This is a genomic window from Pseudomonas weihenstephanensis, from assembly GCF_001043055.1.
Taxonomy (GTDB): domain Bacteria; phylum Pseudomonadota; class Gammaproteobacteria; order Pseudomonadales; family Pseudomonadaceae; genus Aquipseudomonas; species Aquipseudomonas weihenstephanensis.
This window is the reverse complement of record NZ_JYLF01000010.1, coordinates 57,672-115,342: the sequence shown is the minus strand read 5'-3', so window position 1 is coordinate 115,342 and position 57,671 is coordinate 57,672. Positions and strand designations below refer to the sequence as shown.

The 57,671-nt window shown below is 55.5% G+C and carries 44 protein-coding genes, 2 tRNA genes, 1 other RNA gene and 4 pseudogenes (2 of these 51 cut by a window edge); 21 read left to right on the top strand and 30 right to left on the bottom strand.

The features are described 5' to 3' along the window. From pnp to rlmE, 15 genes are all read right to left on the bottom strand, one after another. Positions 1–1,550, bottom strand: partial view of a polyribonucleotide nucleotidyltransferase gene (gene pnp / locus TU86_RS19750; RefSeq protein WP_048366011.1) — the 5' portion only. It extends 556 nt beyond the left edge of the window; only the first 1,550 of its 2,106 coding nucleotides appear in the window; the start codon lies at positions 1,548–1,550; its stop codon lies off the left edge, out of view. Positions 1,551–1,775: 225 nt separating this feature from the next. Continuing rightward, entirely contained in the window at positions 1,776–2,045 is a 270-nt protein-coding gene (rpsO, locus tag TU86_RS19745; RefSeq protein ID WP_048366010.1) for a 30S ribosomal protein S15, read from the bottom strand. Positions 2,046–2,209: 164 nt separating this feature from the next. Next, positions 2,210–3,127 (bottom strand): tRNA pseudouridine(55) synthase TruB, encoded by a 918-nt coding sequence (gene truB, locus TU86_RS19740; RefSeq protein ID WP_048366009.1) that lies wholly within the window; start codon positions 3,125–3,127, stop codon positions 2,210–2,212. Between the two features lie 3 nt (positions 3,128–3,130). Further along, the gene (gene rbfA / locus TU86_RS19735) at positions 3,131–3,532 is read right to left on the bottom strand and encodes a 30S ribosome-binding factor RbfA (RefSeq protein WP_047277524.1); all 402 of its coding nucleotides are present in this window, start codon (positions 3,530–3,532) and stop codon (positions 3,131–3,133) included. A 158-nt stretch (positions 3,533–3,690) separates the two neighbouring features. Beyond that, positions 3,691–6,198: a translation initiation factor IF-2 gene (gene infB, locus TU86_RS19730; protein ID WP_048366008.1), complete on the bottom strand. Its 2,508-nt coding sequence runs from the start codon at positions 6,196–6,198 to the stop codon at positions 3,691–3,693. A 27-nt stretch (positions 6,199–6,225) separates the two neighbouring features. After that, positions 6,226–7,707, bottom strand: a complete 1,482-nt coding sequence (gene nusA / locus TU86_RS19725) for a transcription termination factor NusA (RefSeq protein ID WP_048366007.1) — start codon at positions 7,705–7,707, stop codon at positions 6,226–6,228. Positions 7,708–7,754: 47 nt separating this feature from the next. Further along, positions 7,755–8,213, bottom strand: a complete 459-nt coding sequence (gene rimP / locus TU86_RS19720) for a ribosome maturation factor RimP (RefSeq protein WP_048366006.1) — start codon at positions 8,211–8,213, stop codon at positions 7,755–7,757. Between the two features lie 142 nt (positions 8,214–8,355). After that, positions 8,356–8,432: transfer RNA gene (locus TU86_RS19715), tRNA-Met, on the bottom strand. Between the two features lie 96 nt (positions 8,433–8,528). Then, positions 8,529–8,614 (bottom strand) — tRNA-Leu (locus tag TU86_RS19710). A gap of 28 nt (positions 8,615–8,642) precedes the next feature. After that, entirely contained in the window at positions 8,643–9,026 is a 384-nt protein-coding gene (gene secG, locus TU86_RS19705) for a preprotein translocase subunit SecG (protein ID WP_048366005.1), read from the bottom strand. A gap of 4 nt (positions 9,027–9,030) precedes the next feature. Further along, on the bottom strand, positions 9,031–9,786 hold the full coding sequence (tpiA, locus tag TU86_RS19700; protein ID WP_048366004.1) for a triose-phosphate isomerase: 756 nt from the start codon (positions 9,784–9,786) through the stop codon (positions 9,031–9,033). A gap of 66 nt (positions 9,787–9,852) precedes the next feature. After that, positions 9,853–11,190, bottom strand: a complete 1,338-nt coding sequence (gene glmM, locus TU86_RS19695; RefSeq protein ID WP_048366003.1) for a phosphoglucosamine mutase — start codon at positions 11,188–11,190, stop codon at positions 9,853–9,855. A gap of 16 nt (positions 11,191–11,206) precedes the next feature. Further along, complete coding sequence (gene folP / locus TU86_RS19690) at positions 11,207–12,058, bottom strand: dihydropteroate synthase (RefSeq protein WP_048366002.1); 852 nt, start codon at positions 12,056–12,058, stop codon at positions 11,207–11,209. An 8-nt stretch (positions 12,059–12,066) separates the two neighbouring features. Continuing rightward, entirely contained in the window at positions 12,067–13,974 is a 1,908-nt protein-coding gene (gene ftsH, locus TU86_RS19685) for an ATP-dependent zinc metalloprotease FtsH (protein WP_048366001.1), read from the bottom strand. A 192-nt stretch (positions 13,975–14,166) separates the two neighbouring features. Beyond that, positions 14,167–14,817 (bottom strand): 23S rRNA (uridine(2552)-2'-O)-methyltransferase RlmE, encoded by a 651-nt coding sequence (gene rlmE, locus TU86_RS19680; protein WP_048366000.1) that lies wholly within the window; start codon positions 14,815–14,817, stop codon positions 14,167–14,169. A 107-nt stretch (positions 14,818–14,924) separates the two neighbouring features. Between rlmE and yhbY the strand changes: the two genes are divergently transcribed. Continuing rightward, positions 14,925–15,233, top strand: a complete 309-nt coding sequence (gene yhbY, locus TU86_RS19675; protein WP_048365999.1) for a ribosome assembly RNA-binding protein YhbY — start codon at positions 14,925–14,927, stop codon at positions 15,231–15,233. Here the strand turns inward: yhbY and TU86_RS19670 are convergent. From TU86_RS19670 to grpE, 8 genes are all read right to left on the bottom strand, one after another. Further along, positions 15,226–15,414, bottom strand: coding sequence for a hypothetical protein (locus TU86_RS19670; RefSeq protein ID WP_048365998.1), 189 nt, complete (start codon positions 15,412–15,414; stop codon positions 15,226–15,228). The two genes, yhbY and TU86_RS19670, sit on opposite strands and share 8 nt — an antisense overlap. Before the next feature lie 115 nt (positions 15,415–15,529). After that, positions 15,530–16,006 (bottom strand): transcription elongation factor GreA, encoded by a 477-nt coding sequence (gene greA / locus TU86_RS19665; RefSeq protein ID WP_048365997.1) that lies wholly within the window; start codon positions 16,004–16,006, stop codon positions 15,530–15,532. Next, on the bottom strand, positions 16,003–19,224 hold the full coding sequence (carB, locus tag TU86_RS19660) for a carbamoyl-phosphate synthase large subunit (RefSeq protein WP_048366043.1): 3,222 nt from the start codon (positions 19,222–19,224) through the stop codon (positions 16,003–16,005). Before carB ends, greA begins: the two co-directional genes overlap by 4 nt. A 112-nt stretch (positions 19,225–19,336) precedes the next feature. Beyond that, positions 19,337–20,473 (bottom strand): glutamine-hydrolyzing carbamoyl-phosphate synthase small subunit, encoded by a 1,137-nt coding sequence (gene carA / locus TU86_RS19655; protein WP_048365996.1) that lies wholly within the window; start codon positions 20,471–20,473, stop codon positions 19,337–19,339. 260 nt (positions 20,474–20,733) lie between these two features. Further along, positions 20,734–21,540, bottom strand: a complete 807-nt coding sequence (gene dapB, locus TU86_RS19650; protein WP_048365995.1) for a 4-hydroxy-tetrahydrodipicolinate reductase — start codon at positions 21,538–21,540, stop codon at positions 20,734–20,736. A 10-nt stretch (positions 21,541–21,550) separates the two neighbouring features. Next, complete coding sequence (dnaJ, locus tag TU86_RS19645) at positions 21,551–22,675, bottom strand: molecular chaperone DnaJ (protein WP_048365994.1); 1,125 nt, start codon at positions 22,673–22,675, stop codon at positions 21,551–21,553. Positions 22,676–22,995: 320 nt separating this feature from the next. Further along, positions 22,996–24,912, bottom strand: a complete 1,917-nt coding sequence (gene dnaK / locus TU86_RS19640) for a molecular chaperone DnaK (protein ID WP_048365993.1) — start codon at positions 24,910–24,912, stop codon at positions 22,996–22,998. A gap of 101 nt (positions 24,913–25,013) precedes the next feature. Beyond that, on the bottom strand, positions 25,014–25,580 hold the full coding sequence (grpE, locus tag TU86_RS19635; RefSeq protein WP_048365992.1) for a nucleotide exchange factor GrpE: 567 nt from the start codon (positions 25,578–25,580) through the stop codon (positions 25,014–25,016). A gap of 248 nt (positions 25,581–25,828) precedes the next feature. Here grpE and recN point away from each other — a divergent pair, with 248 nt between their 5' ends. Beyond that, positions 25,829–27,511, top strand: a complete 1,683-nt coding sequence (gene recN, locus TU86_RS19630) for a DNA repair protein RecN (protein WP_048365991.1) — start codon at positions 25,829–25,831, stop codon at positions 27,509–27,511. Positions 27,512–27,606: 95 nt separating this feature from the next. Here the strand turns inward: recN and fur are convergent, their stop codons facing one another. Next, positions 27,607–28,020 (bottom strand): ferric iron uptake transcriptional regulator, encoded by a 414-nt coding sequence (gene fur / locus TU86_RS19625; RefSeq protein ID WP_003439580.1) that lies wholly within the window; start codon positions 28,018–28,020, stop codon positions 27,607–27,609. A 98-nt stretch (positions 28,021–28,118) separates the two neighbouring features. Here fur and TU86_RS19620 point away from each other — a divergent pair, with 98 nt between their 5' ends. Beyond that, positions 28,119–28,640, top strand: a complete 522-nt coding sequence (locus TU86_RS19620) for an outer membrane protein assembly factor BamE (protein ID WP_048365990.1) — start codon at positions 28,119–28,121, stop codon at positions 28,638–28,640. 51 nt (positions 28,641–28,691) lie between these two features. Here the strand turns inward: TU86_RS19620 and TU86_RS19615 are convergent, their stop codons facing one another. From TU86_RS19615 to TU86_RS19605, 3 genes are read right to left on the bottom strand one after another with little or no spacing between them, the layout of a single operon-like run. After that, complete coding sequence (locus tag TU86_RS19615) at positions 28,692–29,012, bottom strand: RnfH family protein (RefSeq protein WP_048365989.1); 321 nt, start codon at positions 29,010–29,012, stop codon at positions 28,692–28,694. Beyond that, positions 29,005–29,439, bottom strand: a complete 435-nt coding sequence (locus TU86_RS19610; RefSeq protein WP_048365988.1) for a type II toxin-antitoxin system RatA family toxin — start codon at positions 29,437–29,439, stop codon at positions 29,005–29,007. The genes TU86_RS19615 and TU86_RS19610 overlap by 8 nt, the downstream gene beginning before the upstream one ends. Before the next feature lie 7 nt (positions 29,440–29,446). Further along, entirely contained in the window at positions 29,447–30,850 is a 1,404-nt protein-coding gene (locus TU86_RS19605) for a sodium-dependent transporter (RefSeq protein WP_048365987.1), read from the bottom strand. Positions 30,851–30,966: 116 nt separating this feature from the next. On the opposite strand from TU86_RS19605, the gene smpB reads away from it, so the two are divergent. Further along, the gene (smpB, locus tag TU86_RS19600; RefSeq protein ID WP_048365986.1) at positions 30,967–31,449 is read left to right on the top strand and encodes an SsrA-binding protein SmpB; all 483 of its coding nucleotides are present in this window, start codon (positions 30,967–30,969) and stop codon (positions 31,447–31,449) included. A gap of 148 nt (positions 31,450–31,597) precedes the next feature. Here the strand turns inward: smpB and TU86_RS19595 are convergent, their stop codons facing one another. Further along, positions 31,598–32,365, bottom strand: a complete 768-nt coding sequence (locus TU86_RS19595; protein WP_048365985.1) for a GntR family transcriptional regulator — start codon at positions 32,363–32,365, stop codon at positions 31,598–31,600. A gap of 258 nt (positions 32,366–32,623) precedes the next feature. Between TU86_RS19595 and TU86_RS19590 the strand changes: the two genes are divergently transcribed. The 17 genes and pseudogenes from TU86_RS19590 to TU86_RS19515 all read left to right on the top strand — a co-directional run. Further along, positions 32,624–34,318, top strand: a complete 1,695-nt coding sequence (locus TU86_RS19590) for a lactate permease LctP family transporter (RefSeq protein WP_048365984.1) — start codon at positions 32,624–32,626, stop codon at positions 34,316–34,318. A 111-nt stretch (positions 34,319–34,429) separates the two neighbouring features. After that, on the top strand, positions 34,430–35,254 hold the full coding sequence (locus TU86_RS19585; protein ID WP_048365983.1) for a (Fe-S)-binding protein: 825 nt from the start codon (positions 34,430–34,432) through the stop codon (positions 35,252–35,254). Next, complete coding sequence (locus TU86_RS19580; RefSeq protein ID WP_048365982.1) at positions 35,251–36,711, top strand: LutB/LldF family L-lactate oxidation iron-sulfur protein; 1,461 nt, start codon at positions 35,251–35,253, stop codon at positions 36,709–36,711. The genes TU86_RS19585 and TU86_RS19580 overlap by 4 nt, the downstream gene beginning before the upstream one ends. After that, positions 36,708–37,379 carry a LutC/YkgG family protein gene (locus TU86_RS19575; RefSeq protein WP_048365981.1) on the top strand — a complete coding sequence of 224 codons (672 nt, stop codon included), beginning with the start codon at positions 36,708–36,710 and terminating at the stop codon, positions 37,377–37,379. Before TU86_RS19580 ends, TU86_RS19575 begins: the two co-directional genes overlap by 4 nt. Further along, positions 37,376–40,186, top strand: a complete 2,811-nt coding sequence (locus tag TU86_RS19570) for an FAD-binding and (Fe-S)-binding domain-containing protein (RefSeq protein ID WP_048365980.1) — start codon at positions 37,376–37,378, stop codon at positions 40,184–40,186. Before TU86_RS19575 ends, TU86_RS19570 begins: the two co-directional genes overlap by 4 nt. 257 nt (positions 40,187–40,443) lie before the next feature. Beyond that, the gene (locus TU86_RS19565) at positions 40,444–40,734 is read left to right on the top strand and encodes a hypothetical protein (protein ID WP_048365979.1); all 291 of its coding nucleotides are present in this window, start codon (positions 40,444–40,446) and stop codon (positions 40,732–40,734) included. A 72-nt stretch (positions 40,735–40,806) separates the two neighbouring features. Beyond that, positions 40,807–41,198: a transfer-messenger RNA gene (gene ssrA, locus TU86_RS22670) on the top strand. A 187-nt stretch (positions 41,199–41,385) separates the two neighbouring features. Continuing rightward, positions 41,386–42,642, top strand: a complete 1,257-nt coding sequence (locus tag TU86_RS19560) for an integrase domain-containing protein (RefSeq protein ID WP_048365978.1) — start codon at positions 41,386–41,388, stop codon at positions 42,640–42,642. A 953-nt stretch (positions 42,643–43,595) separates the two neighbouring features. Continuing rightward, positions 43,596–44,560: pseudogene (locus TU86_RS19555) on the top strand (integrase domain-containing protein). Then, a complete protein-coding gene (locus TU86_RS19550) occupies positions 44,557–44,844 on the top strand; it encodes a hypothetical protein (protein WP_048365977.1) in 288 nt (95 codons plus the stop codon). Before TU86_RS19555 ends, TU86_RS19550 begins: the two are co-directional and overlap by 4 nt. A 213-nt stretch (positions 44,845–45,057) precedes the next feature. Next, entirely contained in the window at positions 45,058–46,875 is a 1,818-nt protein-coding gene (locus TU86_RS23195; protein WP_048365976.1) for a hypothetical protein, read from the top strand. Between the two features lie 43 nt (positions 46,876–46,918). Beyond that, positions 46,919–47,209, top strand: a pseudogene (locus TU86_RS19540) (transposase); the annotation flags it as partial. 165 nt (positions 47,210–47,374) lie between these two features. Then, positions 47,375–49,765, top strand: coding sequence for a type I restriction-modification system subunit M (locus tag TU86_RS19535; RefSeq protein ID WP_048365975.1), 2,391 nt, complete (start codon positions 47,375–47,377; stop codon positions 49,763–49,765). Further along, positions 49,765–51,048, top strand: a complete 1,284-nt coding sequence (locus TU86_RS19530) for a restriction endonuclease subunit S (RefSeq protein ID WP_048365974.1) — start codon at positions 49,765–49,767, stop codon at positions 51,046–51,048. The genes TU86_RS19535 and TU86_RS19530 overlap by 1 nt, the downstream gene beginning before the upstream one ends. A 9-nt stretch (positions 51,049–51,057) precedes the next feature. Next, the gene (locus TU86_RS19525) at positions 51,058–54,099 is read left to right on the top strand and encodes a type I restriction endonuclease subunit R (RefSeq protein ID WP_048365973.1); all 3,042 of its coding nucleotides are present in this window, start codon (positions 51,058–51,060) and stop codon (positions 54,097–54,099) included. 91 nt (positions 54,100–54,190) lie between these two features. After that, positions 54,191–54,424 carry a hypothetical protein gene (locus tag TU86_RS19520; protein WP_048365972.1) on the top strand — a complete coding sequence of 78 codons (234 nt, stop codon included), beginning with the start codon at positions 54,191–54,193 and terminating at the stop codon, positions 54,422–54,424. A gap of 267 nt (positions 54,425–54,691) precedes the next feature. Continuing rightward, a pseudogene (locus tag TU86_RS19515) lies at positions 54,692–55,217 on the top strand (IS5/IS1182 family transposase); the annotation flags it as partial. A 23-nt stretch (positions 55,218–55,240) separates the two neighbouring features. Here TU86_RS19515 and TU86_RS19510 read toward each other — a convergent pair. Further along, positions 55,241–56,494 carry an OprD family porin gene (locus tag TU86_RS19510; protein WP_048365971.1) on the bottom strand — a complete coding sequence of 418 codons (1,254 nt, stop codon included), beginning with the start codon at positions 56,492–56,494 and terminating at the stop codon, positions 55,241–55,243. A gap of 91 nt (positions 56,495–56,585) precedes the next feature. Continuing rightward, positions 56,586–57,671 (bottom strand): annotated as a pseudogene (locus TU86_RS19505) (CitMHS family transporter); it runs 219 nt beyond the window's last position.

Genomic DNA, 57,671 nt, shown 5'->3' with positions numbered 1-57,671 from the left:
TCGGTGATGCCTTTGATCTTGATGTCCATCTGCAGCGCAGTAACACCTTTCGCGGTACCCGCTACTTTGAAGTCCATGTCGCCCAGGTGGTCTTCGTCACCCAGGATATCGGTCAGAACGGCGAACTTCTCGCCCTCTTTAACCAGACCCATCGCGATACCGGCAACCGGAGCCTTCATCGGCACGCCAGCGTCCATCAATGCCAGGGAAGCACCGCACACCGATGCCATCGAGCTGGAACCGTTGGACTCAGTGATTTCCGATACAACACGGATGGTGTACGGGAACACGTCGGCAGCAGGCAGCATGGCCTGAACCGAACGACGCGCCAGACGGCCGTGACCGATTTCGCGACGACCTGCGCCACCCATACGACCACACTCACCTACCGAGAACGGAGGGAAGTTGTAGTGCAGCATGAACGGGTCTTTTTTCTCGCCTTCCAGGGTGTCCAGCAGCTGTGCATCACGGGCAGTACCCAGAGTTGCAACAACCAGAGCCTGAGTTTCGCCACGGGTGAACAGAGCCGAACCGTGGGTTTTAGGCAGAACGCCTACTTCGATGTTCAAAGGGCGAACAGTTTTGGTGTCACGACCATCGATACGCGGCTTGCCGTTAACGATGTTTTCGCGAACGGTGCGGTATTCGATTTCGCCGAACGCTGCTTTCACTTCGCTGGCAGAAGGCTGGCCTTCTTCACCGGACAACTTGGCAACCACCTGCTCTTTCAGCTCGCCCAGACGCGCGTAACGATCAGCCTTGACGGTGATGGTGTAAGCCTGGGAGATCGCTTCGCCGAATTCGGCACGGATAGCGCCCAACAGTGCGGTAGCTTCTGGGGCAGCAGCCCAGTCCCACGTTGGTTTTGCAGCTTCGGCAGCCAGCTCTTTAACAGCCTGGATAACAACCTGGAATTCGTCGTGGGCGAACAGTACGGCGCCCAACATTTGGTCTTCGGTCAGCTCTTTAGCTTCCGATTCAACCATCAATACGGCTTCGGACGTACCGGCAACAACCATGTCCAGGCTAGAAGCAGCCAGTTGCTCGTAAGTCGGGTTCAGCAAGTAGCCAGTGCTTTCGTGATAAGCAACGCGAGCTGCGCCGATCGGACCATCGAAAGGGATACCGGAGATAGCCAGCGCAGCCGAAGTACCGATCATCGCAGCGACGTCCGGATCGGTTTTCTTGCTGGTGGACAGAACGGTGCAGACAACCTGCACTTCGTTCATGAAGCCTTCAGGGAACAGCGGACGGATCGGACGGTCGATCAGTCGCGAAGTCAGGGTTTCTTTCTCGGAAGGACGGCCTTCACGCTTGAAGAAACCGCCCGGGATTTTACCCGCGGCGTAGGTTTTTTCCTGGTAGTGAACCGACAGAGGGAAAAAGCCCTTGCCTGGATCAGCTTGCTTGGAGCCGACGACAGTCACCAATACGCTGACGTCATCGTCAACAGTGACCAATACAGCGCCGGAAGCTTGACGGGCGATACGGCCTGTCTCGAGGGTTACGGTCGACTGACCGAACTGGAATTTTTTGATAACCGGGTTCACGGTGTCCTACCTTCTCTTTGTGGCTCTTGGGGAACGGGTTTCTTGCGAAATGCTTGGGCAATGTCGGGCATTGGCCCGACTCAAGATGCTTACGAAAACGGCCAGCAGGGCAGCTTTCGTAAAGATCCGGCTAGTCCAGATAAAACTTGAGGCTGGAAGCCTGCCGCAAGCCTGTAGGAACCCCACAGACACACAACAGACAACCAGCCTCTAGCAACATCGCTATTAGCGACGCAGACCCAGGCGAGCGATCAGCGCTTTGTAACGCTCAACGTTCTTGCCTTTGAGGTAGTCCAGCAGCTTACGACGCTGGTTTACCATACGGATCAGACCACGACGGGAGTGGTGGTCCTTTTTGTTTTCTTTGAAGTGACCCTGCAAGGTGTTGATGTTGAAGGTCAGCAGTGCAACTTGCACTTCTGGAGAACCTGTATCACCTGGCGCTTGCTGGTAGTCTTTTACGATTTCTGCTTTGTGTTCGATTGTCAGTGCCATGAGGCATTTCCTTTCATAAAGGGGCTCTGCTTGCGAACAAGACAGATCCAATAGGCCGAGGACAAATCCTCGTATTTAAAAATGAGATGTGACCGTGCCTAATAACAGCCACCCTCGTTTCAGTACGGCCCGGAACAATGAAATCCCGGTCCGTCCTGCTCCGGTCATTCTGACCGAATCAGTCGACGCGGCGCTATGCGCCCGTCTTCGCTCACTTCACCGATACCGATAAAGCGACCGTTGTGATCTTGTACTCGCACCATACCGAACTTGGGTGCATCGGGAGCACGTACCGGTTGGCCGTTGAGCCAGTAGAACGCGCTGGCTTCCGAAAAGTGCAGCAATGGCCAATCCAGCAAGCCGCTGTCGGAGGGCATCAGGAAGCGGTCAACAGCTTCATTTCCGCCTTCTGCATGCACAGCTTCCAACTCTTCAAGCGTCACCGTCTGGGCCAGACTGAAAGGTCCGGCATGCGTGCGGCGCAACTCTGCAACATAAGCCCCACATCCCAATTGCTCACCGATATCTTCCACGAGGGTGCGGATATAGGTGCCTTTGGTGCAGTCGACAGCCAGACGCGCGGTGTCGCCTTCGCTGGCCAGTAATTCGAGGCGGGTAATAGTAACAGAACGCGGTTCACGCTCCACCACTTCGCCTGCACGGGCCAGCTTGTAAAGCGGCTGACCATCGCGCTTGAGCGCAGAGTACATCGGCGGTATCTGACTGATTTGCCCACGAAACTTGGGTAAAACAGCTTCGATATCGGAGCGACCAACGGTCACGGGGCGGGTCAGCAAAACATCGCCTTCCGCATCCGCAGTGGTGGTGGTCTTACCCAATTGCATCAAGGTTTCATAACCCTTGTCGGAATCGAGCAGGTATTGCGAAAACTTGGTGGCTTCGCCAAAGCACAACGGCAATACGCCGCTGGCCAAAGGATCGAGGCTACCTGTGTGCCCGGCCTTTTCGGCATTGAGCAGCCAGCGGACTTTCTGCAAGGCCGCGTTGGAGGTGAACCCAAGCGGTTTGTCGAGCAGGATGATACCGCTGACGTTACGACGGATACGCTTGACCTGAGCCACCGGTTACTCCTTGGTGTCTTCAGGAGCCGTCGCATCAGGGTGCTGATTGTCTTCAGCCACCGCACGCTCGATCAAAGCAGACAGGTGCGCGCCACGTACAACGCTTTCGTCGTAGTGGAAGTGCAGCTGCGGAACGCTACGCAGCTTCATTTCGCGTGCAAGTTGCATGCGCAAGAAACCGGCGGCCGAGTTCAGAACCTTGATGGTTTGAGCGATATCTTCAGCGTTGTCCTGGCCCATCACAGTGATGAAAATTTTGGCGTGACCAACGTCACGGCTGACTTCAACCGCAGTAATAGTGACCAGGCCTACGCGCGGGTCTTTGACTTCACGACGGATCAGTTGTGCCAGCTCACGCTGCATCTGATCGCCAATACGTTGGGTACGGCTGTATTCTTTTGCCATGTCTTGTTACCTGTTACTCACCCATGGGAAACCCATGTGTTCTGAAAGCGGCAAACGCCCGGCCAGACAGGAGCCGGACCGGGCGTTGCGTTTAGAGTCCGGGACGAACCGCTGGCATTGGCATGCCGCTTTTCGTCCTGGCTCTTGAAGCTCGCGATTTAGAGGCTGCGAGCAACCTGGACCTTCTCGAACACTTCGATCTTGTCACCGACTTTAACGTCGTTGTAGCTCTTGACGCCGATACCGCACTCCATGCCGGCACGTACTTCGGCAGCGTCATCTTTGAAGCGGCGCAAGGATTCCAGCTCGCCTTCGAAGATAACGATGTCTTCACGCAGTACGCGGATTGGACGGTTACGGTGAACAACACCTTCGAGCACCATGCAACCTGCGATCGCACCAAACTTCGGCGAACGGAATACGTCGCGAACTTCGGCGATACCCAGGATATTTTCCCGGACGTCGCTGCCAAGCATGCCGGTGAGGGCCTTCTTGACGTCTTCGATGATGTCGTAGATGACGTTGTAATAACGCATGTCCAGACCTTCTTGCTCGACAATTTTGCGAGCACCAGCATCAGCACGCACGTTAAAGCCGAACAATACAGCGTTGGAGGCCAGTGCCAGGTTAGCGTCGCTTTCGGTGATACCACCGACGCCGCCGCCTACTACGCGCACTTGCACTTCATCGTTACCCAGGCCGCTCAGAGCGCCCTGCAAAGCTTCCAACGAACCACGAACGTCAGACTTGAGGACGATATTAAGCGTCTTCTTCTCTTCCTGGCCCATGTTCTCGAAGATGTTTTCCAGCTTGCCTGCGTGAGCACGCGCCAGTTTCACTTCGCGGAACTTGCCTTGACGGAACAGGGCAACTTCACGCGCCTTCTTCTCGTCAGTCATCACGCTCATCTCGTCGCCAGCGTCTGGCGTACCGTCCAGGCCGAGAATCTCGACAGGGATAGATGGACCGGCTTCCTTGATAGGCTTGCCGTTCTCATCGAGCATGGCGCGGATACGGCCGTAGTTGGAACCGACCAGAACCATGTCGCCCTGGCGCAGAGTACCGTCCTGAACCAGAACAGTTGCAACCGGACCACGGCCTTTGTCCAGACGGGACTCAACCACTACACCACGGCCAGGAGCCGATGGAGTTGCCTTGAGTTCCAGAACTTCAGCTTGTAGCAATACGGCTTCGAGCAAATCGTCAACGCCGGTACCCATTTTCGCCGAGACCGAAACAAACGGAGTGTCACCACCCCACTCTTCCGAGGTCACGCCGTGAACGGACAGTTCACTACGGATGCGATCGAGATCAGCACCTGGCTTGTCGATTTTGTTCACTGCAACAACCAGCGGCACGCCAGCTGCTTTCGCATGCTGAACAGCTTCGATGGTTTGCGGCATTACGCCGTCGTCTGCAGCCACAACCAGAATCACGATGTCAGTTGCCTTGGCACCACGTGCACGCATTGCGGTAAACGCAGCGTGGCCCGGGGTATCGAGGAAAGTGACCATACCGCGCTCGGTTTCGACGTGGTACGCACCGATGTGCTGAGTGATACCACCCGCTTCACCCGCCGCTACCTTGGCACGACGAATGTAGTCGAGCAGGGACGTTTTACCGTGGTCAACGTGGCCCATTACGGTCACAACCGGTGCACGGGAGAACGACTCGCCTTCAAACTTCAGGGACTCGGCCAGGGAATCTTCCAGAGCGTTGTCGCTGACCAGAGTTACTTTGTGGCCCAGTTCTTCAGCAACCAGTTGAGCAGTTTCCTGATCAAGTACCTGATTGATAGTCGCTGGAGTACCCAGCTTGAACATGAACTTGATAACTTCGGCAGCCTTGACGGACATCTGTGCAGCCAAATCGCCAACAGTGATGGTCTCGCCAATCTGTACATCACGAACTACAGGGCCGGTTGGGCTCTGGAAACCGTGAGCGTTGCGCTTCTTCAGCTTGCCCTTGCCTCGACCACCGCGACGGAAGCTATCGCTTTCTTCGTCGGAAGTACGCGGAGCAACACGTGGAGTCGGTGCTTTTTCTTTAACCGAGGCACGATGCGGAGCGTTTTTGCGATCGCCGTCACCACTGCCGCGACGATTGTTATCGTCAGCGCGTGGCTTGTCTGGACGTCGCTGTTCGTCACGCTTGCGTGCATCAGCTGCAGGTGCCGCGGCTGGCGCAGCAGCCGGTGCAGTTTGCACAGGCGCAGGCGCAGCTACAGCAGGCGTAGACGCTGGAGTCGTTGAAGGCTGACGGCGCGCTTCTTCTTCGGCGCGACGCTTGGATTCTTCTTCAGTCTTTTGACGCGCAGCATTTTCTACTGCACGGCGTTCATCCATCTCACGCTTGCGCTCAGCTTCGATTTCTTCCGGGCTGCGCTGTACGAAGACTTTCTTCTTGCGTACTTCAACGCTAATGCTTTTGCTGCCAGCAACACGCAGGGTGCTGGTGGTTTTACGCTGCAAAGTGATCTTGCGCGGTTCTTCCACTTTAGCCTTGTGGCTGCTTTTCAAGTGAGTCAGCAGAGCTTGCTTCTCACTGTCGGTTACATTCTGCTCGGCGGCGGTGTGCGGCAGACCTGCCTCACGCATCTGCTGCAACAGGCGCTCAACCGGTGTTTTGACCTCATCGGCCAGTTGTTTCACCGTGACTTGCGTCATGCATTTCTCTCCTCAGGCCGCGCCTAATTACTCGAACCAATGGGCTCGGGCGGCCATGATCAACTTGCCGGCACGATCAGAGTCAATGCCGTCGATGTCGAGCAGGTCGTCAATAGACTGCTCGGCCAGGTCTTCGCGGGTAATTACGCCGCGCACCGCCAGTTCCATCGCCAAATCCTTGTCCATACCCTCAAGCGAGAGCAGGTCTTCGGCCGGATGGGCGTCTGCCAGCTTTTCCTCAGTAGCGATGGCTTTGGTCAACAAACGATCCTTGGCCCGAGCGCGAAGCTCGTTGACGATATCCTCGTCAAAGCCGTCGATGTTGAGCATCTCCTCCACCGGTACGTAGGCAATCTCTTCCAGGCTGGTGAAGCCTTCATCAACCAGTACCTGCGCCAACTCTTCATCAACTTCGAGTTCTTCGATGAAGTTGCGCAGGATGTCACCGGTTTCTGCTTGCTGTTTAGCCTGGATGTCCGATTCGGTCATCACGTTCAGGGTCCAGCCAGTCAACTGGCTAGCCAAACGTACGTTCTGACCGCCGCGACCAATCGCCTGGGCCAGATTGTCTGCGCCAACGGCGATGTCCATTGCATGGGCATCTTCGTCGACGATAATTGCCGCCACTTCTGCAGGCGACATTGCGTTGATCACGAACTGCGCCGGGTTGTCATCCCAAAGAACGATATCCACTCGCTCTCCGCCCAACTCGCCCGATACTGCCTGGACGCGCGAACCGCGCATACCAATGCAAGCACCTTGCGGATCGATGCGTTTGTCTTTAGAGCGAACGGCTATTTTAGCGCGTGATCCTGGATCGCGGGAGGCCGCCATCACTTCGATCAGGCCCTCAGAAATTTCAGGCACTTCAATACGGAACAATTCGATCAGCATCTCAGGCGCAGTACGCGACAGAATCAGCTGTGGACCGCGGTTCTCAGTGCGAATTTCTTTCAGCAGTGCACGAAGACGTACACCCACGCGGAAAGTCTCACGCGCAATGATGTCTTCACGAGCCAACAACGCTTCTGCGTTATTACCCAGATCAACAATCACGTTGTCACGTGTAACTTTCTTGACGGTACCTGAAATAATCTCGCCCAGACGCTCGCGATAGGCATCAACGACTTGAGCACGCTCAGCTTCGCGGACCTTCTGCACAATGACCTGCTTGGCAGTTTGTGCAGCGATCCGACCGAATTCGATAGAATCGATTTTTTCCTCGATAATATCGCCAGCTACAGCGCCTGGCTGTTTCGCTTGGGCCTGGTCTACCGCCAACTCGATTGCTGGATCATCCAGATCTTCGTCTTCGACCACGGTCCAGCGACGGAACGTCTCATAGTTACCGGTGTGACGATTGATCTCCACACGCAGTTCGACTTCGTCTTCAAAACGCTTTTTGGTAGCAGTGGCCAGTGCCAGCTCCAGCGCTTCAAAAATAACGTTTGCCGGTACGCCCTTTTCATTGGACACCGACTCAACAACCAGCAGTACTTCTTTGCTCATCGTACGCCTCGCCTTTCGCAAGCCATTGGATCCGCGGGATCCGCGTCTCAGTCAAAACTGGGAATAATGTTGGCCTTGTCGATCATATCGATCGGCAACAAGAACTCATGGTCGTCCACTTGCACCACGATGTCCTGCTCCTCTACGCCGCGCAGAAGGCCCTGAAAGTTGCGTCGCCCTTCAAATGGGGAGCGCAGCTTGATCTTCACTTGCTCACCGACATACTGGGCAAACTGTTCAAGAGTGAACAGCGGGCGCTCCATGCCAGGAGAGGAAACCTCAAGGGTATATTCAGCAGCGATAGGATCTTCAACATCCAGCACGCCACTTACCTGGCGACTCACGATGGCACAATCGTCCACCAATACGCCGCCTTCCTTGTCGATATACACACGCAACATTGAATGGCGGCCTTGAGCCGAAAATTCAATACCCCAGCATTCATAGCCAAGGGCCACGACCACCGGGGCCAACAAGTCCTGCAACTGTTCTAGCTTGCTCGACACCTGAACCCCCTAGTGCATGTTTGTGCATGCTGTGCAAAATGAAAAAATGGGCGAAGCGCCCATCTCTGAAACGTCGTTGAATACCGACGCTATAAAGTGTCCAGTTAACAAAAAGCCCCTGAATTAGGGGCTCCGCTAAAACTGGTTGCGGGAGCCGGATTTGAACCGACGACCTTCGGGTTATGAGCCCGACGAGCTACCAGACTGCTCCATCCCGCGACAAAGCTGGAGCGGAAGTATACGGTCGATCCTTTTCAGGGTCAATCCAACCTTCCACATACAAGAAAGCCCGCTATTGCGGGCATTCCTGATAATTGGTACCGAGAAGGGGACTCGAACCCCTACACCCTATGGGCACAACCACCTCAAGGTTGCGTGTCTACCAATTCCACCACCTCGGCAATACTACGTTACATCATGAAACCCGTTTTACTTTTGCTCTTGAGCTGGAGGTACGTCAGTCGCTGGAATAGCCGACTTTTGCTCTTGAAGCACCGGCACATCATCTGAAGCCGGTTTTTGCACTGGAACTTCCAATACTGCTGGATCTGGCAAACCTACTTGAGTCAGCTCTTGAGCTTTCTCTTTAGCAAAGTAACCTAACCCCAAGCTGGTTATGAAAAAACCTGCGGCAAGTATAGCAGTAAACTTACTAAGAAAGGTAGAGGAACCTTGGCTTCCGAACACAGTATTTGAAGCACCTGCTCCGAAAGATGCTCCAGCATCCGCACCTTTACCCTGTTGCAGCAATACCAGAGCAATTACGCCCAATGCACCCAACAGATGAAAAACGACTACGACTGTTTCCAGCATTTTCTCAGTTTCCCGCGGCGCGACAGATCGCACCGAACTCATCTGCATTCAGGGAAGCCCCACCAATGAGCCCCCCATCGATATCCGGCATGCTGAACAGTTCGACCGCATTGGCCGCCTTCACGCTGCCGCCGTATAGAAGCCGCACACCTTGTGCCACTTCAGAATTCTTCTGCGCCAGCTGTGCGCGAATGGCCGCATGCACATCTTGCGCTTGCTGCGGAGAAGCTGTAAGCCCAGTTCCGATTGCCCAGACTGGCTCATATGCAATCACCGCCTTTGCAAAAGCATCAATACCAAATGCATTAATGACCGCATCCAGCTGAGCCTTTACAACTTCTAGCGTTTGCCCCGCCTCGCGCTGCTCCAGGGTCTCCCCTATACACAACACTGGCATCAGGCCCGCAGCCTGAGCCGCCGCAAACTTGCGATTAAGCGTTTCGTCCTGCTCACCCAAAATCAGGCGACGCTCGGAATGCCCAACCAACACCAACTTGCAGCCTGCATCTACCAACTGATAAGGCGAAACCTCACCTGTCAGAGCACCCTGCACCGACTCCACCGCAGCATCCTGAGCACCGACCGAAATCGCCACACCTTCAAGACCATTGATCACGCGATCAATGAACAAATCCGGCGGAAATACTGCAACATCAACATCGTTTGGCAAGGCCAGACCACGCAGACCGTCGATCAGCTTAGCGACGCTGGCGCGGGTACCGTGCATCTTCCAGTTACCAGCTACCATCATGCGACGCATGCTTTACCTCGTCGGTCAAAGTGGGCGCAGATGTTACCCAACCACATCCGCGCTGGCAAGCCGAATTCAGGCACAAACTTCACTTACCAGTTTTGCCAGTTCTTGTGCATAGCCACGAACCATGACTTCGTCATCACCTTCGACCATGACACGCACCAGCGGCTCAGTCCCTGACTTGCGCAAAAGCACCCGACCACGGCCCTGCATAGCTTCGGTCACACGCGCACAAGCCTCTTTAATGGCCGGATGTTCAACAGGGTTAACCCCCCCTGAAAAACGCACATTGAGCAGGACTTGAGGACACTTGCGCAGCGCCTGACGCGACTGAGCCAGGCTCTCTTCACGTCGACGCAACGAAAGCAGCACTTGAAGTGCCGCAATGATGGCATCGCCTGTGGTGGTGTGCTGGAAACACACAATATGACCGGAGTTTTCGCCGCCAACTTGCCAATCACGCTCTTGCAAGGCTGCGATGACGTAACGGTCGCCTACATTGGCGCGCACGAACGCAATACCCAAGTCGGCCAACGCCAACTCAAGCCCGAGATTGCTCATTAGTGTACCGACCACACCGCCTTGCAATTTGCCGCGCTCGTGCAGGTCGCGCGCGATGATGAACAGCAACTCATCACCATCAACAATCGCGCCAGTGTGATCGACCATCAGCACCCGATCACCATCGCCATCAAAGGCAATACCCAGGTCCGCATGCTCCGCCAATACCGCAGCCTGCAACTGCCCCATATGGGTCGAGCCGCAGTTCTCGTTGATGTTCAACCCATTAGGCTGAGCTGAAAGCACTGTAACTTCGGCGCCCAGCTCCTTGAACACACTCGGCGCAACCTTGTAAGTGGCGCCGTGTGCGCAGTCGATAACGATCTTGAGACCATTGAAGTTGGTGCTCGTAGGAACGCTGCTTTTGCAAAATTCGATATAGCGGCCGGAAGCATCGTTGATGCGCGACACCTTACCCAACTTGCCGGAGTCGACCACCGTCATCGGCGCCTCCAGCAACTCCTCAATCATCAGTTCAACTTCATCAGGGAGTTTGGTGCCCTCACCCGAAAAAAACTTGATCCCATTATCGTCATGAGGATTGTGCGAAGCACTGATCACAATGCCAGCCTCGGCGTGGAACGTACGCGTGAGATACGCAATCGCAGGCGTCGGCATAGGCCCCAGCAACATCACATCTGCGCCCGCCGCAGATAACCCGGCCTCCAGCGCAGACTCAAACATGTAGCCAGAGATGCGCGTGTCCTTACCCACCAATATCCGGCAAGCACCCATGCTGCGAAACGCCATTCCCGCAGCCCAGCCCAACTTGAGCATAAAGTCAGGGGTGATTGGGTAAACGCCGACCCGACCGCGAATACCGTCGGTGCCAAAATACTTCTTCGTCATAAGTGCTCCATCATGCTTAGTCGGCGGACTCTACCGCGGCAATCATCCGTACTACATCAACTGTCTCGGCAACATCGTGAACACGCAAGATATGCGCACCCTTGGTCACAGCCAGTGCCGCCAGAGCCAGACTGCCAGGCAATCGCTCAGTCACAGGCCGGTTCAAAGCCTGCCCGATCATGCTTTTTCGCGAAACACCCACGAGCAATGGCCGCCCTAACAGATGCAAGGCGTCCATATGCTTAAACAAACTCAAATTATGCTGCAAGGTTTTAGCAAAGCCAAAACCGGGGTCGAGAATCATGCGCTCAGGCGGTATGCCTTGCGCTGCACACATCCGCATTCGATCCACGAGAAACGTACGTACCTCAGCCAACACATCCTGATACTGCGGGTCATCCTGCATATCGCCAGGCTCGCCCGACATATGCATCAGACAAACGGGCAAACCCGTCGCAGCAGCAGCCTGCAAGGCACCCTCACGCCGAAGTGAACGCACATCGTTGATCAGGCCAGCGCCTAAACGGGCCGACTCCGTCATAACAATAGGGGTTGAGGTATCGACCGAAATGATGACATCAAGCTCACGATTGATACGCTCGACTATCGGCGCAACCCGCTCCAACTCTTCTTGCGCACTCACGTGGCGCGCGCCGGGCCGGGTTGACTCACCACCGACATCAATCAACGTAGCTCCCGCCTCGACCATCGCCTGCGCATGGCGCAACGCTTCATCGAGGCGCGCAAAGCGACCGCCATCAGAGAACGAGTCAGGGGTTACATTGAGAATACCCATCACATGCGTGCGGGAAAAATCAAGAACCCGGTTGCCGCAAGGCAACCGGGTTGAGGACTGAACAGAAGTCATTTCAAGCCTTAGTGATCAGCTGCCGGGCCGCCGATAGGTGTTTCCGGGCGATCGGTCTTATCCAGACTCGGCGCTGTCGGCGTTCCCGAACCATCGCCCCAATCACGCGGTTCGCGCGGAGGGCGACCCGCCATGATGTCGTCGATCTGATCAGCATCGATCGTTTCATACTTCATCAGGGCATCCGCCATAGCTTCAAGCTTGTCACGGTTGTCGGTCAGTATCTGCTTAGCCGTGCCATAGCACTGGTCAATGATGCTGCGCACCTCAGAGTCGATCAGTTTGGCCGTCTCACCTGAAACATTTGCCCCCTGACCACCACCGCCACGCCCAAGATAAGACTCTTCATCTTCGGCATACATCAGCGGGCCGAGCTTCTCGGACAAGCCCCACTTGGTCACCATGTTGCGTGCAATCTGGCTCGCTCGCATGATGTCGTTGGACGCACCCGTGGTAACACCGTCAAAGCCCAAGGTCATTTCTTCAGCAATACGACCGCCATACAGCGAGCAGATCTGACTGATCAACGCACGCTTGGACAGGCTGTAACGATCCTCTTCAGGCAAGAACATAGTCACGCCCAAGGCTCGACCGCGAGGAATGATCGACACCTTGTAGACCGGATCGTGCTCAGGCACTACACGACCAACAATTGCGTGACCCGCTTCGTGATAAGCCGTGTTGCGTTTTTCTTTATCCGACATAACCATGGATTTGCGCTCGGCGCCCATCATGATCTTGTCCTTGGCCAGCTCGAACTCTTTCATTTCAACAACACGCTTACCGGTACGCGCTGCGAACAGGGAGGCTTCATTCACCAGGTTAGCCAGGTCGGCACCGGAGAAGCCCGGAGTACCGCGTGCAATAACGCCCGGCTGGACGTCATCACCCATTGGCACTTTACGCATGTGTACCTTGAGGATTTGCTCGCGACCACGAATGTCCGGCAAGCCAACCACGACCTGACGGTCAAAACGACCCGGACGCAGCAGCGCAGGGTCAAGCACGTCAGGACGGTTGGTGGCGGCAATCACAATGATGCCGTCGTTCATCTCAAAACCATCCATCTCAACCAACAACTGGTTAAGCGTCTGCTCGCGCTCATCATGACCGCCGCCCATACCGTTACCTCGGTGACGGCCGACAGCATCGATTTCATCGATAAAGATGATGCAAGGGGCGTGCTTCTTGGCTTGTTCAAACATGTCACGAACACGGCTTGCACCGACGCCCACGAACATTTCCACAAAGTCGGAACCGGAAATCGTGAAGAACGGCACCTTGGCTTCACCCGCAATCGCCTTGGCGATCAGGGTTTTACCGGTACCTGGCGGGCCAACCATCAGCACGCCGCGTGGAATGCGACCACCCAGGCGCTGGAACTTGCCCGGATCACGCAAGAACTCAACCAGCTCGCCCACTTCTTCCTTGGCTTCGTCACAGCCCGCTACGTCAGCCAGGGTCGTCTTGACCTGATCTTCTGACAGCAGACGCGCCTTGCTCTTGCCAAAGCTCATCGGGCCGCCTTTACCACCGGCACCGCCCTGCATTTGGCGCATGAAGAACATGAAGACAGCAATAATCACCAGAATCGGGAAGCTTGCAACTAGCAACTGGGTCCAGATGCTTTGTTGCTCAGGCAGCTTGCCTTCAACGGTGACGTGGTTATCCACCAGATCGCCGATCAAACCGTTGTCCTGAATCGCCGGACGAATGGTTTTGAACGTATCGCCATCACTGCGCTTGCCGGTGATCACGTAGCCATCAACCGCTACGCGCTCGACTTTGCCATCCTTAACTTGCTGGATGAAGTCGGAATAGTTGAGGGTTTGCGGCTCGTTGGGACTCGAGAAGTTGTTCATCACGGTCACAAGGACCGCCGCGATGATCAACCACAGGATCAGATTCTTTGCCATATCGTTCAATTAGCTACCCTCTGAAGCAAGCTCCGCTACTGAAAGCGTGCTTCGCATGATATTCACCGGCATAACTTACTACATTGCCTACAACCCTTGCAGGCTCCGTCTGTAACCCTTTGTGAAACTTTGACTACACAATATTCGTTATGCCAGATCTGTAAAGCGATACAAAAAAAACTATCGCCCTGGTCAGAGACGCTCATCACTGGCAGAACCATCAATACCGCGGAAGCCCCGGCCCAGCAAATACTGTTCACGGGACCTGTCGCGAGACGAAGAAGGCTTGCGCATCTGCACCTTGTCAAACAGCTTACGAATGTCTTTGTGGTACTGATCGAAGCCTTCGCCCTGGAAAACCTTGATCAGGAAATCACCACCCGGACGCAGGACGCGACCGGCAAGATCCAGCGCTAATTCGCACAAGAACATTGCACGCGGCATATCGACAGCTGCTAACCCACTCATATTGGGGGCCATATCGGAAATCACAAGGTCTACCTGTGTATTTCCGACCGCCTCAAGGATCTGAGCCAAAACGTCATCCTGAGTAAAATCCCCCTGAATGAAGGTCACATCAGGAATGCTGTCCATTTCCAGGATGTCAGATGCGATCAAACGACCCTGCCCACCAATCAGACGACTGGTCACCTGCGACCAACCACCGGGAGCAGCGCCCAAGTCAATTACAGTCATGCCCGGGCGGATCAGACGATCACGCTCCTGAATCTCCAGCAACTTGTAACTGGCACGCGAGCGATACCCATCTTTCTGCGCCATCTTGACGTATGGATCGTTGAAATGTTCTTTCAGCCAATTCAGGCTAGTTTTGGAACGGGCCACGGGCCACCTCAAAAAATTTAAACGGGTCGTGATTAACTGGGCGGTCTGGGACTCGCTCGGGTAAACTGGCCGCCGCTTTTTACAAGATCAGACACAGGGGTCAGATTATGCCGCTCACTCAAGAGCAGAAGAAACAGTACAAATCCATTGGCCACCATCTGAAACCAGTATTGACTGTGGCTGACAATGGTTTGACTGAAGGTGTTTTAGCCGAACTCGAACGCGCATTGGGCGATCACGAGCTGATTAAAATCAAAGTCAACATCCTGGATCGCGAATCTCGCCTGGCAGCCGTTGCAGAACTATGCAAAAGCGGCAAAGCGGAATTGGTACAGGTTATCGGCAAAATGGCGCTTCTGTACCGCAGAAACGTCAATGCAAACAAGCAACTGTCGAACATCCACCGTTTCAAGTGATGCCGACAAGGGTCAAGGGTGCGCCTGGCGCGCCCTGATACTCTTGCTGATCAATAGCTAACAGTGCCTGCAAACGTACGGACAACCAGAAACACCCAGCGCAACCTACCCGCAAGCCGCTCAGGCTACCCGCCGCGTACAAATCCGTACCGCGCACTTCATCGATCAAAAACAGCGCCAACCCTTTTGCCGCCAGCGCCGGTAAAAATCTGTATATAGCACTTGCAAGCTGCCAACTCGATCTAGCCGGGTCAGCGGCAAAAAGCAGCGCGCCCGCACGAAGCGGGCGCGTTCACTCAGATGTGACTGACTTTAACAATTTCGTACTCAATGACGCCGCCCGGCGTTTTCACCGCCACGACATCACCCTCTTCCTTGGCAATCAAGGCACGAGCCAGGGGCGAACCCACTGAGATTTTTCCGAGTTTGAAGTCCGCTTCATCTTCGCCAACGATCTGATAGGTAACGCTTTCGTCAGTTTCAACGTTGGCGATCTCGACCGTCGTACCGAAAATAACTTTTCCGGTATGAGGAATCGTTGTTACATCGATGATCACGGCATTCTGCATGCGACCTTCGATGTCACGGATACGCGCTTCAACCATACCTTGCTGCTCACGGGCTGCATGGTATTCAGCGTTTTCCTTAAGGTCGCCCAGCTCACGCGCTGTGCCGATATCCTGGCTCAACTTTGGTCGGACAACCTTGGTCAGGTGTGCGTGCTCTTCTTCCAGGGCTTTTGCACCCTGGACTGTCATTGGGTACTTGGTCATGCCTTCAATCCTGCGTGTAGATCCTGCAAACGACGTACGGTTTTTTCAGGACCGAATTTAAGCGCTTCGCAGATTGCTTCGCCAGCAGCAATGGTCGTGGTGCAGTAAATCTTATGCTGCAAAGCGTTACGACGAATGGAGTAAGAGTCAGCAATCGACTGGCGACCTTCAGTCGTGTTGATGATCAGAGTGACCTCGTCATTCTTGATCATATCGACAACGTGAGGACGACCTTCGGTCACTTTGTTCACGCGGCGCACTTTCAAACCCGCTGCCTCGATGAACTTGGCAGTGCCAACCGTAGAAACGATCTCAAAGCCCAGGTCAATCAGATCGCGCGCAACGCCAGCCACGAGAGGCTTGTCATCGTCACGCACGCTGATGAATGCCGTACCGCCCGTTGGCAATACTTCGCTTGCACCCATCTGGGCCTTGGCAAACGCTTCGCCGAAGGTATCGCCCACACCCATCACTTCACCAGTGGACTTCATCTCAGGGCCAAGGATCGGATCGACACCCGGGAATTTGGCGAACGGGAACACCGCCTCTTTCACGCTGTAGAAGTTAGGAATGATCTCTTTAGTGAAACCAATTTCCTTCAGGGTTTTACCGGCCATGACGCGTGCAGCGATCATTGCCAGGGAAACGCCGATGCATTTGGACACGAAAGGAACAGTACGCGAAGCACGAGGGTTCACCTCGATGACGTAGATGTCTTCGCCCTGCAAGGCCAACTGCACGTTCATGAGGCCAACAACACCCAATTCCAGCGCCATCTTCTTGACCTGCTCGCGCATCTCGTCCTGGATGTGCAGCGGCAGCGAGTACGGCGGCAGCGAGCACGCGGAGTCACCCGAGTGAACACCTGCCTGCTCAATGTGCTGCATGATCGCGCCGATCACCACATCAGTGCCGTCGCAGACAGCATCCACGTCCATTTCGATGGCGCAGTTAAGGAAGTGATCGAGCAACACAGGGCTATCGTTGGACACTTTCACCGCGTCACGCAGATAGCGCTTGAGCTCTTCTTCTTCGTAGACGATTTCCATCGCACGACCGCCCAACACGTAGGAAGGTCGAACAACCAGCGGGTAACCGATCTTGCCAGCAGCACGAATAGCTTCGTCTTCGCTGCGCACCGTGGCGTTAGGCGGCTGACGCAGGTTCAGGCGCTCAACCATCTGCTGGAAGCGCTCACGGTCTTCTGCACGGTCAATAGCGTCAGGGCTGGTACCGATAATCGGCACACCCGCTTCTTCCAGAGCGCGCGCCAGTTTCAGCGGGGTCTGGCCGCCGTACTGAACGATGACGCCTTTTGGCTTCTCGACACGCACGATTTCCAACACGTCTTCCAGGGTCACGGATTCGAAGTACAAGCGATCCGAAGTGTCGTAGTCGGTGGAAACGGTTTCCGGGTTGCAGTTGACCATGATGGTCTCGTAACCGTCGGCACGCAGCGCCAGAGCCGCGTGAACGCAGCAATAGTCGAACTCGATACCCTGGCCGATACGGTTCGGGCCACCACCCAGAATCATGATCTTGTCACGATCCGAAGGGTTGGCTTCGCACTCTTCCTCGTAGGTGGAGTACATGTAGGCCGTGTCTGTCGCGAACTCGGCCGCGCAGGTGTCAACGCGCTTGTAGACCGGGAACACTTCGAGCTTGTGACGGTGGCGGCGCAAGTTCTTCTCGGTCACGCCCAGCAATACGGCCAGGCGTGCATCGGAGAAGCCTTTGCGCTTAAAGCGGTACATGGCGTCGCGATTGATCGAGGACAGGGCCATGGTTTTGATTTTTTCTTCGTCCTTGATCAGATCTTCGATCTGTACCAGGAACCAAGGGTCAATCATATTCATGCCGAAGATATCTTCAACGGTCATGCCGGCGCGGAACGCGTCAGCTACGTACCAGATACGCTCTGCGCCCGGCACTGTCAGCTCGCGCTTGAGCACGGCCATGCTTTCCGGGTTGCTCAGGTCCAGCTTGGGATCAAGACCGCTGACACCCACTTCCAGACCACGAAGGGCTTTTTGCAGGGATTCCTGGAAAGTCCGGCCAATAGCCATGACTTCACCCACAGATTTCATCTGCGTGGTCAAACGCGCGTCAGCCTTGGCGAATTTTTCAAACGCAAAGCGCGGCAACTTGGTTACAACATAATCGATGGACGGCTCGAAGGACGCAGGCGTTGCGCCGCCCGTGATTTCGTTTTGCAGTTCATCCAGGGTGTAGCCGATGGCCAATTTGGCAGCGATGCGGGCAATCGGGAAGCCGGTCGCTTTCGATGCCAGCGCCGAAGAGCGAGAAACGCGCGGGTTCATCTCGATCACGACCATGCGACCGGTGTCCGGGCAGATGCCGAACTGAACGTTGGAGCCGCCGGTTTCAACGCCAATCTCACGCAGTACCGCCAAGGAGGCGTTACGCATGATCTGGTATTCCTTGTCCGTCAGGGTTTGTGCCGGAGCAACGGTGATCGAGTCACCGGTGTGCACACCCATCGGGTCGAAGTTTTCGATTGAGCACACGATGATGCAGTTGTCCTTCTTATCGCGGACCACCTCCATCTCGTACTCTTTCCAGCCGATCAGGGACTCGTCGATCAGCAGCTCTTTGGTAGGCGACAGATCCAGACCACGCGTACAGATTTCTTCGAACTCTTCACGGTTGTAAGCGATACCACCACCCGTACCGCCCATCGTGAAGGACGGACGGATGATGCACGGGAACCCCAGACGCTCGAGGACCGCATTGGCCTCTTCCATTGTGTGGGCAATACCGGAACGCGGGCAGTCCAGGCCGATGGACTTCATGGCCTTGTCGAAGCGCGAACGGTCTTCGGCTTTGTCGATGGTGTCGGCATTGGCGCCGATCATCTCTACGCCGAACTTCTCCAGAACGCCTTCGCGCTCGAGGTCCAGCGCGCAGTTCAGTGCAGTCTGGCCACCCATGGTTGGCAACAGGGCGTCCGGGCGCTCTTTTTCGATGATCTTGGCAACAGTCTGCCACTTGATCGGCTCGATATACGTCGCGTCGGCCATGTCCGGGTCGGTCATGATGGTGGCCGGGTTGGAGTTCACCAGAATGACGCGGTAACCCTCTTCACGCAGGGCTTTACAGGCCTGGGCGCCGGAGTAGTCGAATTCGCACGCCTGGCCGATCACAATCGGGCCAGCGCCGAGAATCAGGATGCTTTTTATGTCTGTACGTTTTGGCATGGGTTTGTCACTCAAATCCGCAGGTCAGTCGGCAAGCTGTCAATCAGGTTCCTGAAGCGCCCGGGGGTCACCGGAATCGGGACCGCCACAAGGCGTTACGGCAGGAAACCGATCAGCGGCGCTTGGCCATCTCATTGATGAAGCGATCGAACAGCGGCGCTACGTCGTTCGGGCCAGGGCTTGCTTCAGGGTGACCCTGGAAGCTAAAAGCGCTCTTGTCGGTCAGTTCGATGCCTTGCAACGTACCGTCAAACAGCGACTTGTGAATGGCGCGCACGTTGGCCGGCAAGCTCGCTTCGTCTACCGCAAAACCGTGGTTCTGGCTGGTAATCATTACCACGCCAGTGTCCAGGTCCTGAACCGGGTGATTGGCACCGTGGTGACCATGACCCATTTTCACCGTCTTGGCACCAGAGGCCAGAGCCAGCAACTGGTGACCCAAGCAGATACCGAACACAGGGATCTCGGTGTTGAGCACTTCCTTGATGGCAGTGATTGCGTAGTCGCAAGGCTCAGGATCACCTGGGCCATTGGACAGGAACACGCCATCCGGATTGAGTGCCAGCACATCGCTGGCTGGGGTCTGTGCTGGCACTACGGTCACGCGGCAACCGCGCTCAACCAGCATGCGCAGAATGTTCCACTTTACGCCGTAGTCGTAGGCAACAACGTGGTAAGGGAGTTCGCTGGCCTCGATAGTCGGGTGACTGTCAGTAGCGAGGTTCCAGACGCTGGAGCGCCACTCGTAGGCTTTTTCAGTGCTGACGACTTTCGCCAGATCCATGCCTTTCAGGCCAGGGAAGCCGCGTGCGGCGGCAATTGCAGCTTCGTCAGAGATGTTATCGCCGGCCATGATGCAACCGTTCTGCGCGCCTTTTTCACGCAGGATGCGCGTCAGGCGGCGCGTGTCGATACCGGCGATCGCCACTACATTGTTGGCTTTCAGATAGTCGGCCAGCGACATCGTGTTGCGCCAGTTACTGGCAACCAGCGGCAGATCACGAATTACCAGACCTGCGGACCAAACACGATCAGACTCGGCGTCTTCCGGCGTAGTACCGGTATTGCCAACATGCGGGTAAGTCAGGGTCACGATTTGCTGAGCATAGGAAGGATCCGTCAGGATCTCCTGGTAGCCAGTCATTGCGGTGTTAAACACCACCTCACCAACGGTTTGACCGTCGGCTCCAATGGCTTCGCCGCGAAAAATGCTGCCATCAGCGAGGGCGAGTATGGCTTGCTTAGTCAAGAAGACCTCCCGTAAATAAAGCCTGAAAGGGCGATCGCAGGTTGTAAAAAAGCGGAGTGACGTATGGACACGTCACCCCGCTTCTTCATCGAATTATCTGCGCGCTTTTAGTGGACACACTAAAGCTGTAGCTTACAGAAAAAGGCTTTTTTGGTCTACCGCTAAAAGAGCCTAAAAGGCAGAGGAATGCGACAGAACATCGCGTAGCGGTTAAAAATCCGGCTCGTGGCGTACCAACAGCCGGATTTTACAGAGTCAACTCAACGCAGGTCGAGCACATCCTGCATGTCGTAGAGGCCAGGCTCACGCCCCTCCAACCACAACGCTGCGCGAACAGCGCCTTTGGCGAAGGTCATTCGACTGGAAGCCTTGTGGGTAATTTCCAACCGCTCCCCCTCAGTAGCGAACAGCACGGTGTGATCTCCGACCACATCACCGCCGCGAACAGTGGCGAAGCCAATGGTTTCACGCTCACGAGCGCCCGTGTGACCTTCACGACCATAGACTGCGACCTTATCCAGGTCGCGCCCCAACGCATCGGCGATGACCTCTCCCATGCGCAGCGCAGTGCCCGAGGGCGCGTCGATTTTATGGCGGTGATGCGCCTCGATGATTTCAATGTCCGCATCATCTCCCATCACACGAGCTGCCATATCCAGCAGCTTGAGCGATAGATTGACGCCAACACTGAAATTGGCGGCAAACACAATCGGGATCTCATTGCCCGCCTCAAACAACAGATGCTTTTGAGGCTGAGACAATCCGGTAGTACCAATAACCATGGCCTTACCCGACTTGCGGCAGATCTCCAGATTTTTCAACATCACTTCTGGAAGCGTGAAATCGATCAACACATCGAACTCATCAATCACTGCCTCCAGATTAGAGGACAACGGCACACCGATGCGCCCCAGAGACGCCAACTCACCAGCATCAGCCCCCACCAACGTGCTACCTGGACGGACAATCGCCGCCGTGAGACCTCCCAGCGGCGAGCGCTGCTGCACCGCATCGACCAGCGTCTTGCCCATGCGCCCGGCAGCGCCCATCACAGCTATACGTCGCATGCCCTGCTCCTTACAAATCGCCGAAGAAGCGCTTCACGCCTTCAAACCAGCCCGTGGCATTCGGCGAATGACTGCTATCGCCTTCCAGTGTCGAACGAAACTCCTCCATCAGCTCACGCTGACGACGGCTCAGCTTGACCGGCGTTTCAATGACAACACGGCACATCAAGTCGCCCGCACCGCCACCCCGCACTGGAGCCACACCCTTGCCTCGCAGGCGGAACTGCTTGCCGGTTTGCGTGCCTTCCGGGATTTTCAACTTCACGCGACCATCAAGCGTCGGCACTTCAAGCTCAGCACCCAAGGCTGCCTCTGCAAAATTGATAGGCACTTCGCAGAACAGGTGCTTACCGTCGCGCTGGAAAATCGCGTGCTCACGAACATCAATCACGACATACAGGTCGCCAGTCGGCCCACCCTGAATGCCTGCCTCACCTTCTCCGGAAAGACGAATACGATCGCCCGTATCCACACCAGCGGGCACTTTCACGGACAGGGTTTTGTATTCTTCGACCCGACCTGCGCCCTGACAGCTGTCACACGGGTCGGAAATTATTTTGCCCTGACCATGACAGCGCGGGCAGGTCTGCTGCACAGCAAAGAAACCTTGCTGCATGCGTACCTGGCCGATACCACCGCACGTAGGACAGGTCACAGGCGAAGAGCCTTTTTTCGCACCCGAGCCATCGCAGGGCTTGCAATTGACCTGTGTCGGAACGCGGATATTGACCGTGGTACCGCGCACAGCTTCTTCCAGGTCAAGCTCCAGCGTATAGCGCAAATCGCTACCACGCTGCGCACCGCCCCGGGAGCCGCCACGACCACCGCCAAAGAAATCACTGAACACATCACCGAAAATATCGGAGAAGTTCTGACCGCCAAAACCAGCACCGCCGCCGCCCATTTGTGGATCAACACCGGCATGACCGTATTGATCGTAGGCCGCACGCTTACTGGAGTCCGACAGGACTTCATACGCTTCATTGGCTTCTTTGAAGAGCTCTTCAGATGCTTTGTCATCCGGATTGCGATCCGGGTGATGCTTCATCGCCAGGCGGCGATACGCTTTCTTGAGTTCAACTTCAGTTGTGGTGCGTTCAACACCCAAAATTTCGTAATAGTCGCGCTTTGCCATAATTCTGTGCACTCTCAAGGACGTTCGGCAAAACCCTCCCGAGCCTCACCAAACCCGCCAAGCCCGATGGAGATCAGTCTCGACTCACGTCTTTTCAACGATTTTGGTTTCTGTTTAACAGCCAATGCTTTGGCCGACAGGAGCGGTAACTCAAAGCCAAAAAGTTAGAAATTTTCGACCCGGACCGCCAGCACCCGACCTTGTCGCATGCTGTAAAAATTCCTCTACTCCAGACACGCCAACGCGGGAGCTAGCTCCCGCGCGGCGACATCCTACCAGTCACCGCTTAAACACGGTCAACCGGGCGACAAACAAGCTGATTACTTGTTGTCTTTTACTTCTTCGAACTCAGCATCAACAACGTCGTCTGCTTTTTCAGCCGAATCAGCTGACTGAGCTTGCGCATCTGCCGGGTTCGCTTGCTCGGCGTACATCTTCTGAGCAACCGGAGCAGACACTTTGGACAGCTCTTCAACCTTGGCTTCGATAGCCGCTTTATCGTCGCCTTTAACAGCAGCTTCAAGAGCAACTACTGCAGCTTCGATTGCGACCTTCTCTTCCTCGGTTACTTTGTCGCCTGCATCAGCAACCATTTTGCGGGTCGAGTGAACCAGTGCGTCGCCCTGGTTACGTGCAGCCGCCAGCTCTTCGAACTTACGGTCTTCCTCGGCGTTGACTTCAGCGTCACGTACCATCTGAGCAATTTCTTCCTCGGACAGACCCGAGTTAGCCTTGATCACGATGGACTGGGACTTGCCAGTCGCCTTGTCTTTTGCACTTACATTCAAGATGCCGTTGGCATCAATATCGAAGGTCACTTCGATCTGTGGCACACCACGTGGAGCAGGTGGAATGTCAGCCAGGTCGAACTTGCCCAACGATTTGTTCTGAGCAGCTTGCTTACGCTCACCTTGCAGAACGTGAATAGTCACAGCGCCCTGGTTGTCGTCAGCAGTCGAGAACACTTGCGATTTCTTGGTAGGAATCGTGGTGTTTTTCTCGATCAGAGCAGTCATTACACCGCCCATGGTTTCAATACCCAGAGTCAGCGGGCTAACGTCCAACAACAGAACGTCTTTAACATCACCCGCCAATACTGCGCCCTGGATAGCAGCACCCATGGCAACTGCTTCGTCCGGGTTCACGTCTTTACGTGCTTCTTTACCGAAGAACTCAGTTACCAGCTTCTGAACCAGCGGCATACGTGTCTGACCACCGACCAAAATCACGTCGTTGATTTTCGACACATCGATACCCGCATCTTTCAACGCGATACGGCAAGGTTCGATAGTGCGCTGAACCAGGTCTTCAACCAGCGATTCCAACTTGGCGCGAGAAATCTTCACGTTCAAGTGTTTAGGACCCGTGGCATCGGCAGTGATGTACGGCAGATTCACATCAGTCGACTGGCTGGAAGACAGTTCGATCTTGGCTTTTTCAGCCGCTTCTTTCAGACGCTGCATCGCCAGCGGGTCACCCTTAAGGTTCATGCCGCTTTCTTTCTTGAACTCGTCAACCAGGTAGTCAATCAGACGGATGTCAAAGTCTTCACCACCCAGGAACGTGTCACCGTTGGTCGCCAGCACTTCAAACTGGTGCTCGCCATCCACTTCGGCAATTTCAATGACCGACACGTCGAACGTACCGCCACCCAAGTCATAAACGATGACAGTGTGGTCGCCGCGCGCTTTGTCCATACCGTAGGCCAGAGCTGCTGCGGTTGGTTCGTTGATGATGCGCTTAACGTCCAGACCTGCAATACGGCCGGCATCTTTGGTTGCCTGACGCTGGCTGTCGTTGAAGTAGGCCGGAACGGTGATAACCGCTTCAGTCACTGGCTCGCCGAGGTAGTCTTCGGCGGTCTTCTTCATTTTCTTCAGAATTTCAGCCGAGATTTGTGGCGGCGCCATTTTCTGGCCGTTCACTTCAACCCAAGCATCGCCGTTGTCTGCCTTGACGATCTTGTAAGGCACCATCTGAATATCTTTTTGTACTACTTCTTCTTCAAAACGACGACCGATCAGACGCTTCACCGCGTACAGGGTGTTATGCGGATTGGTCACTGCCTGACGCTTGGCCGACTGGCCAACCAGAATTTCGCCATCGTTGGCGTACGCAATGATCGACGGCGTAGTACGCGCGCCTTCAGCGTTTTCAATGACTTTAGCCTTGCCGTTTTCCAGAACCGAAACACACGAGTTAGTGGTCCCGAGGTCAATACCGATAATTCTGCCCATGTTAACTCTCCCTAAATTTGAATTTTTTTGCCGCAGCAGTAATGACCAACTGCGGCATTACTTAATCGCTTGACTTCTAAATGGGGGCCTTACGACCGATTTCAAGCCTGCTCGTCAATCGAAGGCGAAACCGGCGCAGGAGCCTTGCTGACTACGACCATAGCCGGGCGCAGCAAGCGACCATTGAGCTGATAGCCCTTTTGAAACACCTTGATCACGCTGTTAGGCTCAAGGTCAGCACTTTCTTGCATGGCCATTGCCTGATGATGCTCAGCATTAAAGGGCTCGCCGTGCGGGTCGATCGCTTCCAGCTGATAACGCTTCAGGGTGTCCTGAAACATTTTCAGGGTCAGCTCAATCCCTTCACGCATCGGACGAATGCTCTCGTCGTCCGGGCTGGACAGCTCAAGACCACGCTCCAGGCTATCAATAACCGGTAACAGGTCGCCCGCAAATTTTTCCAAAGCAAACTTGTGTGCTTTCTCAACGTCCTGCTCGGCACGGCGGCGGACGTTTTGCAGATCGGCAGCTACGCGCAGAGCCTGATCATTGGCGGCTGCCAGCTGCTCTTCAAGTGACTGCACACGGGCCACCAGATCTTCGCCTGCTGCATCGGCGGCCTGATTAGCGTCTTGGTTCTGCGTATCCATAGTCTGTTCGTCTGCCATAGATTTCTCCTTTCAAACTTTGTCCGCGAGCTCGACTCGCGCTTGTGCCAAGTTATATGGGGTCGCAATTTTCAGGTTCAAGAGCCAGAAACAGGAAGTCATGGGTTTGCGTCACTCCTGGCCACGTAAAAATACTAAACGGCCTAAGAATTCTGAGAATACGAGCAAATCGAACTAAGTCCGCCCATTGTCAGCACGAATCAAAACACTGTATAAATAACCAGACATTACGTTTTGGAGCGGCTCCTATGCTGGTGCACCTGTCCGTACACAATTACGCCATCGTTGAACACCTCGATCTTGAACTCGATCGCGGAATGAGTGTAATCACTGGCGAAACCGGCGCCGGTAAATCGATCATGCTCGACGCGCTGGGGCTAACCCTGGGCGACCGCGCAGACAGTGGCGTAGTCCGCCCCGGAGCCGAAAAAGCGGACATTCTGGCCAGCTTCGACTTGCAGGAAATCCCCGAGGCACGGGCCTGGCTGGCCGAGCGCGACCTCGACAACGATGGCCTATGCATCCTGCGCCGCGTGATTACCAGTGAAGGTCGTTCGCGCGGGTACATCAACGGCACACCATGCCCTCAAGGCGACTTAAAAGCCTTGGGCGAGTTGCTGATCGATATCCACAGCCAGCATGAGCACCAGTCACTGCTAAAACCCGACACTCATCGCCGACTACTCGACGAATATGCGGGCGCTACCGATCTCGCTCGCCAGGTTCAGCTCGCCGCACAACGCTGGCGCCAGACCAAGCAAGAGTTCGAACACCTCTCCAACTCAGGCGAGCAACAACAAGCGCGCCACCAACTGCTCAGCTACCAGCTTGAAGAGCTCGAAAATCTGGCACTTGCCGAAAACGAGCTGGAAGAACTGGAGCAGGAACACAAAAACCTGACCAATTCCGAGACCCTGCTTACCATCTGCCGCCAGGTTGTCGAGCAGTGCAGCGAAAGTGATTCTGGCAATGTGCTCAACGCCCTGACTGTCAGCCTGAATCGGCTGTCCAGCGTTAACAAAAATGCCAGCGCCTTGAATGAAGCCTCTGATTTACTGGCGAGTGCACAGATTCAAGTCGAAGAGGCCGTCGGCGAGCTTAATCGCTTCCTTGATCATTTCGATGCAGACCCGCGGCGCTTGCAGTATTTAGAAGAACGACTGGACTCCATTTATACAATGGCGCGCAAACACCGCGTCCAGCCCGCTGATGTATGCGCTTTGCAGCAAAAACTGATGGATGAACTCGAAACGCTCAATGCCAATGATGAGTCCATCGAACGACTGGCGAATGAACTGACGGCTTACGCTCGTCACTATCAAGAATGTGCGCGCGAACTCAGCAACCTGCGCACTCAAGCAGCCACACGCTTAGGCAGCGCTGTTGAAGAAGAGATTCAGCGCCTGGGCATGCCCGGTGGCCGTTTCGTGATCGAACTCAAACCGCAAAGCAGCAGCGACCCGATGCCCTACGGCCTTGAACACGTCGAACTGCTGGTGAGTGCAAACCCGGGTCAGCCACTCAAAGCCTTGGCAAAAGTGGCATCTGGCGGCGAACTGTCACGCATCAGCCTGGCCATTCAGGTCATCACCGCACAAACCTCTCGCGTCCCGACCCTTGTTTTCGACGAAGTGGATGTCGGGATTGGTGGCCCAACGGCAGAAATTGTCGGCCAGTTGCTACGCCGCTTGGGCGAACGGGGCCAAGTATTAACCGTGACGCACTTGCCGCAAGTCGCCGCGCAATGCCATCAGCATCTATTTGTGCACAAGGTCCGCGACAGCGAAGCCACGCGCACGGCGGTGTCAAAACTCAGCCAAAAAGAACGCGTAGAAGAAGTCGCTCGCATGCTGGGTGGCATCGACCTGACCAAAGAGTCCTTGGCGCACGCCAAGAAAATGGTCTTCAGTGCAAAAAACCAGGCAGCTTAGCGACGAACGGTTAACACACTAGACCGAGAGAAAGCACGAAGGCGACCCTAAGGTCGCCTTCGATCGTTTCACGAACCGCAATTCGTGTGACTTGCTTACTTGGTTTTCTTACGTACGTAGAGCACCAAGTTGTGGTCTACCAACTCAACACCGTGCTTGGCAGCGATCGCATGCTGGAGCTTTTCAATGTCTTCGTCGAAAAACTCAATCACTTCGCCGCTGTCCACGTTGACCATATGGTCGTGGTGGCCACCGTCGGCATCCGCCAACTCAAACACAGCATGACCGCCATCAAAATTGTGGCGAATCACCAGCCCAGCAGACTCGAACTGAGTCAGTACACGGTAAACCGTGGCCAGACCGACGTCCTCGCCAGCTTGCATGAGAGCCTTGTAAACATCCTCGGCGCTCATGTGACGCTGCTCAGCAGAATCAAGCATTTGCAGAATTTTGACTCGCGGCAGAGTCACCTTAAGTCCGGCCTTACGTAGTTCGCTATTTTCAACCATGGTTAGCTTTCTCGCGGAAGCCGCTTCGCAGCTTCTCTTAATACGGGTATGATCGGCGTTTACGTTGTCCCAGCCAAGATAGTGGAAGTCGCCCACCGATGCAAAACACCAAGCTCTTGCTAACCAGTTTCACCTTTGTGGGACTGCTCGCACTCGCCGGTTGTTCATTCCCCGGGGTTTACAAAATCGACATCCAGCAGGGCAATGTCGTCACGCAGGACATGATAAACCAGTTACGCCCGGGAATGACCCGTCGGCAAGTGCGGTTTATCATGGGGAACGCCCTGCTGACCGATACATTCCATCCGGATCGTTGGGATTATTTGTATAGCCTGCAACCAGGCGGCGGTGAACGCCAACAGGAACGCGTCAGCGTGTTCTTCAACCAAAATGACCAGCTCGTCAGCTTGTCAGGTGATTTCATGCCTGGTGTAAGCCGAGACGAAGCGATTCTCGGTAAAGACGGTGGCTCCAACGTGACCACACCGGCTGCTCCGACCGAGAAGAGCGAAGTTCCAGCCAAGCCTGGTTCGCTGCTTGATCAAATCCAGAAGGATGTCGACGGGGTCGAAACAGTGCCCGTGCCGACGCCAGAACCACTGGATACCACCGAACAATAATCGTTCGGTACAAAAAAGCCCGGCATGCCGGGCTTTTTGTTGCCTGCAAAACTACGACGACTGATTCAACCGCTTAACCTCAGCCGCCCTGGCTGCACGCTGGCGACGAATTTCTTTGGGGTCAGCCAGCAACGGTCGATAAATTTCGATTCGATCCCCTGCCTGCAACAACCGTTCTTCGGGATCGCTAACCTGCTTACCGAAAATTCCGACAGGGCAACTCGCCAGATCCAACTCGGGGAAATCAGCATTCAACCCCGACGCCAACACCGCTGCACGTACGGTGGTGCTTTCGGCAACAGTCATCACCAACAGACGCTGACGCTCGACGGCCGCATACACCACTTCAATGGTAATCACCGGCTTAGCCATACAACTGCTTGGCACGCTGGCAAAAGGCGTCCACCAACGTATTTGCCGCCTGATTGAACAGCGGACCCAGCGTTGTTCTTATGATTGATCCGGCGTAGTCAAACGACATGTCCAGACTGATCTTGCAGGCCTTTTCGCCCAAGGGTTTGAACACCCAAACACCGTGCAACTGCTTGAACGGGCCTTCTTCAAGATTCATCTCAATCGACTGGCCCGGCACCAGGGTATTGCGCGTCACAAAGTGCTGGCTCAAGCCCCCCTTTGCCACCCCCAAACTGGCGCGCATCAGCACTTCAGTGCTTTCAATAATTTCGGCAGAAGAGCACCACGGCAGAAACTCCGGGTACTTGGCCACATCGTTGACCAAGTCATACAGGGCCTGCGCAGGGTAAGGCAGCAAGGCGGAGCGTTGAATATGGGTAGTCATGTCAGCGTTACTTCCACAGCTGGGCGGCAAACACAATCAGAATGCCGAGTGGCGCCACATAGCGCATCAAAAAAAGAGTCAGGGCGAACAGTACCGGGCTGCGCATCGACAACTCGTCGTGCACGGCGCCACGGCCCATGATCCAGCCCGCAAAGACTACAAAACACAGCCCGCCCAAGGGGAGCATGATACGCGAGGTAAGGAAATCGACGACACCAAAGAAGTCCAAACCCTGCTCCGCTCCCCATTGGTAGAGGCGAAAACCTGATTCTTCGTTCACAAAAAACTTGGCCTGCTTCCAGATATTGAACGAGAAAACTGTGCCCAAACCAACAAACCAGCAGCTGAACGCCAGCCAAAACGTGACCCAAAGCCGCCGCACCTTAGTGCGCTCAACCAAATAAGCCACCATCGGTTCCAGCAAGGAAATCGCAGAGCTCCAGGCCGCAACAGCGACCAAAACGAAAAACACCACGCCCATCAATTGACCGAACGCCACGTTACCGAAGGCGAATGGCAACGTCACAAACATCAGCCCCGGGCCTTCACTCGGGTTAAGTCCTGATGCAAATACAATTGGAAACAATGCCAGGCCAGCCAGCAATGAGACAAACGTATCGATCAACGCTACGCCCACGACCGTGCTGGATATCGATGCATTCTTCGGCATATAGGCGCCATAGATCATGATCGACCCCACGCCCACGCTCAGTGAAAAGAACGCATGGCCCATCGCAGCCAGCAATCCATCCATAACGCGGTCCGGGTTGAAGTCGAACATAAAATGCACGCCCTCCATAAAATGCCCCGTGGTCATGCTGTAACCCAGCAATACCAATAGCAGCACAAACAGGATGGGCATCATGATCCGTAAACTGCGCTCAAGCCCCGCCACCACACCTTTAGCAATGACAAAGGCTGAAAGCAGCATGAACGCGGTGTGCCAGAACGTCAGACGCCAGGGATCAGAAATAACCTTGCCAAAATAAGCACCCACCTGATCGGCCGTCGTGCCTTGGAAGTCGCCTTTGCCCATATTGATGATGTAATCCAGCGACCAGCCACCGACCACACTGTAAAAAGAAAGGATCAGCAACGCCGTGATCATCCCGGCAAAGGCCCACCAGGACCAACGCCCCGAATGCCCCGCCTGGAGTGCCAGCACCTTCAAGGCGTTAGCCGGACTTAGCCGCGCGCGACGCCCGATCAACGTCTCGGCCAGCATGACCGGCACACCGATCAGCGCGATACACGCCAAAAACACCAACACAAATGCGCCACCACCGTAGACGCCAACCATGTAAGGGAATTTCCAAATACTGCCCAAACCAACGGCAGAACCGGTCGCAGCGAGAATAAAGACCCAACGGCTTGCCCAACTGCCGTGGACAGAAACCTTGTCTGTCGACATCGTTACTACGCCCAACCGATAAAAAAGAGCGCGCATTGTCCGGGATTCAACCTACGTGCTCAAGCACGCAGGTGCCCGTAGCCGACTTGCTCGCAACTGCCTATAATGCCGCCCCTATGGCTAAACAAAAGAAACACCCCACAGGGACCATCGCGCAGAATAAAAAGGCGCGACACGATTACTTCATCGAACATCGGTTCGAGGCTGGTCTGGTCCTGGCCGGCTGGGAAGTAAAAAGTCTGCGTGCAGGCAAAGCACAGCTGGTCGACAGCTATGTGCTTCTCAAGGACGGTGAAGCCTGGTTGCTCGGCAGCCACATCGCCCCTTTGACGACCGCCAGCACGCACGTTATTGCCGACCCCACGCGCAGCCGCAAACTGTTGCTCAACAAGCGCGAGCTTGAAAAGCTGTTTGCCGCGGTACAGCAGAAGGGTTACGCCTGCGTCTGCCTTTCGATTTACTGGAGCAAGCACTTGATCAAGTGCGAAATTGCCCTAGGTAAAGGCAAGAAGGAATACGACAAGCGCCATACCGAACGCGAGCGCGATTCTGATCGTGAGCTACAGCGTGCGGTGCGCAACAAGGGCAAGGAAGACTAGCTCCAAGCCCCCCGCAGCAGCTGCCGAGCTCTGCGAGGCTGCGTTCGGTCGCGAAGCGATCGTAAAGGCTGAAGACACGACCTTAGAGAAAGTTCGTGTTCACCGGCTTTACGACGACTCCGTCGCCGGACGCAGCCTTCGGCAGCTATTACAACCCATTACGCCGCTCGGCCCGCGCTGTGCGCTGAACCTCCTGACGCACCTCCTCCAACACTTCCTGCACATACATCAGATGGCGGCTGGCCACTTCCCGCGCATCCTCTGCCCGCCCCTCAATAATCGCCAGGTACAACTCGCGATGCTGACTGATCAACATGTCGCGCGTTTCGCTGCGCTGCTTGTACATCCCGCCAATGTTGGTCACCACGTTGCGCTTTAGCAGGTCAAACAACCCGCGAATGGTGTGCAGCAACACCGCGTTATGACTGGCCTCGGCAATGGCCAAATGGAAGCTTGCATCCGCCTCGCCCTCCTCGGCACGACTGACCTCGTCAACCCGCGCATAACAATCCTGCAAGCGCTCAAATGCAAGGCGCAGCCGATCACGATCCACCTCTGTTGCGCGCAAGGCCGCATAAAACGCACATGACGCCTCCAGCGTATGACGAAATTCAAGCAAGTCGCGTTGCGCTTCAGGGTTACTCTCAAGCAATTGCAGCAACGGATCGCTGAACGTCGATCCAAGTGAAGTCGCCACATAATTGCCGCCACCCTGACGACTGACCAGCAACCCCTTGGCTGATAGTTTTTGAATCGCTTCGCGCAACGACGGGCGCGATACACCGAATCGTTCGGCCAAGGCACGCTCAGCTGGCAAGCGCTCGCCCGACTTCAATGTGCCCTCAAGGATCATGCCCTCAAGCTGCTCGACAATATCGTCAGACAAACGGCGCTGACGAATTTGATCAAACCCCATAACGCTCTCCATCCTCCCGGCCACGTGCCGGGGCCGCCATTCTCGCTGATTAGCGCGCTTCAGACACCTGCCAGAAGCATTAACAAACACCCCATCAGATTCGCCAGTAACGTTTTGTCAGACAAAAGATTTAGGGCGGCAAATTGACACACCCTACATAAGGCTTTTAACCTACCCGACAGCGGCTGTAAATTGGTAATACCAATTATCCAGACGCGACCAGCCGCAACGACCAATAACAATTAGGGGCCACCCCATATGCAAACCTGGCAACAGCTCTATAGTCCGCTCGGCAGCCTCGGCTTGTCCGCACTCGCCGCCGTCATCCCGATCGTGTTCTTCTTTCTGGCCTTGGCCGTGTTCCGTCTCAAAGGACATGTCGCCGGCAGCATCACCCTCGCCCTGTCGATTCTGGTGGCTATTTTTGCCTTCCAGATGCCTGTCGACATGGCTTTTGCAGCAGCGGGCTATGGATTTGCCTACGGCCTCTGGCCAATCGCCTGGATCATCGTGGCCGCGGTGTTCCTCTACAAGCTGACGGTGAAAAGCGGCCAGTTCGAAATTATCCGCAGTTCGGTCTTGTCAATCACTGACGACCAACGCCTACAGGTACTGCTGATCGGTTTTTGCTTCGGCGCCTTCCTGGAAGGTGCAGCCGGATTCGGCGCACCAGTAGCGATTACTGCCGCCCTGCTCGTAGGCTTGGGGTTCAACCCACTGTATGCCGCTGGCCTGTGCCTGATCGCCAACACCGCCCCCGTCGCGTTCGGCGCACTGGGCATCCCGATCATTGTGGCTGGCCAAGTGACAGGCATTGACGCGTTCAAGATCGGCGCCATGGCAGGCCGTCAACTGCCACTGCTGTCGCTGTTCGTGCCGTTCTGGTTGGTGTTCATGATGGACGGCCTGCGCGGCGTGCGTGAAACGTGGCCAGCCGCGCTGGTGGCGGGCCTAAGCTTCGCTGTGACCCAATACTTCACCTCGAACTACATTGGCCCTGAGCTGCCGGACATTACTTCTGCCCTCGCCAGCCTGGTCAGCCTGACGCTGTTTCTGAAAATCTGGCAACCAAAACGCACCGCAGGTGCGCAGATTGCAGGCGTGGCCTCTGATGTTGTCGTGACGGCCAACCCGGGCGGTTTCGGCAAACCAGCCAATCTGCTGGCATCGCCTTACAGCCTGTTGCAGATCCTGAAAGCGTGGTCCCCGTTCCTGATCCTGACGGTTCTGGTCACCATCTGGACGCTTAAACCGTTCAAAGCCCTGTTCTCGGCAGGCGGTTCGATGTACGGCTGGGTGTTCAACTTCGCGATCCCGCACCTCGATCAACTGGTGATCAAAACCGCACCGATCGTCAATGCACCGACTGCGATTGCAGCTGTTTTCAAACTTGATCCGATCTCAGCCACCGGCACCGCTATTTTCTTCTCGGCCTTAATCTCGATGCTGATCCTGAAAATCGACATCAAAACGGGTCTGACCACTTTAAAAGAAACATTCTTCGAACTGCGCTGGCCCATCCTGTCCATCGGTATGGTGCTGGCGTTCGCATTTGTGACTAACTACTCCGGCATGTCTTCGACCATGGCTTTGGTCCTGGCTGGCACGGGCGCTGCGTTTCCGTTCTTCTCGCCTTTCTTGGGCTGGCTGGGCGTATTCCTGACAGGCTCGGACACCTCGTCCAACGCCCTGTTCAGCTCGTTGCAAGCCACCACCGCGCACCAGATTGGCGTCAGCGATACCCTGATGGTGGCCGCCAATACCAGCGGCGGCGTGACCGGCAAAATGATTTCACCCCAATCGATTGCCGTGGCGTGTGCGGCCACCGGCCTGGTGGGTAAAGAATCCGACCTGTTCCGTTTCACCCTGAAACACAGCCTGTTCTTCGCCACCATCGTGGGGTTGATCACGCTGGCGCAAGCCTACTGGTTCACCGGCATGCTGGTGCACTGATACGCGCTATGGTTACAGCACGTTAATGGCGCCGGGGCTGCCCCGGCGTCAGTAATTCACTACCCGGTCCACACCCGTGGACACATAACCGGGACCACCCGGAGACGCCTGATGAGCGAGCTTTTCTACAACGCCGTGCCCAACGCGACCCGTGTCGCCCCGCCCCTCCCTACACCTCGTATTTACCCCACGCAAAAACCACATAAGGTGTACCTGTTCGGCACCTGCGTGGTCGACCTGTTCTTCCCTGAAGCCGGCATGGACGCGATCCACCTGTTAGAGCGCGAAGGCATTGCTGTCGAGTACCCGCAAGGTCAAAGCTGCTGCGGACAACCCGCCTATACCTCGGGTTACACCGATCAGGCGCGCGAAGTCGCACGCGCACAGCTCGCCTTGTTTACCGAGAGCTACCCCGTTGTCGTGCCGTCCGGCTCATGCGCGGGCATGCTGCGCGAACACTATGAAGACCTGTTCAAAGACGAACCTGAGACGTTGAAACACGTTCATGCCTTGGCTGAGCGTACTTTCGAACTCACCGAATTCCTGCTGTACGTGTGCAAGGTTCAATTCAAGGACCACGGCGCCCCGGTCAAGGTGGCGCTGCACACGTCTTGCTCGGCCCGCCGTGAAATGAACACCCACCTGCACGGCCGCGAAATGCTGGCGCAATTAGCGAATGTGGAACGCATCGACCACAGCCACGAAAGTGAATGCTGCGGCTTTGGTGGAACATTCAGCGTGCGCATGCCGGATATTTCCGGTGCAATGGTGGCTGATAAAACCCGCTCCCTGATTGAAACCGGTGCGCATCAAGTACTGACAGCTGACTGCGGCTGCTTGATGAACATCAACGGCTCACTGGAAAAACAGAAACAATCCCTGCGCGGTCAACATCTGGCCAGTTTCCTGTGGCAGCGCACCGGAGGTGAACAATGAGCACCGGCACACTGATTCCGACCGTTGCAGTGGAAGAAGACTTCCGCGAGCGCGCCCATGAAGCCTTGGCTGACAAACAACTGCGCAATAACTTTCGCAGCGCCATGGATTCTCTGATGACCAAACGCGCCGTGGCCTTCAGCGACGCCCACGAGCGCGAGCACCTACGGGCACTGGGCAATGCAATCCGTGCCCGCGCCTTATCTAAACTGCCAGACCTGCTTGAACAGCTCGAAGCCAACCTGACCCGTAACGGCGTGCACGTTCACTGGGCTGAAACTGTCGAGCAAGCCAACGACATCGTGCTCTCGATTGCGCGCCGCCGCGCCGCCAAACAGGTGATCAAAGGCAAGTCGATGGTCAGCGAAGAAATGGAGATGAACCATGTCCTGGGTGCTCAAGGCATTGAATGCCTTGAATCCGACATGGGTGAGTACATTGTTCAATTGGATAACGAAAAACCGTCCCACATCATCATGCCCGCGATCCATAAAAACGCCGGGCAAGTGGCCGACTTGTTTCACGAAAAACTCGGTGTGGACTACACCAAAGACGTCGACCAACTGATCCAGATTGGTCGGCGTGTACTGCGACAAAAATTCTTTGAAGCAGACATCGGCGTCTCAGGCGTCAACTTCGCGGTGGCCGAAACCGGCACCCTGCTACTGGTGGAAAACGAAGGCAACGGGCGCATGTCGACCACCGTCCCACCGGTGCACATTGCCGTCACCGGGATCGAGAAGGTAGTCGAGAACCTGCGTGATGTTGTCCCACTGCTCTCGCTATTGACCCGCTCTGCCCTCGGCCAGCCAATCACGACTTACGTCAACATGATCTCTGGCCCACGTAAGCCCGGCGAGTTAGACGGCCCAGAAGAAGTACATTTAGTGCTGCTGGACAACGGCCGCAGCCAGGCATTTGCCGACAGTGAACTTCGTCAAACCCTCAATTGCATTCGTTGTGGCGCTTGCATGAACCACTGCCCGGTTTACACACGCATTGGCGGTCATGCCTACGGCGAGGTGTACCCCGGCCCTATCGGCGCAATTATCACGCCGCACATGGTGGGGCTGGCCAAGGTGCCGGATCACCCGAGCGCTTCGTCGCTGTGCGGAGCGTGCGGGGAAGTCTGTCCGGTCAAGATCCCGATTCCTGCTCTGTTACGCCGCCTGCGTGAAGAAAACGTCAAAGCGCCCACCACCCAACCCCGCATCATGCGCGGTCAGGGCAGCAAGTATTCACGCAAAGAACGCTTCATCTGGAACGCCTGGGCCAAGCTCAACAGCTCACCCAACCTGTACCGCTTGTTCCTCAAGGCCGCCACTCGCTTGCGCGCATTGACGCCGAGCAAGGTAGGACCTTGGACCCAAAACCACAGCGCCCCTAAACCCGCCGCCCGTTCGTTGCACGACATGGCCCGCGAGCACTTGGCGAAACAGTCGGGAGATCAGTCATGAGCGCTAAGCAAAATATCCTCAACAAACTGCGCAACAGCCTGACGGGCACTACACCCGTGGCTGACAACTTCGACGAACAATTGGTGACCCAGCCCTGGACGTACCCGCTTGAACAGCGCATCCCCCAACTGCGTAAGTTGATGGAAGCCGTGCACACGGAAATCCACCTCAGCACTGAACACGACTGGCCTGCGCTTCTGGCCCAGCTGATTACAGATCGCCAGCTACCGAGTTTGCTGATTGCTCCGTCGACGCCCCACGGGCAGAAAGTTACCGCGCACTGGGCGCAGAACCCGACGCTCGCGACACTCAAAGCCTACGATCGGCCGGTGGAGGAGTGGAAAGACGAGTTGTTCAATGACACGCCCGCCAGCTTGACCACTACGTTGGGCGCGATCGCGGCCACAGGCAGCCTGATCATGTGGCCGACAACCGAAGAGCCGCGCCTGATGAGCCTTGTGCCACCGGTGCATTTCGCCCTGCTGAAAGCCAGCGAAATTCGCGACAACTTCTATCAGGTGCAACGTGAAATGAACTGGTCCGATGGCATGCCGACCAATGCCTTGCTGGTGTCCGGTCCTTCTAAAACCGCTGACATTGAACAAGTCCTGGCTTACGGTGCCCACGGTCCGAAAGACCTGGTGGTGTTAATTCTGGAGGATGCATGAGCCTGCCCGTAGCCTTTGTGCGTGATGCTGAGCGACTGATCCCACCCGATCGTCGCTTCACTGACGCGCTGTCGACGCTGGCCTTTGGCACCGATGCGAGCTTTTATCGCTTGATCCCAAAGCTGATCATCCGCGTCGAGTCCGAAGACGAAGTGGTTGAACTGCTGCACTTGGCGCGCCGCGACCAGGTTTCAGTCACCTTCCGTGCTGCCGGCACCAGTTTGTCCGGCCAAGCCATCAGCGACTCCGTACTGATCGTGCTCGGCGATAACTGGAACGCTAAAGAAATTCGCGGCCAAGGCACTCAAATCCGCCTGCAACCCGGTGTGATTGGTGCACAAGCCAATGCCTGGCTCGCACCATACGGGCGTAAGATCGGTCCCGACCCGGCCTCAATCAACGCCTGCAAAATTGGCGGCATCGTCGCCAATAACGCCAGTGGCATGTGTTGCGGCACCGCGCAAAACACTTATCACACCCTGGCGGGCATGCGCGTAGTGCTGGCCGACGGTACACGTATCGATACCGAAGACGCCGGTAATGTCGCCGACTTTCGCCAAAGCCACGGCCCGTTACTGGAACAACTTGCTACCCTGGCCCGCGAGACCCGCGCCAACACTGATTTGGCTGCGAAAATCCGCCACAAATACCGTCTGAAAAACACCACCGGGTTGTCACTCAACGCCCTGGTGGATTTTGACGACCCGCTGGATATCCTGAGCCACCTACTGGTGGGCAGCGAAGGGACGCTGGGTTTTATCAGCTCGGTGACTTACGACACCGTCATTGATCACCCGAACAAAGCCTCGGCGTTAATCGTGTTCCCGGACGTCGAAACTTGCTGTAACGCCGTGACCGTACTGAAAAGCCAACCCGTGTCTGCCGTTGAACTTCTCGATCGCCGCAGCCTACGCTCAGTACAAGACAAGCCCGGCATGCCTGCTTTCGTACAACAACTGTCGGCCAATGCCTGCGCCCTGCTGATTGAGTCCCGCGCCGCTACGCAGACGTTGTTGCACGAACAATTGGCGCACATCATGGGTTCGCTGTCGGCATTCACTGTCGAGAAACAAGTCGACTTCACCGAAGATCCAGCCGAAAACGCCAAGCTGTGGGCCATTCGCAAAGACACCTTCCCGGCAGTCGGCGCGGTGCGTAAAACCGGCACAACAGTGATCATCGAAGACGTGACCTTCCCTGTCGAACAACTGGCCATCGGCGTCAATCGCCTGATTGAGCTGTTCGACAAACATCACTATGACGAAGCGATCCTGTTCGGCCACGCGCTTGAAGGCAACCTGCACTTTGTTTTCACCCAGGGCTTCAATAGCCCGCAAGAAGTCGCACGGTATCAGGCGTTCATGGATGACGTGGCGCAGTTGGTGGCCGTGGAATTTGGTGGCTCCCTCAAAGCGGAACACGGCACCGGTCGCAACATGGCGCCCTTTGTAGAACTGGAGTGGGGCAGCGACGCGTATCAACTCATGTGGGCACTTAAACGCCTGCTCGACCCGCAAGGCATTCTCAACCCGGACGTGATACTCAGCGAAGACCCGCAAATCCACCTCAAACACTTGAAGCCCCTGCCTGCCGCCGACGAGATTGTGGATAAGTGCATCGAGTGCGGATTTTGTGAGCCGGTGTGTCCGTCCAAAGGACTGACGCTCAGCCCCCGACAGCGAATAGTGATCTGGCGCGACATACAGGCGAAAAAACGCGCAGGCGTGGATACCCGCGAACTGGAAAAAGCCTACGAATACCAAGGCATCGATACCTGCGCCGCGACCGGTTTATGCGCGCAACGTTGCCCGGTAGGGATTAACACGGGTGAACTGGTCAAAAAACTGCGCGCTAGCAAGGCAACTCACCTCAAAACGGCCGACTGGCTGGGCACCCATTTTCCGACCACGCTACAAGGCGCCCGCTTTACCCTGCACGTGGCAAACGGTGCGCGCATGTTACTGGGCGCGCCGCGCCTAACCAAACTGTCGGCGACGCTCACCAAGGCCAGCAAAGGACGAGTCCCGCTGTGGACGAACGCCATGCCGCAACCCGAGCGGGCCATTCGCTTTAGCCCGCCCGTGAAAGATGCACGACCACGAGTGGTGTACCTCGCGGCTTGTGTATCCCGCGTGATGGGGCCCGCGGCAGGCGACAGCGAGCAAATGTCACTGCTGGATAAAACCCGTGGCTTGCTGGAAAAAGCCGGTTACCAAGTGGTCTTCCCGGACAACCTGGACAGCCTATGTTGCGGTCAGCCATTCGCCTCCAAGGGCTACGCCGAACAAGCCGAACACAAACGCCAGGAACTGATTGGCGCCCTACTGCACGCCAGCCGTGGCGGGCTTGACCCGATCTATTGCGACACTAGCCCGTGCACGTTACGCCTGGTTCAAGACCTGGGTGAAACGCGTCTCGACCTGTACGACCCGGTACGTTTCATTCGCACCCACCTTGTGGATAAGTTGCGCTTCACCCCGCAACAAGCTCCGATCGCCGTCCACGTTACGTGCAGCACGCAACACTTGGGCGAGAGTCAGGCACTGATCGACATCGCACGATTGTGCAGCACCGAAGTCGTGATCCCGGAAGGCATTCAATGTTGCGGTTTCGCGGGCGACAAAGGGTTCACCACGCCAGAGCTGAACGGCCATTCGCTGCGCAGCTTAAAAGACGCCGTGCAGCATTGCAGCGAAGGGATTTCCACCAGTCGCACGTGCGAGATTGGCCTGACGCAACATGGCGGCATTGACTACCACGGCTTGGTGTATTTGGTCGACCGCGTGACGGCGGCCAAATCGCTGTAACGCTACGTAGTCGGTATGTCGCTGCCAAAGGCTGCGCGCTTCTCAAATGAAAAGCCCACAGCCTGCGGCAACGACTACGCCAGACAATGCAGGTTCTGCGCACCTTTTTTGAGCATAAAAAAACTAATCCAATGATGGCCAAATAAAAGCAGAACCCTTGAGCGCAGCTATAGTCAATTGGCTTAAGGCCCCACTGCTTGGGGTATAAAACCGAGCCCGCACACACCGGGCCTCATCTGTGCACAAGGAGTTTACCCATGAAGCGTACCGCTCTTGCTGGCCTGTTTATCACTGCTGCAATGTTGGCTTCTCCCGTATTTGCGGCCGAACCGGCTAAAGATGATCTGTGCTCCATCAACCTGCAAAAGATCAACGATGCGATGGCAACGTCTGGCCAAACCAGCGAAAACACCAATGACAACCTCAAAGCCGCTCATGACAAAGCCGTGGCTGCAAAAGAGAGCGGCAACGACAAAGAATGCATTTCTATCACCACCCAAGAGTTGCAGCGCATTCAAAACATCAACAAGGGTGGTGAAGGCAAATAAGCCTTGAGGTTGGCCTTCTGCGCAGGATTGGCGTAGACTGCGCTGGCTTGCTGGTTACACACAGCAGGCATCGGGGCCGTTTAGGATTCGACGCCGGTTGCGAAACTCTAGGTGCATGCCGAGTTGGTAACAGAACTCGTAAATCCACTGTTGCAACTTTCTATAGTTGCCAATGACGAAACCTACGAGGGTCAAGCTCTCGCAGCGTAAGCTGCCTTAGCCATCCTCCTGGTACCTTCGGGTCCAGCAATCACTAGGGGATGCCTGTAAACCTGAAGTGATTGTCATATAGAACAGGATCGCCGTGCAGTACGTTGTGGACGAAGCGGCTAAAACTTACACAACTCGCCCAAAGCACCCTGCCCTTCGGGTCGCTGAGGGTTAACTTAATAGAAACGGCTAAGCATGTAGTACCGACAGCGGAGTACTGGCGGACGGGGGTTCAAATCCCCCCGGCTCCACCAAATGATCAAAAAAAGACGTCCACGGACGTCTTTTTTTGTGCCTGCGATCCAGTAAATACGCGGCCTCCAGCGCTTTTGCGGTCTTTTGAAAGTTTTTGAGTTCCAGCCATTCGGGTATTCCAGACGGTATTCCACCTCATCCGGTGCTAATCTTTGGAATACCGAATCAGTGCCTGAGGAGAATCTCATGCCTGCTCAAAACCTCCGTCTTTCCGATCGACAGCTCAAGGGAGTCAAACCCGCGTCTAAGGATTACGTCCTCACGGACGGTGACGGTTTGCAGCTCCGCGTACGCAGCAACGGCTCGTTACTGTGGAATTTCAACTACCGCGAACCGGTGACCAAAAAGCGCATAAACATCGGCTTCGGGACCTACCCCGAACTGTCACTGGCGAATGCACGAAAGAAGGCAGTCGAGGCCCGCGAACTGCTGGCCCAGGGCATCGATCCGAAGGTGCAACGCGATACGTTGAATGAAGCCAAGCGCGCGGAAACGGAACACACCTTCGAGAACGTGGCCACCGCCTGGTTCGAGCTCAAGAAAGACTCTGTCACCCCGGCCTACGCCGAGGACATCTGGCGGTCGCTCACGCTGCACGTGTTCCCAGATTTGAAGACGACTCCACTCGCGAAAATCACTGCGCCGATGGTGATCGGATTGCTTCGCCCAATCGAAGCGAAAGGCAGCCTGGAGACGGTCAAACGTCTTAGCCAGCGGCTAAACGAGATCATGACCTACGGCGTAAACTCCGGCCTGATCTTCGCCAACCCGCTCAGCGGCATCAGGGCAGTATTCAAGAAGCCCAAGAAAGAGAACATGGCTGCGCTTCCGCCCGAAGAGCTCCCCGAGCTCATGCTGGAAATCGCAAATGCCAGCATCAAGCGCACGACCCGTTGCCTCATCGAATGGCAGTTGCACACGATGACTCGGCCCGCCGAGGCGGCGACTACTCGCTGGGCAGACATCGACTTTGAAAGGCGTGTCTGGACTATCCCACCGGAACGGATGAAGAAGCGTCGCCCACACAGCATCCCATTGAGTGATCACGCTGTCGCACTGCTGGAGTCACTGAAGACTCACAGCGGCCATCGCGAATACGTATTCCCGGCAGACAGAAATCCGCGCACCCACGCCAATAGCCAGACCGCCAACATGGCGTTGAAACGCATGGGGTTCCAGGATCGCTTGGTCAGTCACGGCATGCGCTCGATGGCCAGCACCGTCTTGAATGAGCATGGTTGGGACCCGGAACTCATTGAGGTCGCACTGGCGCATGTCGACAAGGATGAGGTGCGTAGCGCTTACAATCGAGCCGACTACATCGAGCGTCGGCGTCCGATGATGGCTTGGTGGAGTGAGTACATCCAGAAAGCTGCCACCGGTAGCCTGCTCGCCTCAGCATACGGCCAAGTCAGAGACAAGAACGTGGTGCCGATCCGCTAGCGCTATACAGTTGCACCTATGCCAGCGACAACAACTGTGCACTCAACATTCGGGGCAAGCAGCCTCGCTTATCCGCTTCTAAGCGCGGGTCCATCCAAACAGGGCTGCAAAGCCGCCCTGTTTGGATGGACCTTACTTTGAAGAGCTAAAATCGACCACGTTGTCCAGGATTTACCACGGAATTCCACCGGTGGATAACCGTTCTTCAAGTCCAAAGTGACGCTGAATTTCGAACCTTGACCGGGTTTATCCACAGGCGTAGAACTGGCCGTGCAAGCGCTGTCGATGACAGCAACCCCGGTGGCCCGAACCTTGAAGGTCACGCCGCTTTCGCGGTGGTTCAGCCCAAAAGGCGATTCGCGTCCGGCAGCTCGCCCGGTCACCTCCCCGGTGATGGATGCCTACTTCAGATCATTGCCCTCGTGCGCCAGACGACACTTCCTAATTCGCTGCCCTGCAGCAACCTATCCGCTTGGCCATTTCATTGCGCCAACCTGCGCCCGTCTCTTTCTTCCGGAAAGAGACGGGCGCTCCTACTGCTGCTGCAGCCCACCTCGTACAAGGCTTTGCGGCATTTCCCCTCGTGACAATCGGCGTGACAAACACCGAAGTCACCAGCAACAGCGATGCAGATGATGGTGCCGCAGCCCACGGAATGGACTGCATCTGACTGACAGTCAGGCATGCCCCGGTCATCGCAGTGCTGCTTTTACCCGGCTCAGGATCTCGCGGCGCTGGTGTCGTCAGCCAGTGCAGCCTCCACCCGCCCACCGGTATCGGTGCTCAGGAGGCCAGATCATGAGATGCCCTCGCTCCCGGCCGTAAGGAGCCGCCAGTCCTGCGTCAGTGGACACCCTCACAGGTCGCAGGGGCCTTGATCCCTGATAACACTCAACATTCTTGGCGGGATGACGTGGGGCGAGGATTGGAGAACGGAAGATGAGGTGACTGACATGGCATTGGTGGGTAGACGCGATGGCCGCAATTTCGGCTACGGCAGGCAATTGAGCTACGCAGGGCCGCAGGCATTGAAAGACATGTTCGGCGGTGGCCACTACGGCACGGTCAAGGCGCATTCTGATCGGTGGCAGGCATTTGTGAAGTGGTGCCGATCCGAACAGGGGCCCGGTATCAATGATGCGCGGCAGGTTGATCGGAAGGTATTGGCCAACTATGCGGCGTATCTCCATGACCTGGTTGGGCGCGGTGGCCTCGCCACCAGCACTGCGCAAAATCGGCTATCCAGCGTTAACAGGACCATGGCGGCGCTTCGCGGTGATCAGTGCGTGAAATTGCGTTGGGTATGCAGCGCACCGGGGTTCGACACTCGGTGCCGCAGGGCCAGGACCACGAACAGGTTAAGCGGATCGTCGATGCGCTTTGCAGCCATCATCAGTTACGGGCCGCCGCGATCGTTCTGTTGGCACGAGCCACTGGCATGCGTTTGCGTGAGGCTATCTTGGCTGACCTGCCACGGCTGAGCCGTGAGGCTAACGGCCAAGGCAGGATTAACATTCAGGATGGCACCAAAGGCGGCCGCGCCGGCGCCTCGGCACCCCGTTGGATTACGGTGAATGACCATATTCTTGGTGCGCTTAGGTTTGCACGGCAGGTGTCGCCTGTGGGTAGCAGCAACCTGATTGCGCCACACGAAAGCTACCTGAACCTTGTACAAAAAATCATCCGCCCTGCGCGGGCCATCCTGCATGCGCACAACCTCAAAGGCTTCCATGAGCTACGCGCGGCCTACGCATGTGAGCGTTATGAGCAAATTACCCAACATCGCGCGCCTATCAATGGCGGCCAATGTTGCCAGGTAGATAGGCACCTTGCTCGCGAGGCCCGGAGGCAAATCAGCTATGAGCTGGGACACGGTCGCATTGACGTAGTTGCCGCGTACATTGGAGGTCGGTCATGAGTAAGCCATTCGATATGGAGCTGTTTTTGGCTGGCGTGCTGACCGGCTCGCACGCAACCCGGCAACGCCATGTGCGACAGGCGAAAATCATCCAGACTGAAATTGCAGAGCGCTGGCAGCGAAAAACGCCTTGGGCTTGGCAGAGAAAGCATGTGGCTTGGTTCCTTGAACATCGCCTAGATCGACGCAGCGACGCGACGCGGTATTACTATTTGCTGACCGTGCGGCTGATCGTTCATCGTTTAGAAAAATCATGGACTTTGCCCCCCAGAGAGAGGATCTGATTTTGATAGTCACGACCGACTGCAGACAATCTAAACCGGTCAGTCATTACAGGAAGTAATCCGCCATTCGCAGTCCTTCATGTCAGACTATGATTGCTCGCAAGCAGCCATGCTCTATTAAAGCGTATCCATCTATACAGCCTTAGTGGCATTGGGCTACCCTCATCGAGTTGATGGACTCCACGTTTTACCCCTTGCCGTAGGGAAACGGACATGATCGATGAGCTTCAAGCCAGCAAATCCTGCTACTTCTATCGCCGAAAAGCTCCGATCACAATGGGCGCAATCACGGCGTTGTTCCGGGCGATCAGATGTGCTCACACATCTCCCTCGAACAACCTATTCTCTTTCATACGGCAGGCCCACGGGGCATCAATCTGGTCTGCTCTATGCTTTCAATTCGACAAGACACCAGCTTTCCTACCTGACGCTGACGACGTGATCGACCGAGTAACCGGATATTTGCTGATCGTCGAGCACCGTGATTACGTCGCCATTTTCAAATCCCAGATTGACGTCCCCGCAGATTTCACCAAGCGGCACCTGCAGCGCATCAGCTCCCAAGATGTTGACCGTGGACTCACTAGCAAGGATTCAGTATTTGCCCGGGTTCGGCTGCGCCATATGACGTTGTCCCGCTTTGCATTGCGCAGCAAGACACTTGAGGGTGAGAACCTCCAGAACAACGTGGGCATGGCCTCCTCGGCTCGATTTGCACCGCTAGGTTACAGCTTCACAGAGGCGGACGAGCACTTCTCAACAACACCGCGAACCGGCCGGATTTCACTTCGAGCGGATCGTGCTGGCTACCTGGAACTGGTGGACTATGCCTGTAGTATCATTGACCGCCTGCACCCTCGACCTGGAAGGCCATCGTCCTCCCCTTTTCTGGCAGCTTTTGCGCGACCGCTGGAGCTATCTGATCTGACGGCTAGCCCTACCCAATTTGCGGTTGATACCGCCATCCTCGGACAGGCCATCTTTGACGACAAAGTTGTTCGTTTGGTCAAGCGGGACGGAGGTGGCTATCGAGAGCTGCCAAAGGTAGAAGTCGATCCGATACTCGCAGAGCTGACAGACGTCTTGGTAGTTGCCAAAAACGCCGCCGGCAAACTGCTCTTGTCCCAGCTTGCAATAGGCGTCGAAGTGGGCGAACTCGCGATCAACAAAACGCGAATCGCCTTGAAACGCTTCACGCTACCTCTGCTCGCCGATGTCTATGTCGAGGACACACAGTTCGCTCTAGGAGCAGACGAAGGTCGCGTTCTGCTTAAGCAGTTCATCGACAAAGAAGACACGTACATTGTCCTGTTCGACCAGCCTCGCTTTGCCTATCTGGACGGCAACCTTTACCAGGACGACTCCTTGGTGAACGGTGGCAATCAGTTCCTGGGCTACCTCTTCGGCAATGCAGAGCTGGCTACTGTCACGGACGAGAAAGGTGCCTTTACCGCTGTCCATCATACGTTCGATCTTGACTCCACGTTCGGCGCAGTTCTATCGACGGTCGCGCCCGAAGACGATGTTATCGTCTGCGATGATCTTGGTGACGAATGGGCTGATTTCATTGGCTTCCGAACGGATCCAGCCTCTCCAAGAATCACCTTCTACCATGCCAAGCACGGGGAGTTGACTCTCGGCGCGAGCGCGTTCCACGTTTCTGTCAGCCAAGCTATCAAAAACCTGGGCAATCTCAATTTGCCCGTCCCGGCCATGACCAAGAAATTCGCTCGATGGAATCGGCTTTATACCAACAACAGGGTAAAAACAGGCATTCATCGCACATGCCGAGGCACAACCGCAGATTCTCGAACTGCAGTGGAGTTTTGCAGGAATGCCCCTCACACCTTCAAACGGGTGGCCATCGTTACCTCATCCCTGAGCAAGGGCGCGGTTGAGAAAGCGTTTCAGGACATCGCAGCGGGCCACACTGCAAGCCCCTACTTCGTCCAGCTCTATTGGTTATTGTCGTCTTTCTTTGCTGCCTGTACGGAGGTTGGAGCTTTCGGCTGCGTGATATGTCAGGAATGACGGTGTGACTGTTGCCGCTGACCGAAAACTGACCCAGTAAAGGCTGGTTGCCGACAAGGGCTATAACACAGAGGCATTTCGTCAGCACTCTGACCGTTATCGAATGCGGCCAGTCAACCCGCTGCGCAAGCTGATACGTAAGCCAAAGCCCGCTGCACCCCGCCGGCTCAACAAGCCCCAATACACGAGACGAGACATCATTGAGCGGATGTTCGGCTGGCTGAAAGACAACCACCTGATTGGTGACCGATACGACAACCTCGCGGACAGCTTTTCTGCGATGGTCTCGCTGGACTGTTCGCTGCGGTGTTTACGACAGCTGGTTTCGTACAGAGTCCAAACCTCACCGGATGTTCGTATTCATAAGTCTCCTTCAATGGATTTGACAGGTAAAAACACCACGGTGGCCGAGTCTGTAACGCTCATGGATAATGGCGGGTTTCAGGCCGTTCAGCTACACGTAGCGCCCCTTTGACACCAGGACAATAGCCCCTTCCCCATGAACCATTACGCACATACCAAACTTGTCTCATTCATTTGGTCTATCGCGGATGACTGCCTTCGCGACGTTTACGTCCGGGGCAAATACCGTGACGTCATCCTGCCGATGGTTGTTCTGCGTCGCCTCGATACTCTCCTCGAGCCCACCAAGGCCGAAGTCCTGGAGGAGGTCCGCTTTCAGAAAGGCGAAATGAAGGCGACTGAGCTGGACGATGCACCGCTAAAGGCGGCCTCTGGCTACGTATTCTTCAACACAAGCAAATGGACACTGAAGCTGCTGCATGCAACCGCCACTAACAACCAACAGATACTGCTGGCCAACGTGGAAGACTATTTGAACGGGTTCAGCGACAACGTCAAAGAGATCATCTCGCGCTTCAAGCTGCTGGAACAGATGCGGCACATGGCTAACAAGCAGGTCCTGCTGGATGTGCTGGAAAAGTTCATCTCGCCTTACATCAACCTCACGCCGCACCAGGTCGAAGACCCGGACGGCAACACTCTCCCAGCCCTCAGCAACCTCGGCATGGGCTATGTCTTTGAAGAACTGATTCGCAAGTTCAACGAAGAAAACAACGAAGAGGCTGGCGAGCATTTTACCCCGCGCGAGGTGATCCACCTCATGACGCACCTCATCTTCGACCCGATCAAGGACCGCTTGCCCCCCGTCATGACCATCTATGACCCCGCATGCGGCAGCGGCGGCATGCTGACGGAATCTCAGAACTACGTCATCGATCCCGAAGGTCAGATCAAGGCCATCGGCGACGTCTACCTATACGGCAAGGAAATCAACGACGAGACCTATGCCATCTGCAAATCCGACATGATGATAAAGGGCAACAACCCCGAGAACATCAAGGTCGGTTCCACCTTGTCTACCGACGAATTCGCCGCCCATCGCTTTGATTTCATGCTGTCCAACCCGCCCTACGGCAAAAGTTGGAACAGCGAGCTGAAATACATTAAGGACGGAAAGGACATCATCGACCCCCGTTTCAAGGTGCCGCTGGCCGATTACTGGGGCAACGTCGAGGTCCAAGATGCCACCCCCCGCTCCAGCGACGGCCAGTTGCTGTTCCTGATGGAAATGGTGGGCAAGATGAAATCCACCAAGGACAGCGCCATCGGCTCGCGCATCGCATCGGTCCACAACGGCTCCAGCCTGTTCACCGGCGACGCAGGCAGCGGCGAATCAAACATCCGCCGCTATATCATCGAAAACGACCTGCTCGACACCATCATCCAACTGCCGAACAACCTGTTCTACAATACCGGCATCACCACCTATATCTGGCTGCTGACCAATGCCAAGCCCGCCGACCGTCGGGGCCGCGTGCAGCTGATCGACGCCAATCTGATGTTCCGCAAACTGCGTAAGAACCTTGGCGACAAGAACTGTGAGTTCGCCCCCGAACATATCGACGAGATCATCACCGCCTACCTCAATTTCCAACCCATAGAACGGCAGGTCGACGCCAATAACGACCCCTTCGGCATCGCGGTGCAGATCTTTGACAATATCGATTTCGGCTATCACAAGGTCACCATCGAACGTCCCGATCGCCGCCGCGCCCAGTTCAGTGTCGAACGGCTGGAGGTTCTGCGCTTTGACAAATCCTTGCGCGAACCGATGGAACAGCTTTGGGCAGAACATGGCGTCAAGGTATACGAGCCTGGCTTCCTCAAAGGCCAGGCTAAGGCGATCCAGGCCTGGTGCGAGGAGCGTGAGATTATTCTGAACACCAAACAGCGCGCTAAGTTGGTCGATACCGCGTCATGGGGGGCCCAGCGCGATCTGATCGACGTGGGGTTGCAACTGATGCAGGCGATGGGCACCGAGGAGTCCGCCGATTTCAACGCCTTCAGCGAGCAGGTCGTCAAGGTGTTGAAGACCCGCAAAATCAAGCTATCGGCGACCCAAAAAAACGCCATCCTGAACGCGGTCAGCTGGTATGCCGAAGACGCAGCCAAGGTCATCGACAAATCCCTGCGTTTTACGGCGGCCGAGCTTGCATCGGTGGCTACGCGTCTGGGCTGCGACGTGGCTGATCTGGGCGATTTCGGCTTGTATAAGCAGCCCGACGGCAGCTATCTGAGCTACGCCAGCAGCAGCGATTTGCGCGATAACGAGTCTGTGCCGCTGAAAGACAGCATCCACCGCTATTTCCTCGCCGAAGTGAAGCCGCATATAGACGAAGCATGGATCAACCGGGATGGCTTCAAGATCGGGTATGAGATCAGCTTCAACAAATACTTCTATCGACACAAACCCCTACGCAGCCTTGCGGAAGTGACACAGGATATTCTGGCGCTGGAGCAAATGGCCGATGGCCTGATCGCCGATATCCTTGGGTTGAAGACGGCGGATTTGGCGGGAGCGGTGTGATGGGGATGGCAGCCTATCCGGCTTATGACAACTACAAGGACAGCTGTGTTGAGTGGATCGGCGTTATTCCCGATCACTGGGAGGTGCGCAGAAGCAAGTTCCTCTTCTCACAAAGCAAGGAGCTTGCTCGAAGCAATGACATTCAACTATCAGCGACACAATCGCATGGAGTTATTCCACAAGCCGATTATCAAGACATGGTTGGCCGCAGGGTCACACAAATACAGACCAACCTAGAAAAGCGTAAGCACGTTGAAATAGACGACTTCGTAATCAGTATGCGGAGTTTTCAGGGGGGGATAGAACGCGCCAAGGCGGCTGGGTGTATTCGCTCCTCCTATATCATACTGAAGCCTGGCCCAAAAATTCACCCTGCATTCTATGCCTATGTATTGAAGGCCCCTAGATACATTCAGGCGCTACAGATTACAGGTCATTTCATCCGAGACGGGCAAGATTTAAATTTTGAAAATTTCTCTGCAGTTGATCTTTTCGTAATTCCCGTACTCGAACAACGCGCCATCGCGGCGTTTTTGGATGAAAAATGCGCGCGGGTAGATGAGGCGGTGCGGATAAAGGAACAGCAGATCGCTCTGTTGCGCGAGCGGCGGCAGATCCTGATCCAACACGCCGTCACCCGCGGCCTGGAGCCCGATGTCCCGATGAAAGACAGCGGCATTGACTGGATCGGCAAAATCCCCGCGCATTGGGCGGTGCAGCGCAACAAACACATGTTTGTCGAAATCAATGAAAGATCGGCAAAGGGTACAGAACAGCACCTTTCGATGAGTCAGAAACTCGGTCTCGTTCCTGCCAATCTCGTTGAAAAGTCGTTGGTTTCTGAAAGCTACGAGGGCGCAAAACTTGTTCGGGTAGGCGACCTCGTACTGAATCGTCTGAAAGCTCACCTCGCTGTTTTTTCCATTGCGCCTATGGAGGGCTTAGTTAGCCCAGATTACTCAGTGTTTCGACCCTTTGTAGATGGTGCATCGAGTCAATACTATGAAGCGCTGTTTAAGACATCGAAATACCTCGGTGAGCTCAGGTTGCGCGTTCGCGGTATCGTGGAAGGCTTTTACCGGCTTTACACTGACAGCTTCATGGATATTCCGTTGCTCATTCCTCCCAGAGTAGAACAGGACGAAATTGTTGCGCACCTAGACCAGCTTGCATCCAGATTCGAAGCTGCCATTTCAATCAAGCAAGACCAGATCTCCGCACTTAAGGAATACAAAACCAGCCTGATCAATGCCGCGATCACAGGCAAAATCAAGGTCATTTAGGGAATCAGCATGGTTAGCAATACTAAGGAAGTAGCACTGGAGCAGGCCATTCAGACACATCTGACCGGTCACACCAGCGAAGAACTCGGCGGCAGCCCCGCGCCAGTCGGCAGCGGCCCTTACCGCATCGGCCATCCCGCCGATTTCAACGCCCAGTTCGCGCTGGATACCGCGATTTTCTGGCAGTTCCTTGAAACCACCCAAGGAAAGGAGCTGACCAAGCTGCGTGACCGCAACCCCACCGATTGGCAGGCCAAGATCCTTGAGCGCTTTGATCGGATGATCAAAAAGCACGGCCTGCTGCATATGCTGAAAAAGGGTCTGCCGATCGATGATGCATTCTTCTCGCTGATGTATCCCTCCCCGCTGGCCAGCTCTGCCGCCCGCGTCCACGAAAACTTCGCCGCCAATATTTGGAGCATCACTCGCCAGGTTCGCTATTCGCAGAGCAACCTGCTGGAAGAGATCGACATGGTGCTGTTCCTGAACGGCATGCCCCTTATCACGGTCGAGTTAAAGAACGCTTGGACCGGTCAAACCGCCCGCTTTCACGGCCAGAAGCAGTACCGCGAAAAGCGTGACGCCACCCAGTCTCTGCTGCAATTTGGCCGCGCGCTGGTGCATATGGCGGTGGACACCGACGAGGTGTTCATGGCGACCAAACTGGCCGGACCCTCTACATTCTTCTTGCCCTTCAACAAGGGCCACAACAACGGCGAGGGAAACCCGCCAAACCCCAACGGCCACAAGACCGCCTATCTGTGGGAAGAAGTGTTTGCGCCGACCAGCCTTGCAGGCATCATCCAGCATTTCGTTCTGCTGGAGGGCAAAGTGACTGAGCCGCTGGCGAAGAAATCGCTGATATTTCCACGCTATCAGCAGTTGGACGTAGTGCGGCGCCTGCTGGACCATGCGTCCACCAATGGTATCGGCCACAGCTATCTGATCCAACACTCGGCGGGGTCAGGCAAATCGAATTCGATCACCTGGGCCGCCTATCAGTTGATCGAAGCGTACCCCAAAAGCGCAGATCTGCCTGGCGCCAAGGGTCTGGACCAGCCCTTGTTTGACTCGGTCATTGTGGTGACGGACCGGCGCTTGCTCGACAAGCAACTGCGCGACAACATCAAGGATTTCTCCGAGGTCAAGAACATCGTCGCCCCAGCACTGAGGTCGGCCGACTTGAAATCAGCGTTGGAGAACGGCAAGAAAATCATCATCACAACTATCCAGAAGTTCCCCTTCATCATCGACGGTATATCGGACCTAAGCGACAAACGTTTCGCCGTGATCATCGACGAAGCGCATAGCGGACAAAGCGGCCAAGCACATGACAACATGAACCGCGCGATGGGCGCGGGCGATGTGGACTCGGACGAGGATGACTCGCAGGACCGCATCTTGGCGGCGATGCAGTCGCGCAAGATGCGCGGTAATGCCTCCTATCTGGCCTTTACCGCGACACCCAAGGCCACCACGCTCGAGAAATTTGGTGAACAACAGTCCGACGGCAGTTTCAAGCCGTTCCATCTTTACAGCATGAAGCAGGCGATCGAAGAAGGGTTCATCCTCAACGTACTGGCCAACTACACAACTTATAAAAGCTATTACGAAATCCAGAAGTCGGTTGAGGAAAACCCGCTTTTCGACACCGCGAAGGCCCAAAAGAAACTGCGCGCCTATGTCGAGCGCAGCCAGCAAACGATCAACACCAAGGCCGAGATCATGCTGGACCATTTCATTGCTCAGGTCGTGAATGCCAAGAAGCTTCGCGGCAAGGCGAAGGGGATGATCATTACCCAAAACATCGAAGCCGCGGTCCGCTATTACAAGGCGGTAACCAAACTGCTCGATGCCCAAGGAACCCCATTCAAGGCGCTGATCGCTTTTTCGGGAGAGAAAATCGTCGATGGGCTTAAGTACACCGAAGCCGAGATGAACGGCTTTCCCGAAAGCGAGACGCGGGAAAAGTTCGACACTGACGACTATCGCCTGCTGATCGTCGCCAACAAGTACCTGACCGGATTCGACCAACCCAAACTGACCGCCATGTATGTGGACAAGAAGCTGCAGTTTGTCTTGGCCGTTCAGGCGCTGTCCCGACTGAACCGTTCGGCCCCTAAACTTGGCAAGCGTACGGAAGATCTGTTTATCCTCGACTTCTTCAATAGCGTCGATGACATCAAGACGGCCTTCGATCCCTTCTACACCGTGACAACGCTATCCGAGGTGACCGACGTCAACGTGTTGCACGAGCTGAAGGACGCATTGGACCAAGCTGGAGTATACGAGTGGCAGGAGGTCGAAGACTTCGTCACACGTTATTTTGCCGGTGAAGATGCCCAGGCTCTCAGCCCGATCATCGATCTCGCAGCCAATCGCTTCAACGCTGAGTTGGAGTTGCTCGACCCCGAGAAAATCGATTTCAAGATCAAGGCCAAGCAGTTCGTGAAGATCTATGGTCAGATGGCATCGATCATCCCGTTTGAAGTGCTGGCGTGGGAAAAGCTGTTCTGGATGCTGAAGTTTCTGATCCCCAAGCTCAAGATCAAAGATCCCAATCAGGATATGCTGGATGAACTGCTTGAGGCAGTTGACCTGTCATCGTACGGCTTGGAGCGCACCAAGTTGAACCACGAAATCGGCCTCGACGATTCCGACACAGAACTGACGCCGCAAAACCCGAACCCGCGCGGCAACCGCGACGGCGATCCAGAAACTGATCCGTTGGATGAAATCATTCGCAGCTTCAACGAGCGTTGGTTTCAGGGCTGGAGCGCGACTCCGGAGGAGCAACGCGTCAAGTTCGTCAACATCGTCAACAGCATCCGCGCACACCCCGACTACTCGGCCAAATACGAGGACAATGCTGACCCATACAATCGTGGCCTCGCATTGGAAAAGATGCTCCAGGACGTAATGCTGAAAAGGCGGAAGGACGAGCTGGAGCTCTATAAGCTGTTTGCTTCTGATCCAGCGTTCAAAGCGGCATGGAGCCAGAACATCGAACAGGTGCTCAAAAAGAACTTGGACAATCAGGCAAGCGCATAAAGCGAAAGAACTGGGCAGTCTACCGGCTGCGCAAGCGCGGAGAACATCAGGTACGGTTAAGCTCGACCCAGCCAACGCGGTAGGCAGAGGCATGGCCCATGATTCGGAGAAGACGCGGGTGTCGGAGATCATCAAGGCGCTGAGCGACAGCTTCGTTGCTGAGGGTGAGCGGTTCTTTACCGACATCGCTAATCACATCAGCCGGCAAGAGGATGTGCTGGCTCATGGTCACGAAGCGTGCTGGTCAGATCGAATGCAAACGGGAGGTCAAGTGGAGTGCAGTATTCCAATGGGTATTCCAACAAAAAATAAAACCCGATATTAATCTTATAAATCAATACATTACTGAACGTATTCAAATTACCCCGGCCCACCACTTCAACATCTAAAGACGTCCACGGACGTCTTTTTTTGTGCCTGAAATCGAGCAAAATCAAGGCTTTAGGGTCTACTGGCATCCATAGACGTCCCGCACGATCTACGACATCGGGTATTCCAAGCCCTTCAGTAGTAATTGTTGGAACACCTAATGTGCGCCCAAGCCACTTGCCTCTCTGATCGCCAGCTCAAAGCGGTAAAGCCGACGTTTGGACAACGCAACGTCGAACTGATGTGGTTGACAGGGCGTTTAATGCCCGATTTCAAGACCATCGCCAACTTCCGAAAAGACAACAGAAGTGTCTGCCGCCAGTTCGTTGTGCTGCGTCAGCAGTTGGGACTGTTCGGAGAACATCTGGTCGCCATCGATGGCAGCACATTCAAATCAGTCAACACCGCGACCGCAATTTCACCAGCGCCAATTTGAAGCGGCGAATGGAAGAAATTGAATCGAGTATCAACCGTTACCTGACTGCACTCGATGCTGCTGATCGGCAAGAGCCAACAACTTCCGAGCCCAGCGCCGTGCGGCTGGAAGAGAAAATCGCCAAGCTTAAAACTCAAATGAAAGAGCTTCAGGCGATCGAAATTCAGCTCAATGGATCACCGGATAAACAGGTCTCACTGACCGATCCAGACAGCCGATCCATGATGACGCGCGGCACGGGAATTGTTGGTTACAACGGCAGACTGCGGTCGATACCCAGCACCATTTGATCGTTGCGCACGAAGCGGCAAACAACAGGTTGTCGACGGCAAGGGGTCACCATAGAGCGATGTCGTAGGTAAAGTAAATCCGGTTGCTATCTCGGCCACGGGAATAATCAGAGCGATAAACATAGTTACGCAACCGCATACCCAGACCTTTGAAGATGCCTTGTTGCACTACGTAAGCGAGTTCAGCGTCACGCTCCCACTCTTTTACCGTGGTACTGGACTTACCGTCGTTGCCGCTTAGATAACGGGTGGAGAACGTCAGGCCTGGCACGCCGACAGCAGCAAAGTTATAGCCGTAATTAAGCATCCACGTTTTTTCATCCTCCTCGATGAACTTGCCTATGCCGGCGTTACTGAACGAGTAGACCGTTGCACCACTGATATAGGGCAACCCGGCATCACCACTCAGAGTCTGGTATCCACCACCAAAGGTATGGCCCGAGATTGCGTAGGACAGTTGCCCGCTCAACATGTTGTTGTCGATCTTGCCGCCGGAGGCAGTACCGGTATCGACACTGTTGAAGTAGCGCAAGTCACTGGTGAGCACGCCGCCGCCCATGGGTAGGTCGTGCTGGATACCTGCAAAATTCTGACGGTAAAAGTTTTCCAGTTCACCGTAGAAATAACTCAAACGGATGTTTTTCCCCAGTTTGTATTCGGCCCCTGCATAGCCGAAGCCCCCTGATTTATCTCCGCCATAACCGTCGGGCACAATAGGCATGCTGCCGGTAGAATCACGAAGTTTGAATCGATCCAGGTAGCCCCCAGTGAGGGTGAGGTTCTCGATGTCGACGCTACTGATCTGAGTGCCTTGGTACGTTTGCGGCAACAGACGCGCATCGTTGTAGATCAGCACCGGTGTCTTGGGTAACAAGGTGCCGTATTTGACCGTAGTCTTGGCCATTTGGGCTTTGGCAGTCATACCCAGACTTGCGAATTCGTCAGCCGCACGACCGTCATTATGCACGGGCAACAAGCCAGTGCCGCTGCGGCCCCGGCCGGAGTCGAGCTTGACCCCGAACAGGCCGAGAGCATCAACACCAAACCCGATAGTGCCAGGCGTAAATCCCGACTGGTAATCCAACATAACCCCCTGGGCCCACTCGGTTCGTTCGCTTTTCGCCGTCCTTGCGGATTTGGCACTCATGCCATGCTCGTCGCGGAAATTCTCATTGAAATAGACGTTGCGCAATTGCAGCTTGAGCTTGCTGTCGTCGATAAATCCTTCTGCACTGGCATGGGCCAGCGGCAACAAACCAAGAAGTGAAAACAGCGCCCGTTGGATATGCAAACTGGTCATTGGCAAACTACTCATTGTTGTTATTTGGAGTACAGAACAGCGCACGCCTCGCAAGCGAAGCGCGTCAGGAGAAACAGATGCTTGGGATAAATCAGGAGAAGATACTGATCGCCCCGGTCAGCAGGGCTAGCGCGGTGACGACTAATGAAGTGAGTACCGCCCATTTGACAGTGGCTTTCTGGAAATCGCCGATATCACGATCGACCATACCCACCAGCAACAGAGTTGAGGCTACCAACGGACTCATCAGGTGTACTGGCTGACCAAGAATCGACGCGCGGGCGATTTCCACGGGGTCAATGCCATAGGCAGCAGCGGCATTCGCCAGGATGGGGACCACACCAAAGTAGTAAGCATCGTTGGACAGAACAAAGGTCAGCGGCATGCTGGTGATCGCCACTACCAGTGGGAACAGATGACCCCACGATGGCGGAATCCAGTCCACTAGCGTTTGCGCCAGAGAGTCGACCATCTTGGTGCCCGAGAAGATCCCGGCAAAGATACCGGCGGCAAACACCAGCAGCACCACCGTCATCGCATTGCCGGAATGGGCGAGAATGCGCTCTTTCTGAATATCCAGTTGCGGGTAGTTGATCATCAGTGCCAGGACAAAGCCGATCAGGAACAGGATCGCAGAGTGCATGATCCCCATTACCAGCGCGACCATGACCGCGGTCACCAGCAACAGGTTCACGTATGCAAGTTTAGGCCGCTTGTGCGGGGTATCGCCCAAGATCGCGTCGATGTAGCAATTACCGCCACCGCTCTGTAGCTGCACATTACCGATGCGCCTACGCTCGGCCCGGCCCAGGAGGAAAGCGGTGAACACTACCCACATCGCGCCGCCGATCATGGTCGGCAGCAAGGGCACGAAGTACTCGCCGGCATCCAGGCCTAGTGCCGCGATCGCCCTTGTAGCGGGCCCACCCCATGGGGTCATGCCGCTCATGATGCTCAAGGACAACATGGCAATGGTCGCCAGAATCATCGGGTTCATGCCGATACGCCTGTACAACGGCAGCATTGCCGCGCAGGTGATCATGTAGGTGGTTGTGCCGTCGCCGTCGAGGGCGACCACCAGTGACAGCAGCGCAGTGCCGATAGCGATTTTCATCGGATCGCCGTTTACACGCTTGAGGATTTTGCGAATCAACGGGTCGAACAACCCGGCATCAAT

Coding starts and splice junctions, on each gene's coding strand:
- rpsO (WP_048366010.1), bottom strand. CDS start 2,045: ATGGCACTGACAATCGAACACAAAGCAGAAATCGTAAAAGACTACCAG.
- rbfA (WP_047277524.1), bottom strand. CDS start 3,532: ATGGCAAAAGAATACAGCCGTACCCAACGTATTGGCGATCAGATGCAG.
- infB (WP_048366008.1), bottom strand. CDS start 6,198: ATGACGCAAGTCACGGTGAAACAACTGGCCGATGAGGTCAAAACACCG.
- nusA (WP_048366007.1), bottom strand. CDS start 7,707: ATGAGCAAAGAAGTACTGCTGGTTGTTGAGTCGGTGTCCAATGAAAAG.
- secG (WP_048366005.1), bottom strand. CDS start 9,026: ATGCTGGAAACAGTCGTAGTCGTTTTTCATCTGTTGGGTGCATTGGGC.
- tpiA (WP_048366004.1), bottom strand. CDS start 9,786: ATGCGTCGCATGATGGTAGCTGGTAACTGGAAGATGCACGGTACCCGC.
- glmM (WP_048366003.1), bottom strand. CDS start 11,190: ATGACGAAGAAGTATTTTGGCACCGACGGTATTCGCGGTCGGGTCGGC.
- folP (WP_048366002.1), bottom strand. CDS start 12,058: ATGACTTCTGTTCAGTCCTCAACCCGGTTGCCTTGCGGCAACCGGGTT.
- ftsH (WP_048366001.1), bottom strand. CDS start 13,974: ATGGCAAAGAATCTGATCCTGTGGTTGATCATCGCGGCGGTCCTTGTG.
- yhbY (WP_048365999.1), top strand. CDS start 14,925: ATGCCGCTCACTCAAGAGCAGAAGAAACAGTACAAATCCATTGGCCAC.
- greA (WP_048365997.1), bottom strand. CDS start 16,006: ATGACCAAGTACCCAATGACAGTCCAGGGTGCAAAAGCCCTGGAAGAA.
- carB (WP_048366043.1), bottom strand. CDS start 19,224: ATGCCAAAACGTACAGACATAAAAAGCATCCTGATTCTCGGCGCTGGC.
- dapB (WP_048365995.1), bottom strand. CDS start 21,540: ATGCGACGTATAGCTGTGATGGGCGCTGCCGGGCGCATGGGCAAGACG.
- dnaJ (WP_048365994.1), bottom strand. CDS start 22,675: ATGGCAAAGCGCGACTATTACGAAATTTTGGGTGTTGAACGCACCACA.
- dnaK (WP_048365993.1), bottom strand. CDS start 24,912: ATGGGCAGAATTATCGGTATTGACCTCGGGACCACTAACTCGTGTGTT.
- grpE (WP_048365992.1), bottom strand. CDS start 25,580: ATGGCAGACGAACAGACTATGGATACGCAGAACCAAGACGCTAATCAG.
- recN (WP_048365991.1), top strand. CDS start 25,829: ATGCTGGTGCACCTGTCCGTACACAATTACGCCATCGTTGAACACCTC.
- fur (WP_003439580.1), bottom strand. CDS start 28,020: ATGGTTGAAAATAGCGAACTACGTAAGGCCGGACTTAAGGTGACTCTG.
- TU86_RS19620 (WP_048365990.1), top strand. CDS start 28,119: ATGCAAAACACCAAGCTCTTGCTAACCAGTTTCACCTTTGTGGGACTG.
- TU86_RS19615 (WP_048365989.1), bottom strand. CDS start 29,012: ATGGCTAAGCCGGTGATTACCATTGAAGTGGTGTATGCGGCCGTCGAG.
- TU86_RS19610 (WP_048365988.1), bottom strand. CDS start 29,439: ATGACTACCCATATTCAACGCTCCGCCTTGCTGCCTTACCCTGCGCAG.
- TU86_RS19605 (WP_048365987.1), bottom strand. CDS start 30,850: ATGTCGACAGACAAGGTTTCTGTCCACGGCAGTTGGGCAAGCCGTTGG.
- smpB (WP_048365986.1), top strand. CDS start 30,967: ATGGCTAAACAAAAGAAACACCCCACAGGGACCATCGCGCAGAATAAA.
- TU86_RS19595 (WP_048365985.1), bottom strand. CDS start 32,365: ATGGGGTTTGATCAAATTCGTCAGCGCCGTTTGTCTGACGATATTGTC.
- TU86_RS19590 (WP_048365984.1), top strand. CDS start 32,624: ATGCAAACCTGGCAACAGCTCTATAGTCCGCTCGGCAGCCTCGGCTTG.
- TU86_RS19585 (WP_048365983.1), top strand. CDS start 34,430: ATGAGCGAGCTTTTCTACAACGCCGTGCCCAACGCGACCCGTGTCGCC.
- TU86_RS19580 (WP_048365982.1), top strand. CDS start 35,251: ATGAGCACCGGCACACTGATTCCGACCGTTGCAGTGGAAGAAGACTTC.
- TU86_RS19575 (WP_048365981.1), top strand. CDS start 36,708: ATGAGCGCTAAGCAAAATATCCTCAACAAACTGCGCAACAGCCTGACG.
- TU86_RS19570 (WP_048365980.1), top strand. CDS start 37,376: ATGAGCCTGCCCGTAGCCTTTGTGCGTGATGCTGAGCGACTGATCCCA.
- TU86_RS19565 (WP_048365979.1), top strand. CDS start 40,444: ATGAAGCGTACCGCTCTTGCTGGCCTGTTTATCACTGCTGCAATGTTG.
- TU86_RS19560 (WP_048365978.1), top strand. CDS start 41,386: ATGCCTGCTCAAAACCTCCGTCTTTCCGATCGACAGCTCAAGGGAGTC.
- TU86_RS19550 (WP_048365977.1), top strand. CDS start 44,557: ATGAGTAAGCCATTCGATATGGAGCTGTTTTTGGCTGGCGTGCTGACC.
- TU86_RS23195 (WP_048365976.1), top strand. CDS start 45,058: ATGATCGATGAGCTTCAAGCCAGCAAATCCTGCTACTTCTATCGCCGA.
- TU86_RS19535 (WP_048365975.1), top strand. CDS start 47,375: ATGAACCATTACGCACATACCAAACTTGTCTCATTCATTTGGTCTATC.
- TU86_RS19530 (WP_048365974.1), top strand. CDS start 49,765: ATGGGGATGGCAGCCTATCCGGCTTATGACAACTACAAGGACAGCTGT.
- TU86_RS19525 (WP_048365973.1), top strand. CDS start 51,058: ATGGTTAGCAATACTAAGGAAGTAGCACTGGAGCAGGCCATTCAGACA.
- TU86_RS19520 (WP_048365972.1), top strand. CDS start 54,191: ATGGCCCATGATTCGGAGAAGACGCGGGTGTCGGAGATCATCAAGGCG.
- TU86_RS19510 (WP_048365971.1), bottom strand. CDS start 56,494: ATGACCAGTTTGCATATCCAACGGGCGCTGTTTTCACTTCTTGGTTTG.